Source organism: Kroppenstedtia sanguinis (assembly GCF_050433445.1).
Lineage (GTDB): Bacteria > Bacillota > Bacilli > Thermoactinomycetales > DSM-45169 > Kroppenstedtia > Kroppenstedtia sanguinis.
The window spans coordinates 1-57671 of the sequence record NZ_JBNPXF010000008.1 but is presented as its reverse complement, the minus strand read 5'-3'; the positions used below and the strand labels follow the sequence as shown (position 1 = coordinate 57671).

Below are 57671 nucleotides of genomic sequence, written 5' to 3'. Positions count from 1 at the left end.
ATAAGAACTGAAGGCTATTCCCTTCCAACTTTGGGCTTAACGAGCCTGTCGGCGGAAAAGTTGAAATCAGAGTGCCGTCGGACGCCACCTGTCCAATCTGAATGGAGAGGTTTTTTTCTAGCCACATAATGAATGATTGTTCATTCAACCCCTGGACGGATCATGGGGTCCAACTGAGAGGAGGAGGACTCTTGACGAGAATCAAGAAAGCGACCGTGATCGGCGCCGGTGTCATGGGTGCCGCTATTGCGGGGCACTTGGCCAATGCGGGGATTCGTACGGTCCTTCTGGACATCGTACCCAAAGAGTTGACGGAGAAAGAGAAGGCGAAGGGACTCACCCTGGAAGATCGGGTGGTGCGCAACCGGATCGCCCAAATGGGAAAAGATCGGTTGTTTAAAGAAAAACCGAGCCCGCTCTTCCACAAAAAAGTGGCTGATCTCATCGAAACGGGCAACCTGGAGGACGACCTTCAAAAACTGGGGGAAGTCGACTGGGTGATTGAAGCGATTGTAGAGAATCTCAACATCAAACAAAGCCTGTTTGCCAATGTGGAAAAAGTTTGGAAACCGGGAATCATCGTCAGTTCTAATACCTCTGGGATCTCCATCCGGGAGATGGTGGCGGGCCGTTCCGAGGAATTCCGCTCCCACTTCCTCGGTACTCACTTTTTCAATCCACCGCGCTATATGAAGCTGTTAGAAATCATCCCGACAGAGGCGACGGATACGGCGATTATCCGTGGAATGAAAGCGTTTGCTGAGTCCGTGTTGGGTAAAGGTGTGGTGATGGCCAAGGATACTCCCAACTTCATCGCCAACCGGATCGGTGTCTATGGTCTGCAGGTTACTTTCCAGAAGATGCTGGCAGAGGGACTGGGTCCCGATGAGGTAGACACAGTGACCGGACGGGCGATGAAGCGGCCGAAGAGTGCCACTTTCCGCACTTTGGATCTGGTCGGTCTGGATACCTTTGTCCACGTTTCTGACAATGTGCGTGAAAATGTGACAGATGCGGAAGAGAAGAAGGCTTTTGAAGTACCTGAATTGCTCAAAGAGATGGTAAGCCAGGGCTGGCTTGGCGCCAAGAGCGGCCAGGGTTTCTTCAAGCGGGTGAAGACGGAAAAAGGGAAAGAGATCCTGGTCTTGGACCCCGAAACCAAGGAATACCGTCCACGCAAAAAGTTGAAAGCGCCCTCTCTGGAACTGTCCAAACGGGCCAAAACGGTGAAAGAGCAACTGCGGGCGCTGGTCTATGCCGATGATCCAGCGGGGCGCCTGGCCTGGTATATTTCCAAAAAAGTATTGCTCTATTCGGCGGAACGCATCCCTGAAATCGCCGACGATATCGTCAGTGTTGATCGAGCGATGCGCTGGGGCTTCAACTGGGATCTGGGTCCCTTTGAGTTCTGGGATGCGATTGGTGTGGAAAAATCGGTGGCCCGCATGAAAGAAGAAGGGGAGACCATTCCACCGTTGGTGGAGGAGTTGCTCGCCTCAGGTGCTAAGACCTTCTATGAGAAAAGCCCAGAAGAAGACCGGGTGTTCCATCTCGGAGGTCAGTTTACTCCAGTGGAAGAACACCCCCAAGTGATCAATCTGGCCAAATTGAAAGAACAGGGAAAGTTGATCAAAGGCAACAAAGGTGCCAGTCTGATCGATATCGGGGATGATGTGGCGTTGCTGGAGTTTCACTCGCCGAAAAACGCGATTGCGACAGATATCATTCAGATGATCCACACGGCGACGAAGGAAGTATCGGAGAACTACCGCGGTTTAGTGATCGGCAACCAAGGAAGCACTTTTTGTGTCGGAGCCAACTTGATGCTGATCCTGATGGAGGCCCAAGATCAAAACTGGCCGGAGTTGGACCTGATGGTCCGGCAGTTTCAGACCACGATGGGATCTTTGCGTTACTTGGATAAGCCGGTGGTGTCTGCTCCCTTCAACATGGCACTCGGCGGTGGGGTAGAAGTCTCCCTCCCCTGTGACCGGATCCAGGCGTCTTCTGAGCTGTACATGGGGTTGGTGGAAACCGGTGTCGGTCTGATCCCCGGCGGTGGCGGTAACAAAGAGTTGCTCCTGCGCTGGATGGATGGTGTGGATCCCAAGGATCGCATCGCCTTGCAGCCACTGGTCAACCATGTGTTTGAGACAATCGCCATGGCTAAGGTATCCACCAGTGCTGTGGAGGCTCGGGATTACAAGTTCCTGCGCAGGGAAGACGGGATCACCATGAACGGGGATCACCTTCTCTATGATGCCAAGCAGCAGGTGCTCGCCCTAGATGCTACGGGTTACCGCCCGCCGCAACCGAAGCAGATTCCGGTAGTGGGGGAGACGGGCTACAACACCTTGCGCCTGGGTGCCTACGGAATGTTCCAGTCCGGTTATATCAGTGAGCATGACTACAAGATTGCGACCAAATTGGCCTATGTCCTGGCCGGTGGTACAGTGCCGGAAGGAACCTTGGTGGATGAGCAATACCTCCTGGACATCGAGCGGGAAGCGTTCCTCAGTCTAGCGGGCGAACCCAAGTCCCAACAACGGATGATGCACATGCTGACCAAGAACAAGCCCCTCAGAAATTGATGGGCCGAAGAAGTGTTGTGATCAGAGGGAGAAACGGGGTTTCACATGAAGGATCGATGATATGAAAGCGAGTTCTTCCTGGAAACCCTTTCTCGCTTCCGACGATCACCATGCTTTCAGGGGCACCCAACCTTGTGAAGGAGGAGAGGAGTATGCGCGAAGCAGTCATCGTTGCCGCGGCGCGGACCGCTGTGGGGAAGGCGAACCGTGGCTCGTTGAAGGATACACGCCCCGATGATCTGGGTGCGTGGGTAGTTCAGGATCTGATGAAGCGGGTGCCGCAGTTGGACCCGCAGGAAGTGGAAGACGTGATCATGGGTTGCTCCTTCCCCGAAGGGGAACAGGGTATGAACGTGGCGCGGGTGATCGCTACTCGGGCGGGACTTCCCAACACCGCAGCGGGCCTCACCGTCAATCGGTTTTGCTCCTCGGGATTGCAGTCGATTGCCATCGCCGCTCAACATATCATGACCGGTTTTGCCGACACCCTCATCGCCGGTGGTGTGGAGAGCATGAGCGTGGTGCCCATGGGGGGGTACAAACCGGCTCCCAACCCCCACCTGATGGACCATGCACCGGAAATCTATATGTCCATGGGACACACGGCGGAAGAAGTGGCTAGCCGTTACGGAGTTTCCCGGGAGGATCAAGATGCCTTTGCCCTGCGGAGCCATCAACGGGCGATCCAAGCCATTGACGAGGGGCGATTCAAGGATGAGATCGTTCCTGTGACGGTGAAAAATCGTGTGGTGGGCCCCGATCATCAGCTTCATGAAGAAGAGTTTGTCTTTGACACTGATGAGGGGCCGCGTCGGGATACTTCCCTGGACGTGTTGGGCAAGCTGAGACCCGCTTTCCGCGTCGGTGGATCCGTCACGGCCGGGAATTCCTCCCAGACCAGCGACGGTGCCGCTGGAGTGATCGTCATGTCCCGAGAAAAAGCAGAATCCTTGGGAATCCAGCCCATCGCAGTTTTCCGCTCCTTCTGCGTCGGTGGCGTCGATCCCGATGTGATGGGGATCGGTCCGATCGTCGCTGTGCCGAAGGCGCTGGAGAAAGCGGGTCTCACACTGGACCAAATCGATCTGATCGAATTGAATGAGGCTTTCGCTTCCCAATCCATCCAAGTGATGCGCCACCTGGAAATGAACCCCGACATCGTCAATGTCAACGGTGGGGCGATCGCTTTAGGTCACCCCTTGGGATGCTCGGGTGCCAAGCTGACGGTCAGTATCCTGAACGAACTGAAACGTCGTAACGGGAAGTACGGCTTGGTCACCATGTGTATCGGTGGTGGCATGGGTGCAGCGGGTGTATTTGAAATGGTGAACTAAACTACCCGTAAACAGAAAGTGCGGGGAAGGCGGGGCCCGTGAACTCAGGTCCCCTGACCGGCCTATCACATACTTTGTTAGGAGGAATCGGAGATGGCGGAAAAAACCATCACCAAAGGAGGCAGCTACCTCCTAGAGGAGCACAGCCTCGAGGATGTTTACACCCCGGAAGAATTCAGTGAAGAGCATAAGATGATTGCCAAAACCACTGAAGACTTTGCCATGGAGAATGTCTTGCCTGTCCTGGATGAGATCGAGAATCACAACTTCGATCACTCGGTTCGCCTCTTGAAACAGGCTGGGGAATTGGGTCTTTTGGGGGCGGATGTACCGGAGAACTATGGTGGTCTAGGTCTGGATAAAGTCAGCTCCACCTTGATTACCGAAAAAATCGCACCCGCCCGTTCCTTCGGACTCAGTCACGGGGCCCATGTCGGGATCGGAACTCTGCCGATCGTCTTCTTCGGCAATGATGAACAGAAGAAAAAATATCTGCCTCCGTTGGCCTCCGGTGAGAAGTTTGCCGCCTACGCTCTGACGGAACCGGGTTCAGGTTCCGATGCCCTCGGTGCCAAAACCGTGGCCAAACTTTCCGATGACGGCAAGCATTATATTCTGAACGGTGAAAAGCAGTGGATCACCAACTCCGCTTTTGCCGACATCTTTGTGGTCTATGCCAAAGTGGATGGGGAGAAATTCAGCGCTTTCATCGTCGAGAAGGAATTCCCGGGTGTCTCCACAGGACCGGAAGAGAAGAAGATGGGGATCAAAGGTTCCTCTACCCGGACTTTGATCTTGGAAGATGCTCAGGTACCCGTGGAAAATGTGTTAGGTGAAGTGGGCAAAGGGCATCGGATCGCTTTCAACATTTTGAATATCGGACGTTACAAGCTAGGAGTCGGTTGTGTCGGTTCTTCCAAGCGTGCGATCGAGATTTCCGCCAAGTACGCCAATGAGCGGAAGCAGTTTAAAACCCCGATCGCCCAATTCCCGCTGATTCAAGAAAAGTTGGCCACCATGTCCGCCAAGACCTACGCTCTGGAAAGCGTGATCTACCGTCTGGCCGGATTCTTGGAAAAGGGTCTGTCCCATCTGGAACAAGCGGAAGGGGCTGAAGCTGCCAAGGCGATCGCCGAATATGCCCTGGAATGTTCCGTGGCCAAAATCTTCGGCTCCGAAGTGTTAGACTATGTGGTGGATGAAGGGGTCCAGATCCACGGTGGTTACGGGTTTATGCAGGAGTATGAAATTGAGAACATGTACCGTGACGCCCGTATTAACCGGATTTTTGAAGGGACCAACGAAATCAACCGCTTCTTGATCCCCTCCACCCTGATGCGGAAAACTATGAAAGGGGAACTCCCCTTCATGGAGAAAGCCGCTGCTCTTCAGGAAGAGCTGATGATGCTGATGCCCACCCTCTCGGAAGAAGAACCGGCTCCGCTGGAGGAAGAAGCAAAAATGATCGAAAATGCCAAGAAAATCTTCCTGATGGTTGCCGGTCTGGCTGTGGAGAAATACCAGACGGAGCTGGAGAAGGAGCAGGAGATCCTACGGGACATAGCAGATATCGCCATTGAAATTTTTGCCATGGAGAGCGCTTATCTGCGGGCCAAAAAGGCGTTGGAAAAAGGAGGAGTCGATCAAGCCCAAGCCAAGATCGACCTGACCGCCGCCTATGTGTATGAGGCTTTCCCACGGGTGGAGCAGAAGGCGAAGCACAGTCTTACTTCCATGGAAGAAGGGGACGTCTTGCGGACCCAGGTGTCGATTTTGAAAAAGTTGATCCGTTTTGAGCCGATTAACGAAGTGAAATTGAAGCGGGCCATTGCCAAGCGGGTGCTGGAAGCGGAACGCTTTGTAGTGTAAACACTCATCAAAGATCTGTCTACCCACGGGAATTCCCGTGGGTTTTTGTGCTATAATTCAACAAGTGGAATGGACAAGGCTTTGGACGAAACCTTCGGGAGAAGGTGCTGACTCCTGTCCCGAAAAGTTCTCCAACCGGGGAATGTACATCACCCAACGAACCATTGGAGGTATGTCGGGCATGAAGCGCTTTGCAATTTTACTTGTTTTTTCTGTTTTGTGGGTCTTCTCTTCAGGTTGTGGGTTGCTTGTGGATGACAAAGAAGAAAAGGAGAAGAAACCAAAAGAAGAAAAGGTCGATGCGGTGGAACCCAGTGAGACCTTTGAGGAAGTGGAGTTCCAGCACATCAACTGGTTCATGGGTGCGCCTGATCCAGAGGAACATGGCGGGATCTGGCTTTACAATGAAGAAAAGCACCCTGGTGAGCTGGACAACAACAGTTGGGAATCGAATGATATGTTGCTGGTTCAGGCCTCCTCTCCCAAGTATGATAAATACTCTCTGAAGGTTAAAAAACTGCAGGTGGTCAAACCCGATGTCGTGAAAATCGTGGTGAAGCTGGAAGAAGAGGATGATGACAAGCCTGCCCATGAGTATATCTCACTGAAGAAGGGCGATCTGGATGACAAGAAATTTGTTGTGGAAACTACCGACGGCAAACCGGTAGAGACGAAGTGAGACCCGGTGCGGGACAGAAGCTCACCTGTCCTGTTGAGGCACGCTGATCATCAGCAGTGAAGTATAGGATGTGGATCAAGGTGAAGAAGAATCATTCTAGGCCAAAAGAGACCCCAACTGAAATTCCCGATAAGAGTCCGCGGGAGAGGTGGATCACTGCCTATGCCCTCTGGTTGCTTCTCGGGGTGTTGGGAGGACACCGATTTTATCTTGGAAGACAGAATTCCGGTTTTGCGATGGGGGTGATCGGGCTCCTGTTTCTTTCCTTGGGTCTGTTTTTCTATCTGTTGCCAGGATTGGGTATCTCCCCGCTTTTGGCGATCGCTCCTTTTTTGCTTTGGTGGGTGCTCGACGGGATCGCCATCCCGAAATGGCTATCGCAGCTGTGACTGGTGCCGTACGGCACCTTTTTTTGTGCCTCGAGATTCATTTTCCGCCAAAAGATCCCCTGATCCCTGAGGATTCGCTAGTGAAAAATTTATTTTCGACAAAAAGAAAAGGAAGATTTAAACTATGAAACTTTCCTGTAAATAGAAAAATGTCGGCAGTATATCTTGAAAAATTAAAATAATAAAATAAAATATAGGTAACCAGGGCTGTTGATGAATCATCAAGTGGATGATGGGAACGAAAACGACCCTTTCGCTCTTCCCATTGCCTCCCATCACAAATTATCCCTTGAGGGGACGGGCATGATGGGACGGCTACGATCTTTTGCAAAGAGCGCAAAGACTCTTCACCGTCCCACCATGCCGACGTTTTCCTACCTAAAATAGGGCGAATCAACATGCCAGAGATAACTGATATAGCTGGGAGTAGAACCCTGCCGGAGGTGGTGACTGTGAAACGTTGGGTGGGTTATTGGTTGATGTTCTGTTTCGGACTGCCGATCGTCGTCGCCACGGGTTATGTGTTTCTGCACCAGCTCCTATTGGATACTCCAGACTATTACCCCTTCTGGCTTGCCGAGTCTTATTTTTATCCTGGCCTGCCTGCGGTCGCACTATTGATCTGGAGGGTGCATTGGGGGAAAAGAAATCCCTTCGCCTACTTCCTGTTTACATGGAGCCTTATCGCATGTGTGTTGTATCTGGGAACGGTAGATATCCAGAAGAATCTGGGCCCTCCGGTGCAGGAGGAGATCCATCCCCTCGGGGTGATGGATGAGGAAGTGATCGCTCGGGAAGGAAGATTTAAGGTTCCATACTTCCCTTTGGATCGCTCCCAACTGATTAAGGAGATTGAAACTGGAGGGACAGTGGATGTGACCCGAGTGGAGGGAAAAGGGCTGATCCTCTCTTTTTCTGATGGGGTCTATCACTCCTATCCGTGGCGGGATCGCATATTGGATCTCACCCTCAGAGTGCTCTCCGTCGCTATATTCGCTGTTTTTTTCTATGTGGTGATGAACGTCTGGTGGCGGGATCTGAAAGTGGAGGAGGGACAGATCCGCGTTTATCACTGGCGGAGACTCCAAACCATCCCCCTGTCTCGAGTTATTCAACTTCGGCTGGACTCTTGGGGGGAGGAAATTCAGGTGGAGACGGAGGAGGTGATTCACACGTTTCCCTACGATTCCAAAACTGCAGCAGATCTGGTGGCAGCGATGCAAGCATCCGGACTCACCCCGATCCAGAACGGGCGTCGTTGGTTGCGAAGGACTCAGTTTAAGGAGATCCGGATCGAGGAAAACCGGCTGGTGCTGGATGAGGGGGAAGAGGTGCGGGTTCCCTATGATTGTATTGCAGTGCTGGTGTGGGACCCAGTAATCCAGATCACGATGTTGGACGAGACCGAGTTTGTGATTACTGATGATCGGTATACAGACCGAGCTTGGTTCGATGAACTCTCCCGCCGGGTGGAGGAGGCTTGGACCCGGGAGGGACAAAGTTACACCATCGATGTGGATCTACAGAATCAAAGGGTGGCCTGGACGATGAGTGAGTGGGTGGAGTGATCTTTCGATGGACTCCAAGCATGCTCGGGGATGGCCTGGCTTACGACCGATTGCGAAAGGCCCGTGCTACCGAGGCGGTGATCCAGGTGCGAGGGAAGAAGCGGGGCAGGAAGGTGAAGAAACGGCTGAGGGTGCCGGTGACCACCATGGGCTTCCCTTTTTGCCAGGCGGAAAAACCAAGACGAGCCACCCGCTCCGCAGGTAGTTGATTGGATTGACGGATCCCGGTTCGCTGGGCAAATTCGCTATAGGTACTACCGGGACAAAGGGTGGTCACAGTGACACCGGACCCTCTCAATTCTGCCGCCAGGGCCTCACCGTAATGGAGCAGAAAAGCTTTGGCCGCTCCGTAAGCGGTCATATAAGGAGTGGGGAGAAAGGAAGAGGTGGATCCCACCTGGATGATCCCACCGCTTCTTCGGCTTTTCAACTGGGGCAGGATTGCACGCAGAAGGGTGACGGGTACCTCCACATGGAGTCGGATCATCTCCCGCTCTTGGGTTACATCAGTTTCGGTGACGGGCCCGTAGAGGCCGACGCCAGCGTTGTTGATTAAGAGATCCACCCGGTCATGATGGATTCGGGTACAAACCCGGTGTAGCCCCTCCTGTGTCAATAAGTCCGCCACCAACACCTCTGCGGATCCGCCTTCGGACTGGATGGCTGCTGCTAACTGCTGAAGCCGTTCTTTCCGTCGGGCGACCAGAATCACATGGTAATCCTTTTGCGCGAGGAGTCGGGCGAAAGCTTCCCCAATCCCAGAGGAGGCTCCGGTAACCAATGCCACATCCAAGTTGCATGCTCCTTTCGACTCCCAGGTGGTGTCCAGTTGGTCCAGATAGAAACGGATCGATTCATCCCCGGCGGTGTCCACCAACAGACGGAGTAAGATCTCCATCGCTTCCTGGTGGCGGTTCCGATTATACAGAGCCATAGCTCAAAACACTTGCAAAGCCCGGTCTTCTGGAAATTGACGAACCCCCTGTTCCAGGATTATCGCTGCTCGTTCATATTCGCCAAGACAGCGGTAGGTGGAGCCCAGTCCCAACAGAGCTACCCGCCGTGGGTCACAGAGATCCAGACGCAGAGCTTGCTCGTAAAAAAGGACAGCTTCCCGCTCTAAACCGAGAAAATCATGAACCGAGGTACATTGGAACTGGAATGAGGCGTTGTCCGGGTCCCTTTCCGTCAACATTAACAGCCGTTCCTTCGCCTCCTTATGCCGTCCTGCCTCCCGCAGACGGATCGTCTCTTGCATGTATCCCTCCGGCTTCAATTGACCGCCTCTTTTAATCCCCATCGTTGGGTGAGGATCGGTGTTCCCGATTATATGAAAAGGGGGCGGAGTTGGCAACATTCATTTGATGTATACTCCAGGATTTAGCAGGTCCCCGTTCAGTTCTTGCCTTTGATTCAATTATATAACTCTAGATGAGCAAAAGCGCACCAAGAAATTTCCATTGACAAAAAAACAGAGACATGAACGGCTCTTTATGGTATGGATAGAGTCACCATAACACATCCACCAAAGGAGCCAAGATCATGTCTCATACTCCCAACTTACCACATCAGGATCCAATCCGCCACTATCTGAAGAAACAAAGGTACAACCTGTACCTTACCAAGCCTGTGATTGAACATCTCGTCCATTTCATCGATGGGGCCACACAAAAAGGCTTCTCTGGGACACCGACAGATGTGAACACGTTAATTTGTGAACGTCGACACCGTACAACGTGGAGCCATTTCCTCACCCGGGGAGTCTGGGACGAACAGTGGATGCAACATCACCTGAGTCAACGATCTCTGCGTAAGATTCAAAAACACGCCCAACGAACCGGCCTTCCCATTTACGTCATTCTAGATGATTCCGTTTGTGAGAAAACCAAGCCTTCGTCACAGGCGGTGTCGGCGATTCAACCAGCCGACTTTCATTTTTCGCACGGCAAAGGGGGGCCGGTTTGGGGGCACCAGGTCGTGGTCCTGTTGCTTCGGTGCGGGGATCGCTGTCTTCCCTTCGCCTTTCAGCGTTATGACAAGGACGGAGTCAGCAAAATCGCCTTGACATGCGAACTTCTCGAATTGCTTCCGGCCTTTGAACATCCGGCGTATTTGTTGATGGACTCCTAGTACACCTCGGTAAAAATCGTCGATTGCGCTTCCACCAAAAGGTTGCAGGTCATCGGTGGACTTAAGACCCACCGTGTCTTGTTTCCTCTGGGCGTCCGGACCCTGGCCTCTACTTTCGCTGGTTACATCCGAAAAGCGGATACCCGCCTCGTGACGGTGGGACACGCTTCCTACCGGGTGTACCGCTATGAAGGGGCCCTCCATGGAATGGCAAACGCGGTGGTGCTTTTAGCATGACCGGAAGAAATGTTTGGAAAGCATCAAGCCCTTCGGTGTACCTTGTGCACAGACGCCTCCCTTCAGGATGAAGAGATTCTGGAGCGCTATGCGAACCGCTGGGCCATTGAAACGTTTTTTCAACAGATGAAGGGGAAGTATGCATGGGATCGTTACCGTGTCCGCTCCGTTCGTGCCATCGAACGCTTCTGGACTCTGGTATTTTTGACGTACTTCTATTGCGCCGAGACGGGAAGTGGTGACGAGTCACTTGGTCTTCAGAGAATCCGTTCCAGACGGGAACACAGATGGGTTGATTGGATCTACCGTCAGTTCCAACAGGCGGTGCCACTGAAACAAGTGAAAGAGCAGCTCAACATCGCTTAACCGTGGCATATCCTGCTTCTGGTTATTTCTGTTAGCTGTTTTGCTCATCTAGAGTATATAAGTTGGATCTCTGCTGTTGAAAGGAGGAACTGGACTAGTCACATAAAAGGTGGTTTTTTTACTAGGCTAGCTGAGATACTTTTGTCGCGGAAGGTATCTTGAGAAAGTATATAGAAACATATTTAGGAAGCACAAATCTTATAAAGAGATCACATGATATTCGTAGATTTTACAAAATGATGTTTTGGGTCAGGCGTGTTGATTAGCCATATTTTGGGTGGGGAGATCGTGTTCACCCACGCGAGCGTTGCCATCCGGCAAGGAAGTGAAAACTGGCCGCTCCAAATCTTCCGATCGGGCAGGGGCAAAGCCTTACGGAAGCAACACAGGGAAGAGGTTGCCCCAAAACGCCCTCCCTCCAGATTCTCCGCTGGGTAGGATGGCAACCTTGCTATCGAGATTGTAGTGCCTGTGGTGCTACCTTTATTCCAGGGCTTCAGCCCATCGAGATTGTAGTGCCTGTGGCGCAAAGGTCGCTTTGGCAGCACACGACTCCCTTCCGCTGCCCATTTTCTGGTTAATCAACAGCCCTGGTTTTGGGTGTTTAAGAGAAATGAGTGTAACTGAGGGAGATAGCTGTATGGATCATTTATATTTGCAAATATGGATTCATCCCCGACAAGTGGTTCGAGAAGCAGTACTGCTTCCTGATAAAAAAAGAGAATGGCTTTTGATTGTTCTATTTGGTTTGACCTTAGGGTTAGAACAAGCCTCGATCCGAGAGCTTGGAGATTCGATTCCTTTTTCTTGGATCCTTCTTCTTTCAGTCCTGCTCAGCCCCATTTTGGGCATGATCTACTGGTTTGTTGTCTCCGGAATTGCATACTGGATTGGACGTAGCATGGATGGAACAGCTACTTGGAGAGACATGGAAACAGCCGTTGCTTGGGCTGGAGTCCCTTTTATCATGAAACTGATTTTGTGGGTGCCGGAGCTGGCTTTCTTCGGTGAGGAGCTTTTTCAATCATCTATGCCGAGTCTAGGTTCTAATCCCCTGTTGTTCCTGTTTTTTATAGTGATGTGGTTAGTGGATCTCGTCATCTTGATCTGGTATGTGGTAGTTCTGTGCAAGTGTGTGGGGGAAGCTCATTCCTTTTCCGCTTGGCGTGGCCTTTTCTCTCTTTTACTTGGAGGACTTCTATTGCTCTTGCCATTCATCGTATTGGCATGGTTTTTCCGGTTGTGATGAATATAGCAAAGGAGGATGGCGGTGGATTCGTCCTGGTTAGTGGAACAAAGGCCTTGGTTGACGATATGGTATCGGACGCGGCAAACGATTCGATCGGTGTTGAATGATCCATACCCTTCCCGGATCTCATGGTTATTTATTCCTTTGTTTGGGATCAGTCTGACATTGGATCAGATCTCTTTTAGCGAGTACGGGGATGGGTACGATCTCTCCTATTTGTTGTTAATCTCGCTTCCGATTGGTTTGGTTGTCGGTGTTGGCATCTGGTCCCTCTACAGTTGGATGTTTTGGGGAGCAGGTCGGTTGATTGGTGGAGAGGCCGACTGGAAAGAGATGCATCGGGCACTGTCTTGGGCAGTAATTCCCTATGTAGCTAAGCTGTTCTTGTGGTATGTGCGGGCTCTTTGTTTTGGAGAAGAGACCTTTACGCTTTATACACCCAACATAGATCACAATCCACTTCTTCTCACTTTCTTTTTCCTGTTTTTCTTTCTGGATGTGCTTTTGACCCTCTGGTTTTATGGGATCCTTATCAAAAGTACAGCTGAAGCCCATCATTTTTCCTTTTGGAAAGGGGTAGCCACTGTTTTGGTTTCATTGGCTGTCTTGTGGGTGATTTTAAAATACGTTGTGGGCTTTGTGTATATGCCCCTGTGAGAGAACCGATATGATAAAGCGAATTCTACGGATGCTCGGAATTACAGTGATCCTGGGTATGACCTGGGGGTTGTTGATTCTTCTCTCACCTTATGACTGGTATGTATTAAGTGGAGACAGTATGGAACCCACTCTGCAGGAAAATGATGTGATGTTAGTTCGTTTATCCCCTGACTCTTGGAAGAGAGGGGAAGTGGTTCTGTTTCAACCGGAGGGCTCCGAATGGATGCATGTCAAACGTATCGCAGCTTGTCCGGGAGATCAAGTGGAAGCGAATCAAACTGGGCTGTTTGTGAACGGGCGGCGGATCCTGTCTTCGCCCCAGACCCCACTGGGCTCTATCCAAGTTCCTGAAGGACATGTATTTGTATTGGGGGACCATTCTGAAAACAGCTCAGATAGTCGTGATTTTGGACCGGTCCCCTTAGAAAAGATGGAAGGGCGTGTAGATTTTGTGATCTATCCATTATCCAGAATGGCGCCGGTTTCATCCGAAAAGGAGGAGGGAAAATGAATCCTCAAATGGATGAGAGGTGGAAGCGCAAAGGGGCTTCCACGGTAGAGTATATCGTGGTATTAGCGGCAGTGGCCATTTTGGCCATGGCAGTGTATCATGCCCTTAGTGGGGATGAGATGGCAGGAATGATCCAGGGGAAAATCCAAGCTGTGATTGACGGGGATCTGACCGGGGATGGAGCAAGTCCAGGAGCAGGGGAAGCCCCTCCAACTGAAGAAACGGGTACCGAGCAATCACCCTCTCCAAAGCTCGATAGCCCCCCACCTCCCGAAGAAGAGGATGAAAACGCGGCGTTACAGTTTGCCAAAGGAGCTGGAGATGTAGCGCTGGATTTCATCGGTTTTCACGACGCCAAAGCAGCGATCACCGGAGTGGATGAAGAGGGAAACGAGATCGGATGGGGAGAACGCCTTTTCCGAGGCGCTTTGGTAGTGCCCATCGCTAAACCGGTGAAGGGCGGAAAAATGGCCCTGAAGTACGGCGACAAAGCCTTAACCGCAGGCAAGAAAAACTTAGACGACGTGGCCCGGAAAGGGAAAAAGACCGCGTGTGGGTGTCCTTCCATACTTAAAAATGGCAGAATAACTATCGAAGCAATAGAGTCAAATCCCAAGGTTTTTAGTGGGAAGTCAGCAAATGAAGTGGCTGATATGTTAAGAGAATCGGGATATGATGTTACGGTTGAAAAATCAAGAAGGTCACGTTCAGGAGCTAAAATTATTAAGATTAACAATCCGGGTCAGGGTAAGAATATCACTCAAGTTCAGGTTTCGCCTGGTGGAGGAAGACATGGAGTAAACCCTTACATTAAAATAAGCACAAGTGATCAGGGTATAATTAAAGTTGTTGATGGGTCTGAAAGTACATACAAAACGGATGGATCTGAGACTGCGAAAATCATTTTTTCAGGGAGGAAATAAAGTTGATAGAATTAAATGCACCGATTATTCCATGGGAGGGAATGGGAAATATTAAATTGTATAGTCATATTAGTGAACTGTACGATTTAATTGAACAGTCGAAAGTAGAACCTGTATTATTGGAGAAATTCCTAATCAGGTACGAAATTGAAAGTTCAGTTGATCTGTGCTTTAACGTTGTAAATGGACGGCTGTTTAAAATGACTGCGTTGGAAAACTATAAGGGAACGCTGTTTGGGAATATCAAAATAGGCATGCCTATTGAGGATGTATTACTACGAGAACCAAGTTTTGTCTACGATGATTTTGAAGAAGTCTACTGCAGTCCAAAGGGGATCTATATTGAAACGGATCCTGTGGAACATACGGTATTATGGATTTCGGTATACATTAAAGAGATTGATCATGAGGATTTTGAAAAAGGAAATTGGTGAGCGAAGGGGAGATTGGCGACGTTTAATTGTTTAGAATTTAATATTCGAGGATGAACTCATTTGAACAAGATATCGCAGGGAATTGAAGAGTTACTTAATATGTACAAGAGCTACAAAATTTCTCCTGAGCAGGCGATCAGTGATCAGTATGATTTTTTGATTGACCAAATAAAAGATGAAACAGACGCAAGTGTGCTCATCCATGCTTTGGACAAAGACATTAGTGATCTGATGTATTTAGATGTTTATTTTATGTTTTTTGCGTACAAAAAAGCGATTCAATTAGATCCAGTAAATAAAGGGTTAATAGAAGACTTTATTTACTATGTTGATATACATAGTGGACCTGATTGGGAACAAGAAGTAAACAAAGTGAGGATGTATTTGGATCATCATGAAATTGAAAAAGCGGGAAAAGAGTCATTGAAGATTGATTATAATAAATGGGATTGATTTCCGTATGCTCGTGACAAGATGAGTCGAATCATAGTATCGACTTGTTGAATAATGGTACTCCCTTAGAATTAGCTGAGGGAGTTATCTATATTAGATCGAGTAAACGGTGCATTAAAATTATGAGGAGTCCTAAAATAGATAGCAACAGGTGAATCAAGTCCAGGAGCAGGGGAAGCCCCTCCAACTGAAGAAACGGGTACCGAGCAATCACCCTCTCCAAAGCTCGATAGCCCCCCACCTCCCGAAGAAGAGGATGAAAACGCGGCGTTACAGTTTGCCAAAGGAGCTGGAGATGTAGCGCTGGATTTCATCGGTTTTCACGACGCCAAAGCAGCCATCACCGGAGTGGATGAAGATGGCAACGAGATCGGATGGGGAGAACGCCTCTTTCGAGGCGCATTGGTAGTTCCCATCGCCAAACCGGTGAAGGGCGGGAAAATGGCCCTGAAGTACGGCGACAAAGCCTTAACCGCAGGCAAGAAAAACTTAGACGACGTGGCCCGGAAAGGGAAAAAGACTGCGTGTGGGTGTCCTTTTAGTCCCCACTATAAAGTTGCAAAGGAAGGCGGAAAACATTCAGGCTTCTATAAGCAATATGTTTCAAAATCCAATGACCAGATTAACAAGGGGATATCTTCGATTCAAAAACAAATTGAAGAACATGAAGATAAGATTAAGAATCCTACAAAGTACATTCCTGGTTTCAAAGAGCTTGATCCAAGACAACAAAAGGCGTTATTAACAAAAAATGGCCATCCGATATAAAAAGGCAAAAAGAACAGAAGGCTATACTTGAAGACATTCTGAAGGAAAGAAATTAGTCAGGAGGAGTAAGGAATGGATAGTGAGTTACAGTCGTTTCTATCTGATTTAATTGATATCATTCCAGGAGAAGTACAATGATTCACTGAAGAACGGGGACGAATTTAATAATGGACTTAACTTTGCATACTACGATGTTTTAGAGATAATCAATTCACAGCTAAAGGTGTTTAATATGGATCCAGATCTATTTGATCAAATAGCACCTATATTAGGTGAGAAAGTAAAAAAATAAAAAAATTAATTGAGACGTTTGAAGTCAAGATGCATCGATTCGGACGCCAAATCCCGGTGCAGGAGAGAAGCCAAGAAATTAGCTGAGGGAGTTATCTATATTAGATCGGGTAGACGGTGCTAGGGCTGTCGATTAACCAAAACCAAATTTGAAAAAAAGAAGCCCCTTTGTGCACAATGGTTTTGAAAGCTCAATGTCATTCCAGACGGTCAGGCTGTCGGGAAAAATTCTCGACAGCCTGTTTTTCAAAGAGCCTCCTTTCCAATTGGATGGAGTGAGGACGTTTTTTATTGGCAAGGGATGAATCGGTATGCGCCAGATCCGAAAATGGGTAACATGGATCCGAAAAAAAACAACATCAGTAGAATCAGGAGGGTTATGCGATGGAGGGAAATTTGCTGATTATCGAGGATGACCAGGCGATCAGTGACATGGTGGCGGATTACTTAGCAAAAGAAGGCTATCAATCTACAGTGGTTCACGACGGTGAACATGCACTTCAACAGTTCACGTCAGACCATTATGACCTGGTCCTGTTGGATTTGATGTTGCCGAAGCTGAACGGATTGGAGGTATTGCGACAAATCCGTGAGCAAAGCCAGGTGCCCATTCTGATTCTGTCGGCAAAGGATGGGGAAGTCGATAAAACATTGGGATTGCGATTTGGCGCTGATGACTATATTGCCAAGCCCTTCTCCCTCATGGAATTGGCCGCTCGGGTCGAAGCATCTATTCGCAGGGCGACGCAATATTCCCATCCCGATTCGGGCATGGAGTCGCAGCAGTTGCTGACCGTCGGTGATTTAGTTGTAGATCCTGACAATTTCAAGGTATTGAAGAAAAACCGGGAGATTAAGCTGACGGCGAAGGAATTTCAGATTCTGAAGCTGTTCGTGCAGCATCCCACACGAGTTTTCACGAAAGCGATGATCTATCAACTCGTATGGAAGGAAGAATACTACGGCGATGATAACGTCATTAACGTACATATGAGACGTTTGCGGGAGAAGATTGAGGACGATCCTTCCCATCCACGTTATGTCTGTACGTTGTGGGGCATCGGTTATCGGTTGGGGGAGAAATAAATGGTCGGGTTCGGCTGGATGGGACTCATAGTGGCGATTGGATTTTTTTTATTATATCTACGTGAGCGGGCTTCCAAACGGTCATTACGAAGAGATCTGGATTATATCAACCGAAAGATGGAAAAATTCACAGATAAGAGCCAACCTCTCACACAGGAGAGGTTGCTGGTCATGACGACAGAGCCAGAATTGCGTCAGCTACTTCGCTCTCTCAATGACTTGCTGGACCGGGCATGCCAGTCGGCTTCCGATTATGTGCAAATGGAACGGGCGATGCGCAAGATGTTGGCCAATGTATCTCATGATTTGAAGACGCCGCTGACGGTGATCATGGGTTACGCTGAGGTGCTGGACCGGAATGTGGAATTGTCTCAGGAGGAACGCCAGAGAATGATCCGCCAGTTATATCATAAAACGATTCAAGTGCAAGAACTGGTCATCGCTTTCTTCGATCTATCGAGACTGGAGGCGGGTGACTACGACATCACATTTTCCGTCATAGACGCAAGCGAGGTCTGTCGCCAACGCATCCTGACTTACTTCGATCTCCTCTCCGAACAGGATATGGAGGTGGATATTCGTCTGCCTGAAGAACCGGCGTGGGTGTATGCGAATGAAGAGGTCTTAACCCGAATTCTGGACAACCTGTTATCTAATGCCCTCCGTTACGGTTCCGATGGAGGTTATTTGGGCTTATCTCTTACACGAATCCAAGGGAACTTTCAGATTGACGTGATCGATCGGGGCCGGGGAATCCCCAGAGGGGATCAGGCTCGGGTGTTTGATCGAATGTATACCATGGATGACTCCAGAAATCGCAGTGTACAAGGCAGCGGGCTGGGCTTGGCTATTACGAAGAGGCTAACAGAGCAAATAGGTGGCCGGATCCATTTGGACAGTATCCCAGGACAGCGCACTTGCTTTTCTGTCACCCTTCCTGTATCCAAACATCCATCTGCTCAACAACTTAAGGAATAAGTAATGTTTGCGTTATTAAAAAGTGAGACCCCAACGGTATTCTTATAAATAAGCGAAACGAAGTGGGGAGTGAGGAATTTGGCAAATATCATCCAGACACGACTGCTCAGCAAGAGTTATGAAGGAGCAGAAGTGGTGGCGAATGTCAATATGAATGTTCGCCAGGGTGAGATCTATGGTTTTCTCGGACCCAATGGCGCCGGAAAATCGACGCTGATGAAGATGCTACTGGGGCTGGTCAAGCCAACCGGTGGTGAAATCGAATTGTTCGGAGAACGGTTGTTAGTCAATTCGATGGAACACTTGAAGCGGATGGGTCATTTGATCGAGACGCCGATCTTCTATGAGAAGCTCACTGCACAGCAAAATCTAGAGATTCATGGCGAATACATGGGATATTACAATGAAAAGGATTTTCGCGAAGCGATGGAGATGGTGCAACTTCTAGGAGTCAAAAACAAGCCTGTCAAACAATTCTCCTTAGGCATGAAACAACGGCTTGCGATTGCTCGCGCCATCTCAACACGGCCCGAATTGCTCTTATTGGATGAACCTGTAAACGCCTTGGACCCAGAAGGCATCCAACTCATGCGGAACTTATTTCGCAGGTTGCGTGACGAATGGGGTATCACGCTATTAATTTCCAGTCATCTGCTTTCGGAGATTGAGCAGGTCGCGGATACGATCGGTGTGATCCATCAGGGACGATTGGTTCGCGAGGTATCTATGGAGGATGTTCACGCATCGACCACGGCATATGTGGAAATTGTCACATCGAATATTACCCGTGCTTCCTTTGTGCTTACGGATCAACTGGATTTGGAAAATTTCAAACAAATCGGCGACCGCGCCATTCGAGTTTACGATGAGGGGGTTTCCCAGGAGGCCCTATCCAAAGAGCTGGTACTAAACGATGTGCCGATTGAATCGATCCATCGCTATCATCAAACATTAGAAGATTATTTCTTCGAGATGGTGAAGGGAGGCGGCCAAGATGATGCATCTCATCAAACTGGAATTTAAGAAAAAGCTTTTTACCGGTTATGTTTGGGGATCTTTGTTGGCTTATGTGGGCATTGTCAGTGTGAGCTTGCTCTTTTACTTTTCCAGCATGATAGGACCGGGAGAGAGTCCCTTTCATAGCTATTCAAGCATGTTGACTTTGGTGGATACATTGGTGCGCGCAACATTTGTGATTTATGCGTCAGTACTCATTTCCAGGCTCATTATTAACGAATTCAGAGATAAAACGATCGGTCTTCTTTTTGCTTACCCGGTGAACCGCAAGAAACTGATTTTTGCCAAGCTGTCCATTGTTTTCTCTTGGACCTTTATCAATATCATCTTGGCCAATTTGCTTGTAGACGCACTGCTGATCGGGGTCAATCACGTGGTGGGTGAGGTGTCGGGTACTTTAACGACAAGCCTGCTGACCCAGCATGCCATCTATGTCCTCACGCAAGCCGTTGGCGCTGCAGGGATGAGTTTACTATCCCTTGTGCTGGGCCTTCGCAAGAATTCCGTGGTGGCTACAGTCGTTTCATCCATTTTCATCGTGGCAATCGTAGTTTCCAACAATGATGGCTTCTCTCTGAGTTCCATCACGGCGGTTCCACTGACTTTGGCTGCATTGGGGATCTTTTTCACCTACCTGAGCTTTCGGAACATCGATCGGGTGGATGTAAGTTGATGTATTCCGCTGGGTGAAACCTCCAGGAGCAGTTGATGCGAATGGAGTTTTCAACTCAAACCCTTATCAAATTCAAAACAGGAGGCTCCCATGACAAAAAAAGGACTCTGGATACTGGCAGTGCCGATTGTGGTGATCTTGGTTGTGATTGCAGGAATCTTAGAGATGTTTGACGCAGGCATATTAGATACCGACAAAAAAGCAAATGCATCTTCTTATGAGAAAACACAGAAGGTCGCAGGAGAGAAGGCGAAACTCCTTACAGATAAATACGGTATGACCAGTGTTCAGTATGCACTGATCGATCATGACCAGATTGTCGTATCCGGTCAGACCGGCCGGAATGACGAGAAAGGAAAACAACCGCTGACAGGGAAGACCATGTACGGCATCGGATCCACGAGCAAAATGTTCGTAGCAGCGGCCGTAATGAAGCTGGTGGATGAGAAGAAAATTGATTTGGATACACCTGTCGTCGAGTATGTCCCTGATTTTAAGATGAAAGACGAACGGTATCAGAAGATTACACCGCGCATGTTGTTGAATCACTCCTCCGGTCTCTATGGATCGTCCATGGCCAACTCTTTGCTTATGGAGGATAACGACAGCTATGCTCACGATACGTTGTTGAAACAATTGGCAGAGCAAAAGTTGAAGGCTGATCCCGGTCAGTATTCAGTTTACTGTAACGATGGGTTTACGCTGGCGGAAATTATGGTGGAGAAGGTCAGCGGGATGGACTTTACTTCTTATATTCATCAGCACTTTACGAAACCGCTGGGGATGTCCCATACCAAAACACCGATGGATTCAGTCGATACTTCCCAAATGGCGGGCCTCTATGATCCAACTGCTAAATTTAAGGGACAATTGCCAAACGAGTCTGTCAATGTGATCGGAGCTGGTGGAATCTACTCCACAGCAGAAGACTTGGCCCGCTTCTCACAAATCTTTACGGGACAAAGGGAAGGCATACTTTCGAAAAAATCTATAAGTGCCATGGAGAAAGAAGAGTATAAAAAAGGCATGTGGCCAGAAGAGACAGATAACACGTTTAATTTTGGACTCGGTTGGGACAGTGTCCATCTATTCCCCTTCAGTGACTACAACATCAAGGCACTGAGCAAAGGGGGAGACACCAACCTGTATCACGCATCCCTCGTGGTGCTTCCTGAAAAAAAGATGGCGGTGGCCGTTCTCACTTCCGGGGGCGACAGCTTGACAGATCAATTGTTAGGGAATCAAATTCTGCTTCATGCATTGAAAGAGAAAGGAGACATTGACAAGCTGAAGCCCGCGAAATCCCACGGCAAACCGGAGCAGGCGGATCTCCCGACAAGTCTACGAAAAGAAGCGGGCATATACGGATCTTCGAGGGAATCCAAAAAGGTGGAAATCAGCAAAGACGGTGAAATGACGGTATCATCATTGAATACAACGGAATCTTCGCCGCTCATGCCGGAAGCTCCCCCTGAGAAATATGTGTATACTGGGGACGGTTCCTTTGTAAGCCCAGATGGGAGCGACAAGGTCAATTTTGTGAAGCTGGCGGGTCGTACGTACCTGTGGAATCAAACGTATATTTCGATGCCGGGGCTCGGTCAGACCGCTCTATCTCATTACTCCGCTCAGAAGATTGAAGATCATGAAATATCGGATAAAACAGCAGCTACATGGAAAGAGCGTGACGGGAAGAGGTATTATCCGATCAGCGAGAAGTATACATCGATGACGTATCTGTTGATGTCTACTCTTAAACTGAACTTGCCCAAAGAAACACCTGGATATATCGCAGACCAAAAAATAACAGGGACCAACACATCGGGTAGTGAATTACAAATTCCGACGATGTACGGCCGAGATCTCCAGACCTTTGAGTTCTATCAAAAAGACGGAGTTGAATACCTCTCCAGCTTAGGAACCCAGTATGTGCGTGAGGATGGGTTGAAACCGATCGATACTGTTACAAATTCATCGGTGACGATCCCGGCGAGCGGTCATGCCCAATGGTACAAGGTATCCGAGCAGGCTGCGGGCAAGACGATGAAGGTGACCATGCCCGAAAAAGCATCCTTTGCCGTATATGACAAAACAGGTCTTTGTGAAAACTTCAGTGTGGTCAGCGGCGATCAGGAAGTGAAACTTCCTAAGGGAGGAACCATCGTGTTCGCTGGCGATGCCCAAGTGAAGATGGAGGTCTCCGTAAAATAATTCAAGACAGACGTGTGAATGGCCATATTTTATGATGGGGCAAGGGAAGAGCGAAACGTCAGTTTTGATTCTGGCCTCGTCTCCTGGTTAAACACAGCTCTGGAGTGGATCAGTTTTTTCAAATAAACAAGCAGGCGTCTACCCCAGACGTCTGCTTGTTTATAATGGTTTGGCATGGTTACGAACAACCCTGCTCCCGAAACCCCTTCCTGTGAATGAGTGCAAGCCGAATCAGATCGGAAAGAGTGGAAGACAGCACTGGAAAAACACCGAATTTCCCGATCCGGTGTTTTTCTAGTGGATGGTCCATGTCATGAGGATTTTTTTGGATCCTCGATGGAGCAGTGTTCGTCACAGCCCCCTGTGGGGAGAAGAGTGCGGCGGGCGGCGATCCAGTCGTAGACCCGCTGTCCGAAGCCCAGCCACCGGGAGAAAAATAAAAAGGGGACCGCCGGCCACAGGAGGGGGAGGCGGGTCACCATCTGCAGGATTCCGTCGATTCCCTCGTGAAAGGTTTTTCCGTCTCCGGTGCTGTGCAGCCGTTTTTCCAGCCGGTCAGGGTCGAGGCCAAAACGTTCCGGGACCCCAGGCTCCCGGAAGGAGACAAACTTCAACAGACGAAGCCAATCCAGCCGGCGAGCGGTGTTTACGCTTTGGGTACAGAAAGGACACCAACCATCATAAAAGACCGTTACCTCCCAACGGGTGAAAAAAGCGGGTCGATGCTTCAAGATCCAGGCACCTCCTTTGGCTCGGACCCCTTTACCGAAGCGGACCAGGCGGTGGTAATCCCTATCGCTGAGCAGGATCCATTCACAAGAGATCATATACCAGGAGAATAGACTCAGATTCATCATCAACCCTACTCCAGTGTGGAAGCTGAACACTCCCAACAGAGCCAGGTATTTGGTGTAGCGGTTGAGAAGGAGAAAAGGAAAGGCTACTTGGAACAATACGGAGGCATAGCTGAGGAAAACGATCACCGTTTCCGATTGCCAGAACCAGGGGCTCACCCCAGGCCAGACATAATCCTGCACTCGCATCGCATAATAGACAGCGGTCCCTTCCTGCCACATCGATCCCATCACTTTATATATACCCGATGTGAAATACATAAATATCAGTTGGATGATAATGGCTGCCGTTGCCATATTGTGCAGAACCGTTCCATAAGGGGCAAGCCGGTTGGGTGGTTTCCTTGGTTTCCGTTTTTGTAACCACCGATCCAGGGAACAAGCGGCTCCCGCCTGGGTAAACATCAGATAGAAGAGTTGTATGCGCACAATATTCTCGCCGCCGTTTGTGATGAAAGGGTTGCGGTAATACAAGGACCAGAACAGCAAAAAAGTGAGTACGGTTGCCAACCGGGTCCGAAATCCCAAGGTGAACATCAGGACGACCAGGATCGCGAGATGGTAGACACCTTCGAAAAACCAAGGGGAATCCGTCCAATGGAACAGGGTGAGAATCCCCCGCTCTGCCGACGCTTCTAAAAACTTGTCCGTCGGCCACAATCCGCCGGCTCCCCACAGCAGATGTCGTTCCCGGTAGTGGAAAAATAGATGATATAAGATCCCGATTCCGAGGAAAATGCGCATCAGACCGGTTCCGATCAGCAAATGGCGTGTGGTCAGGAAGTGTTCCAGTCCTTTGATCATTCCGGCCACTCCTTTGCTGGAGAGGGATCTGCCGGTTGATATTTTAACCATCCGGACTCTTGAAAATGAAGCGGGGTTTCATCATCCCCCTTGTGCCGATTCTGAAAGCGAGGGAAGAGATTGGTCACTACTCGGATTTTGACCTGGGAGAGATGACTGTCAGGTAAAGCTTGTCCCAAAGCCGTGGAGGCCGACCGTTGTAGAATCCACTCCCCCTCTTGTTTCTCCTTCGGGTCCTTACTCCGGAATTGGCGAGCCCCTACATTAATCTGCCGCAGGATCCGATCTTCTGAAGAGATTCGCTTCGGTTGCTTCTCCTGGATCATAGGAGCGGTGATGTTTTGCCAGTCTGTCTCTTGAACCTGGCCATTGGCAGGATTTTTCACCCGGGCTTTAGCCCAGACATCCTGATGTTGGGAGACCGGATTGGGGGCGAAGAGTTTCCAATTCTGAGTGAACAAAGGGTCCATATAAGCGTACAGTGAGTCCCACCACTTGCTTTTCACAGGGTTGTTGGGTGTCAGATACCAAAAGGTAATGAAAAAATGGACGGCCAGAACACCCACCAGAAAGAGGGCCCACCACAGAGGGCCCGAGATGCCGAACCGTTTCACCAAATCACCCCGGCTGCTTGGATTTCTGTGTCCATGATAACACAGGAACCAACGTATAAATGGATTCAAAACCCATCCAGCCGAATGGCTTCGCTGGGATTTCAGAAATATCGTGCCTAGGATGCCACAGTTGGAACTGTTCTGGTCGGAGCTGGTAAGAATCATGCTTCATTGTTAAACTGAACAGAGATTCGGGTGGACCAGAAAACAACGATGCTCGGAACTGAAAGGTGGCATCAAAAATGAAAGTCATAGTTGTTGGCGCCAGTGGCACGATCGGAAAAGCAGTCACTGAAGTATTGGGGAAAAATCATGAAATCATTTGTGCCGGACGAAATGGCTCAGATGTTTCAGTGGATATAACTTCAGTTGCGAGTATTCAGCAGATGTATGAACAGACAGGCCCAGTGGATGCCCTAGTCAGCGCAGCAGGCGGTGCGCATTTTGCGCCGGTTTCAGAGTTGACTCCGGAGGTAAATGAAGTCGGAATCGAAGGCAAACTGAAAGGTCAAATCAATCTAGTGCTTTTAGGGATGGACTATATAAATGAGGGTGGGAGTTTCACTTTAACAACGGGAATCATGATGGATGACCCGATCCCGCAAGGGGCATCGGCAGCGATGGCCAATGGAGGCGTCAAGGCATTCGTCAAATCTGCCGCCATTGAAATGCCTAGGGCAATTCGTATAAACAGTGTCAACCCCAATGTCTTACAAGAATCATGGGATAAATACGATAAGTTTTTCCCCGGTTTTGCAGCCGTTCCTGCCGCTCGTGTAGCCCTTGCTTATAAAAAAAGTGTTGACGGGGCGCAAACGGGTCAAAATTACGAAGTCTATTAGAAGTGTTGTGATTTGCTACGTTTGCAGGGGGTTAGAGTAAGGTTTCACATGTTCTTGCGAGGTGGAATCATTCCATGTGAAACCTCATCCCGACTCCAGTTATGGATCAACGTCTATAGAAAAGGGTTCATTTGGATCTCAGGGAACCCGCAGGCAATAGTTGTAATTGTACAAATAGTGAACAAATTAGAGTACCGGTTGAACCGTAAGGAAATTACCGGGTAAAATAGCGTAAGAATACATAGTGAATCTTCCACTATCGGAGTACAAGGGGACGGAAGAGAATGAAGAAAATATTGATCGGGGTGGCGGCACTGATCTGGGGAATCTGGGCCGCGTTCCATTGGGACGCCCAGGAAGAGGCGGAGGCGGTCAAACCGGAGCCACCATGGATGGGAGTCTGGATGGCTAGTCACCAGGAACCTTCTGGAGAGGCCTTGAAAGGAGTGGAGAACCGGACATTGCGTCAGATCATCCATCCCCATCTGGATGGAAAAAAAGTGCGGATCCGCCTCTCCAATCAATTTGGACAGCAGCCGGTCACCTTCCAGGATATTTATATTGGGAAGGTAGAGGAGGGAGCGGCCTTGCTTCCCCATACCAACAACCGGGTCACTTTCGGAGGAAAGGAGAGTGTCACCATTGAACCGGGGATGACAGCCCACAGCGACCCCCTTCGCTTCCAGGTCAAGGCGGGAGAGGATCTGGCGGTGAGCCTGTACGTGCCTGGAGAGAGTGGTCCTATCAGCTGGCATCGTCTCGCCAAACAGCGCTCTTATATTTCCGGACCGGGTAACTATGCGACACAGACAGAACCCGGCGCTTTTACCCAATCGATTCAGGCCTGGTATTGGTTGACGGGAATCGATGTGATCCCTCATCCCCAAACTACTGGCGGTATCGTCACCCTGGGGGATTCCATCACTGACGGAGCCGGCTCCACTCACAGCACCAACTATCGCTATCCGGATATTCTGTCGGTGCGTCTGCGGCAGGAAGGGATCCGAATGTCTGTCATGAACGCTGGCATCTCAGGAAATAAGATCCGGCGGGATGATCCGGTCTACGGACCCAGTGCCCTGAGCCGACTGGAGCGGGATGTGTTGAGACAACCGGGTGTAACCGATGTGATCCTGCTGGAGGGCATCAACGATATCGGCCATCCTCCTTCCGATGACGCTGAGCACATCATTGCAGGCTTGAAACAGATCATCGCCCAAGCCCATAAGCGGGGCTTGAATATCTACGGGGGCACCTTGTTGCCATACAAAGGAGCTTATTATTACACCGAAGAAGGAAACGTCCAACGGAAAAAAGTGAACGAATGGATCCGTACTTCCGGTGCCTTTGACGGGGTGTTCGACTTTGAAAGGATCCTGCGCGACCCTGCCGACCCGGACCGCCTCCACCCAGCCTACGATTCCGGTGATCACCTCCACCCCAATGACGCGGGCTATCGGGCGATGGCAGAGACGGTCAATCTGGACCGATTCCACCCGGATTCACAGGTACAAGTCTATTGAGACACGGAACCGTTGATAGGTGGTTTTTCTGAAAAAACAAATCTATTTGTCCCAGTATTTTATATTCCAATTCAGGGCTGTTGATTTACTAGGAAATGGGTGGTGGAAACAAAACTGACCTTTTGCTCTTCCCCTTGCCCCATCGTAAAATATTGCTTGAGGGGACAGGGATGGTGGGGCGGCAAAGAGCGCAAAGGCGAATCAAAGCCCCACCATCCCGACCCTATTTCCTGATTCCAATTAGGAGGAGCTAAATGAATTCATGCGAACTTGTTGTAGCTTTTAATCTTAGAAGCGATGCCCCGGAAATAGTGATTCGAACATTGGATTATATGACCAATATTGCAAAGAGCATAGATGCAGAGGAACCGGATTTTGATCCGCCGGACCACCCGTTGTTTCAAACTGAAAACTGGGAATTTATGTTATGGAGGAACGATGGATCCTTTGCGGGGTTTCCCTATAGTGAGCTTCAAATAGTTGAAGTGAATGGGGAAAAGTATATCGACGTAGTGATCCGAACTTATATTTCCTTGGGATTCGAGCAAATAGCTCACTTCATCGAGTGGATCAAGCCCTTTATTGAAGGGGCAGGCGAAGGGAAGCATTTCATCGGATACTGGCGCTTTGAGGATGATGAATTTTACGACACGCCACATATCATCCATGTTTGATGTAAGATAAGTTATGGGCAACCTGAACGATACGGGGCGGAATTTTGTATGGGTCGGGTAAGTCTCTGAAAATGACTGCATTTATAGGCTGAATTAATTCTTTTCAGCCCGTGTACGTTCTTCATTTCAGCTCCCGTTGGGAGCGTTTTGTTCTTTTAATCCACGATACCGATAGAAGTATTGTGAAAAAGTCCAACTAGGGAGGATTGGATTTCACCTGAGTGACTTTGACAGTTCAGAACAACGAAGAAACCCCATCTCGACCGCCTTCAACCCACTAAATCACCACTCTTATCGATGTTATAGGGACAGGGGTAGAGGGGGACGGGTTTGTGCTATACTGTTAGGAAGGAAAGGCTTTGTCCGATCAGGTGAAACCGGGTGGCTGGATTCGATCCCGGTTTGCTTTCATAAATGGGATGGAGGTGGTTTGAAATGGCGATTTCCAAAGAACAGGTGGAGCATGTGGCCCAGCTGGCCCGTCTCTCCTTGACTGAGGAGGAAGCCCGGCTGTACACAGGGCAGTTAAATGATATCCTCCAATTTGCCGAAAAACTGAATGAACTGGATACGGAGGATGTGGAGCCTACCAGCCATGTATTGCCTCTGGCCAATGTGTTGCGCGAGGACGAGAAGCGACCTTCTCTGGAAAGGGAGCAGGCATTACAAAACGCACCGGATCAAAAAGACGGGATGTTCCGGGTTCCCGACGTTTTTGAGGAGTAAAGGAGGAAGATCATGTCGTTGTTAAAGAAACCTCTTAAGGAGATACATAATGGTTTGAAGAGCGGGGAACTCACTGCTTCAGACCTCCTGGATGCTTCCCTGCAACGGATTCGGGAGACGGACAGCATCCTCCGCGCTTTTCTACATGTAGACGAAGCAGGCGCCCGTCGACGGGCTCAGGTGCTAGATGAGCGTTCTGGTGACCGGGGGCCTCTCGCGGGCATCCCCATGGGGATCAAGGATAATATCAGCACCGAGGGAGTCACCACCACCGCTGGCAGTAAGATTCTGGAGGGTTACACTCCTCTGTACCCGGCGACGGTGATGGAGAAGCTAGAGGGAGCCGGGGCCAATCTGGTTGGAAAGATGAACATGGATGAATTCGGCATGGGTTCTTCCAATGAAAACTCCGGCTATTACGAGACCCGCAATCCTTGGGATCCAGAGCGTGTCCCTGGCGGATCTAGCGGAGGTTCAGCGGCGGCAGTGGCGGCGGGGCAGGTCTCCTTCGCCCTCGGCTCCGATACTGGCGGTTCCATTCGACAACCGGCGGCTTTTTGTGGTGTGGTAGGTTTGAAGCCCACCTATGGACGAGTCTCTCGCTTCGGACTGATCGCTTTCGCTTCCTCTCTCGATCAGATCGGCCCCCTTACCGGAAATGTGGAGGATGCCGCTTATGTCCTACAGGCGATAGCCGGACATGATCCCTTGGATTCCACTTCGGCGGATGTGGAAGTGACGGACTATCTCTCTGCTCTCACCGGAGACGTCAAGGGGCTCAAAGTGGCGGTTCCCCGGGAACTGATGGGAGAGGGAATCTCTCCTGGTGTGAAAGATCGGGTCAACGGGGCACTGAAGGTGTTGGAAGATCTGGGAGCCGTGGTGGAGGAAGTTTCCCTGCCCCATGTGGAGTATGCGGTGGCGACCTATTATCTGTTGGCTCCAGCAGAAGCTTCTTCCAACTTGGCCCGCTATGACGGTGTGCGTTTCGGCCAACGTGCCGCCGGGGAAAACCTGATCGATATGTTTAGTCACACGCGCAACGCCGGGTTTGGAGAAGAGGTGAAACGGCGGATCATGTTGGGGACCTATGCCCTCAGTTCCGGATACTATGATGCCTACTACAAAAAGGCACAACAGGTGAGGACTTTGATCCGTCGGGATTTTGAGAACATATTCGACCAATATGATGTGGTGGTGGGTCCCTCTGCCCCGACGACGGCTTTCAAACTGGGAGAGAAGACGGAGGATCCCCTCACCATGTACCTAAATGATATCTGCACCATTCCGGTCAGTCTGGCCGGTCTGCCTGCAATAAGTGTTCCCTGTGGCCTCTCTGACAGGTTGCCGGTGGGCCTCCAGGTGGTGGGCCGCCCCTTTGCTGAAGCCCAGGTGCTTCAAGTGGCACACGCCTATGAACAACAGGGGGAACGCTTGCCGGAACCGAAGCTGGGAGGTGGTACCCGATGACTTCATATGAGACCGTGATCGGACTGGAAGTTCACGCTGAACTGTCTACTCAAACCAAGATTTTCTGCAGTTGCTCCACCGAGTTCGGAACTCCGCCCAACACACAGACCTGCCCTATCTGCTTGGGCCATCCCGGGGTGCTTCCAGTGCTGAACCGGCAGGCGGTGGAATTTGCAATGAAGGCTGCGCTGGCTCTCAACTGCAATATCGCCGATGTGAGCAAATTTGACCGCAAAAACTACTTTTACCCGGATCTGCCCAAGGCATATCAGATCTCGCAATATGATCAACCGATTGGAACGGACGGTTGGCTGGAGATCGAGCTGGATGGAAAGAAAAAGAGAATCGGGATTACTCGTGTCCATCTGGAAGAAGATGCCGGCAAACTGATCCACTCGGACTCAGGAGACGGCACCTTGGTGGATTATAACCGTGTCGGAGTTCCCTTGATCGAGATCGTGTCGGAACCGGACATGCGTTCACCAGAGGAAGGCCGGGCATATCTGGAAAAGTTGAAACAGATTATTCAATACACCGGTGTCTCCGACGTAAAAATGGAGGAAGGCTCCCTTCGTTGTGATGCCAATATCAGTCTGCGACCTGTCGGAAGTACCCCCTTCGGTACGAAGACAGAGATGAAAAATCTCAACTCCTTTCGCAATGTGGAACGGGCACTCAAGTACGAGGAAGAGCGGCAGGCACAGGTTCTCTCCGATGGAGGCACCATCGTGCAGCAGACGATGCGTTGGCTGGAGGATCAAGGGCGGACGAAAGTGATGCGGAGCAAGGAAGAAGCCCATGATTACCGCTACTTCCCGGAACCGGATCTGGTCCAGCTTCAAATCGATGAAGCCTGGAAGGGGAGAGTGAAAGATTCTCTCCCGGAATTGCCCGATGCACGCCGGGACCGTTATATGAGTGATTTCAGTCTGTCCGCTTATGATGCGGGTCTTTTGACCGCTTCCCCCAAAATTGCCGACTTTTTTGATCAGGTGGCAGCGGCAGGGGCGGATCCCAAGTCGGCGTCTAACTGGGTTACCTCGGAGTTGCTCGGTTATCTGAACAACCAGGGCAAAGAATTGGAGGAGACTCGGATTACGGCCGATTCCTTGGCACGGATGATTCAATTGATCGACAAGGGAACCATCAGCTCCAAGCTGGCCAAAAAAGTTTTTAAAGAGTTGGTGGAACAAGGGGGAGACCCAGCCAAAGTGGTGGAGGAAAAAGGTTGGGTACAAATCAGTGACGAAGGTAAACTGAAAGAGATCGTAAGCGATGTGTTGCAAGCCCATCCGCAATCTGTGATCGACTATAAAAACGGAAAAGATCGTGCTCTGGGCTTTTTGGTCGGCCAGGTGATGAAGTCGACCAAAGGCAAGGCCAACCCGAAGATGGTGAACCAGTTGATCCTTGAAAATATTGCTGATTGAAAGTCCTCAAAGACTAAATGAGGTGTTTTACATGCAAATCCTTTATGGGGCGATCGTCCTGTTTTTCCTGGGTTCGGGAATTCTTTACCTACAGGATGAACCGCCCTATGCGGTCCACTTTATGGTGATCGCGTTGTATTTTTTCATCATCCTCTTTGAATTTCGGGGAAATCCCTTTTCCCGGGGAGTCTATCTTCTTTTAAGCTTGCTCCTGTTGGGAAATGCGATGGTTCAGTTTTTCCTTGCGGAGCACAACGCGATTAACGGACTGGTCAGTCTTTTTTTTGCATACTTTGCTCTGCAGGCCCGGCGTCGTGTCAAACAATAACCTGTCGAATCCGACAGGTTTTTTCTTTTTATTTCCCGATTATGGAGAATAACTTTCTTTTTCCCGTCGCACTCTAACATGTGGCGGGTCTATTTCGGCCGCCCGTCAAATTTGGATCAGGGGGCGATGATTATGCAACAGCAAGGACAACAGCAGTTCCAGCAAGCCGTTCAGGCGGCACGTCAAGCGATGCAACAAGTTCAACAGGCCCAATCCCAGGCTAATCCCCAGGCACTGCAACAAGCTCAGCAGCAATTGCAGCAAGCCCAGCAACAAGTTCAGCAATTGCAGCAGAGCCAGGGAACTCAGTTGAACACCCAACAGCAGCAACAATTGCAACAAGCGACGCAGGAATTGGGCCAAGCCCAACAAAAGATTCAACAAGCCCAGTCAATCAGCAAGCCCTCCGGATACCAACAATATTGAAGACGAAGAGCCGAAGCCTTTGATTGACGGCCTGAACATCAGGCTGGGGGCGGGGATCACCCGCCCTTTTTACATAGGATGGACGTTTTTCTTAGTAAGGTTTCCACCGCAACCTCCTTGCTTTCAGATAACGATGGTTAACAGCGCTCCAGCAGACCAGGTTCCACCAAGCATGGATGTATTTCTTGCGATCGTTGTTGTACTTGAGATAATAGGCATGTTCCCAGACGTCCAATACTAGGAGCGGAACCACATCCCACTGGCTCAGGTTTTGGTGCTTTTCCGCCTGCAGGATCTCCAGACGGTGGGAACGGGGGGACCACACTAGGATTGCCCAGCCACCGCCCTCCACTTTTTCCGCTGCTTGGGAAAAATGTTTTTTAAATGACTCCAAACTGCCGAAATCCTGAAGGATCTGTTTTGCAATCTCTCCCTTGGGTTTTCCGCCTCCCTGGGGAGACATGATTTCCCAGAAGATGGTGTGGAGATAGTGGCCGGCTCCATTGAAAGCCGCTTCCCGCTCCCAGTGTTTGATCAGCTCAAAATCTCCGGTCTTCCGGGCCTTGGCCATCATCTTTTCTGCTTTGTTGAGACCCTCCACATAGCTTTTGTGGTGTTTGTCGTGGTGCAGCCGCATCGTCTTTTCATCAATGTGGGGTTCCAGTGCGTCATAGGCGTAGGGGAGTGGGGGAAGAACGTGGTGACCGATGGGGACGGGCTGCACGGGGACGGAAGCATCTTCTTTTTTCCCTTTCGGGGATTCAGATTGCCCTTCCACTTCTCCGCGGAGAGAAGGGAGAGATTCAAAGGCAACGGGGGCAGGTTGCTGTGTTCCTTTTTCGTGAAGCTCAAACACCTTTTGATATAACCAGGACAGCTGACTCCATGTCATACCTGGAAAGGTGGCGCTCTGTTCCATTTGGTCCAGCTGGGACAGGAGTCGATTGCGCTCCTCCACTGAGGGATGGGAATCTTCCCACTCGGCAAGAAGTCGGCGAGTGTCCTGAATTAGGGTGAAAATCTGTTGTCTGAGCCCCCTGTGATAAGGATCTGAATAAGCTTGCATGTTCTTTTCACCTCATCCAAATCGTTTCTTCTTCCAGCATATGTGGATAGAGAGGGGCTGGTGCGGAGATGGCCTCCTATGAAGAGGCGAAATAATCCCACTGGCGGCCACCGATGAGTTCCCGGGCATGAACCATCGCTTCTTGAAGGGTCAGCTCCGCATAATCCACCCATTGGATCCAGTTTTCCACAGCCGGACGAGCATCTTCCGGGGCATTTCGCTTCAGTTCCATCAGATACCCGCGTTTGAGGCGGTCCCGGCGACGAGCTTCATACATACTCTGAACCAATTGAGATAGCACCGTTTCGTGCCAGTCCTGTCCGACCATCCGTTCAAGACACCCCTGAGCTGTCAGCCTTAGAGAACCGGTTTGGACTTTCTCTTCGGTGATCGACGCGAGTCCGGGTCGGTCTTTCATTTCAGGAATGGCAGCGATTTGGCCGGAGATGGTGAGCAGGATGGATTCAGCGAACAAGCTCTGTTCCAGTGCTTTTTTCACTGCCTCCATCCGTTCCGGACGGGGCCTGCTCTCTTCCCTTTGTTTCTTCATCTCCGACTGTTCCAGTGGAGTCGGATTCGATTTTGGAGATTCCCCCTGGGAACTATCCATTTATCCCACCTCCAGTTTCTCTTTAGCCCCATTGTATGCGGGAGATGACGGATTCATCTGTCATGTGAAACCCAATCCCGACCGTCCATGAACGCATAAATCATAACGTTTTTAGTGATCCTGACAGAAAGCACCGGGTGGGAGATCCCCCCGGTGCTTTCCTTGTTGCCGGTTCAAGGCAGTTTTCCGGGCAAAAGGGAGGAAAACAGAGGGTGATCTGGACAGATAGCCTATTCATCCCGAGTCGAAAGGGGTATGATCGGAGGTGAGACTGGATCGGGGATGTGCCGGGTCTGGACAGCCGAAGAAATCGATCAAGGGGGATCGCATATGGAAAAGAGAAGCATGTGGTCGTTCCGTTTTTCAACGGCTTCACTCGTCTTGATTCCGGCGGCGGTCGGGATCAACTACATTGGAAAGCTGTTTGCCGGAGTGTTAAAACTGCCGCTGTGGCTGGATGCTATCGGGACGATCCTGGCCAGTATGTTGGCAGGACCGGTCATCGGGGCGATTTCCGGGGTGGTGAACAATGTGATCTATGGGTTGACCATGGATCCGATTTCCTTTGTATACGGAATTACCAGTCTCTTTATCGGGCTGATCGCCGGGGTCATGACCCACAAAGGATGGATTCAAAGCTGGGGGAAAGCAGTGATCGTCGGGCTGGCTGTCGGTCTGACCGCAGTGATGATCTCCACTCCGCTCAATGTCGCCTTCTGGGGCGGGCAGACGGGAAATCTGTGGGGTGATGCCGTCTTTGCTGCAGTCATGGCCAAAACCTCCTCCATCTGGTTGGCTTCCTTCCTCGATGAGATCGTGGTCGACCTTCCGGACAAGGTGTTGGTTGTCCTGGCCGCCTATGCCATCTACCGGGGACTCCCCGCCAATGTGAGGCAAATGTTCAACCGCAACAATCAAGTGGAAGAGCTGGATTGATCCGGCGGGAGATCATCGGGAAGGCGGTGAAGCCATCGTGAAATCGATCAGTCTCTATGTGGACCGGGATTCCATCCTGCACCGGATCGATCCGATCAATAAAATGATGTATATTTTGGCGGCGATCGCCCTTCCGATCCTGGTTCCCACTTTGTATACGGCTCTGATCTGCACGTTACTCAGTCTTTTATTGCTCCGGATGGGAAAGGTGTTCCAAAAATCGCTACCGGTTTACGGATTCGTCTTTTTCATTTTAATCACGGTGATTCTCATCCAGGGGTTGTTCCACCCCACCAACGAAACGCCTCTTTTCTCCTTGGGACCGGTCATCTTTTACCGGGAGGGGCTGCTGTTTGCACTGCTGATCACCTTTCGGGTGATCAATATCGTCGGTTCCTTTCTGATCCTGGTTTTGACGACGAAGCCGTCGAATTTGGTGGAATCCCTGGTGCGCCGGGGGCTCTCCCCCCGCTTTGGGTATGTTCTCGTCTCTGTCTTCCAGATCGTTCCCCAGATGATGTCCACGATGAAAAGGATCACCGATGCCCAACGTTCCCGGGGGATGGAGACGGAAGGGAGCCTGTATGTACGGGTGAAGGCCTTTCTGCCCCTGATCGGCCCCGTGGTGCTCAGTTCGTTGATCCATGTGAAAGAGCGGGCGATGGCACTGGAAGTACGGGGGTTTAACGCGAAGGGGGAAAAAACTTTTCTTCATGAAGAAAAGGCGTATGTAGCCACGCGCCCCATCCAGTGGGGATTATGGATCATGATGGTGGCGGCGGCGGTCTGGAGGATTTTTCTATGAAGAAACTCATAGTGGAAGGATTGAAATATCGCTATCCGGGAGCCCAGGAACTAGCTTTGAAGGATATCTCCTTTGAGGTGAAGACCGGGGAATTCATCGGGATCATCGGGCGCAATCTGTCAGGGAAATCCACCCTGTGCCAGGCACTGGTCGGGTTGGTTCCCCACTTTTATCACGGCGCCTATGGCGGCAAGGTGATCGTCGACGGGCTAGAGGTGAAAACCCACACGATCAGTGAGATGTCGCGAAAAGTGGGGATCGTCTTTCAAAATCCCTTCACCCAGGTGACCGGCTCCAAGTTGAGCGTGCTGGAGGAGGTGGCTTTCGGACTGGAGAACATGGGCGTGCCGCGCCGGCAAATGATGGAGCGGATCGATGATGCACTGCGGCTGATGGGGCTGGAGGAGTACAAAGACCGTAACCCTTTCGATCTGTCCGGAGGGCAGATGCAGCGGATGGCCATCGCCGGGATCATCGCCATGAAGCCGCAGGTAATTGTCCTGGACGAACCCACCTCCCAGCTGGACCCCCAGGGTTCGGAAGAGGTATTCCAAGCGGTGCAAAGTCTGAGACGGCAAGGGATGACCGTGATCCTGACAGAACACAAACCGGAGAAAATCGCCCGTTTCGCGGACAAGGTGCTGCTGTTGGATGATGGCCGGGTGGTGGACTTTGCTGCCCCGGCGCAAGTGTACTCAAGAGAAGATCTGGCGAAGTACGGGGTGGAGGCGCCGATTTACACGAAGGTTTGCCAGCAATTGAACCTGCGGTGGAAGGATTCCGGCCTGTTTCCGGTCACGCTGGAAGAAGCGCGTGAGGTGTTGAAAACATGACGATGATCCGTGTGGAGAATCTCTCCTTTTCATACCAGAAGGATGTCCCGGTGTTACAGGACATCACCCTTCACTTTGACCATCGACCCACTGCCATCATCGGCCGGAATGGAGCGGGCAAAACCACTTTTGTCAAGCTGTTGAAAGGATTGTTGAGACCGGATCGAGGGGAAATCACCGTCGGAGACACCGATGTCGGGGCGGCCACTGCCGCATCCCTGGCGCGACAAGTCGGTCTGGTGTTTCAAAACCCCGACGATCAGATCTTTAAAGGAAACGTATTGGAAGAGGTTCTCTTTGGCCCGCTGAATATTGGCCAGGATCCGGAAACGGCTCGGCAAAACGCCCTGGATGCCTTGAAAATGGTGGGGCTGGAGCAACGCTTGGAGGTCAACCCTCAGGATTTGAGTCTGTCGGAGAAAAAAATGGTCTGCATCGCCGCCGTCGTGGCCATGGATACAGACATCGTCATCTTGGATGAGCCGACCATCGCCCAGGATCCCCAGGGGAAAGAACGAATCCGACAGATCATCGGGACTCTGACCGGACGGGGCAAAGGGGTGTTGACCATCATTCACGACATGGACTTTGTCGCGGAATGCTTTGAACGAACCATCGTTCTCAACCAGGGGAGAGTGTTATTTGACGGGGAGACCCGGGACATCTTTTCCCGTCCCGATCTTCTCCGCCGGGCTCACTTGGAGCTTCCGGTAGTAGCCCGCCTCGGTGCGGAGCTGGGTTTATCCGACACGTTTTTAACCGTGGAGGAGCTGGTGACAGCCCTCCGTCAAGCCCGGGAATCATAAGTAATGAAGCCGCCACAACGCCGATCCGGGAAGGGGGTCGGTGCTTTTTATGCCAACCAGAGTTTCACAAAAAATCAGGGCTGTTGATGAACCATAAAGTGGATGATGGGAAGGAAACGATCCTTTCCCTCTTCCCATTTCCCCCATCGTAAAATATCGCTTAAGGGGACGGGGATGGTGGGACGGCTACGATCTCTTGCAAAGAGCGCAAAGGCTCTTCACCGCCCCACCATCCCGACCTTAGTTCCTTTCTAAAATATGGCTAATCAACGTGCCTGACAAAAAATAGTTTTTGGCAATTCCAGTTCTCCTAGGGGAGAATGAGCCAAACTTTAGACAGAAATGTATGGTATACTCTTCCCGATGGGAGTCGTCCTGCCACGGATCACCCCGGGAAGAGAGGGGGATCACCCAGGTTCGGTTGAGTCGATGCCTCTGAGGGGATATCGCCACGGCAAACCGCTTCCCCCAAGGAGGAAGCGGCAGCGAAGGGAAACTACGTGGCCTGAAAAGGGAAAAATTAAATCACGTAGAATTATATTTTGTAGTCGAAGAGTCATCAGGCTCTTTAATAAATGATCTCGGGATGCTGTGGAGAAAATGCTGCATTTGACGCATGTCATCCCGGGTGATGGCTTGAACAAGCCGTGGACATCATATCTTATCTGTTTGGAGGTATTTTTATTGTCAGCTGCACGAATCATGAAGTGGGTATGTGGTGGCTTTGAGGCTTTGCTGGGGATTCCTGTGCTTGGGGGGCTTCTGGTGATCGCAAGCGGTTACTACGCTCTGGTGGTGATGTTACTGCTCCATATTGCCACCTTGGTTATTTCCGCCAGTGGTGGAGCCCCAAAGCACGGCAGTATCCTGGGAATCGTCACCTCCTGTGTGGCGTGGATCCCCTTTGTGGGAATGATCATGCATATTATCACAGCTGTCATTCTGATGGTGGATGCCGCCAAGAAAGAGAAGACAGTTATTGACGTCGCTTCGTGATCACAGGTAAGTCGTTGAAATTAGAATACTTTCCCGTGTCATAGCATCCGAACAAAATTTTTTTGTTGTACCCAAGCCTCCCCACCACGGGAGGTTTATCATTTTTTGTTCGTCGGTTGGTCAGTTGATAAAGGCCTGTAAGGAATATAGGGCTCATCACTCTTATTCTCTAAAGCGGATGCATATTTTGTGTATTGATCGTTCCGTTTCTGGGGATTCTTGTCGGTGATCAGTTGGCAGCCCAAGTGGTGGGGAACACCTCTGTCCAATATATGTCCAGTATGGTGGGGACGCAGTGAATCAACAAGAAGACATTGCAACGAAGGAGTCTCTTATCGGTAGACGATCGACAAGATTGGGAACCGGCCATCAGAGTGAAGAAGAAGTGATCCACCTGAACATACTGAAACAACTTCTTCAGGGTCAGGCCACAGTGATAAAAAGAGTACCGGAGTTGATGGTGGACAAGACTTTGCTCCGCCTGGTAGCAGAAGTCGTATTATCAACTTTGTACGAAGAAAAGGAGAATCACCGATCCGGGGATGGGATCGGTGATTGGATGAACGGAGAACTGGAAACATTCCCCGGGAAATTTGCTGAAATCTGAATGAAGGAGTCGGAAAGATTATGTCGAAGCCAAAGCCCCCGGTCCAGCCGGGTGAACGGATCACACTTCCCATCACGGGTCAGAGTCATACCGGGGACGGGGTGGGAAAATACAAGGGGTTCACCGTCTTTGTTCCCCTGGCGATCGCCGGGGAGCAGGTGGCCGCCCGGGTGAGCCGGGTGAAGAAGAGCTACGCTCACGCGCAGTTGGAGGAGGTGCTCCAGGGTAGCTCCCACCGGGTGGCTCCTCCTTGCCCCGTCTTTGATCAGTGTGGGGGGTGCCAACTGCAACATATCGATTACCCAGCTCAGCTAGCATCCAAAGAACAGCAGGTGGTGGATGCTTTTACCCGGATCGGGGGGCTGGAGGCGGAGATCCTACCCATTCTCGGCATGAAAGAGCCCTGGAGCTATCGAAATAAAGCCCAGGTTCCCTTCGGGGGAAGGAAAGGGAAGATCCAGGCTGGCTTCTACGCCGCTGGTTCCCATCAGATCATCCCCTTGGATCACTGTTTGATCCAACAGCCGGACAATGACCGTACGATCCAGCAGGTGATCGAGTCAGTCCGGGAATTGGACATCCCTCCCTATGACGAGGAAAAACACCGGGGATGTCTGCGCCATGTCATGGTCCGGACTGGAATTCACACCCAAGAGGTCATGGTGGTCCTGGTCACCCACGGGTCGGAGCTTCCCCACCGCAAGCAACTGGTGGCCCATTTGCGAGAGCGGATTCCGGGATTGGTCTCCCTGATACAAAATATCCAATCTCACCGAACCAATGTCGTCCTGGGCAAAGAGAGCCGGGTCCTATGGGGAGAGCCGGTGATCCATGACCGGATCGGTCACGTCCGTTTTGCCATCTCGCCCCATTCCTTTTTCCAGGTGAACCCGGTGCAGACCGAGGTGCTTTACGAACAAGTGCGGCGCATGGCGGCTCTGACAGGTAAAGAGACCGTGATCGATGCCTACTGCGGCATCGGTACCATCGGCCTTTATCTCGCCAAAGATGCCGCCCAGGTACTGGGTGTCGAATCGGTTCCCCAGGCGGTGGAAGATGCCCGCCATAATGCGGAGTTGAACGGAATTGACCATGCTAGATTTGAAGCGGGTCCCGCCGAGGAAGTGCTGCCCCGTTGGGCGCGGGAAGGCCTTCGGGCCGATGTGGTCATCGTCGATCCCCCTCGCAAAGGCTGCGCCCCCGAACTCCTGGATGCCATAGTGAACCTGTCCCCGGACCGCCTCGTCTACGTCTCCTGCAACCCCGCCACCCTGGCGAGGGATGCCGCATACCTGAAAGAACGTGGCTACACCAGTCGCCAGGTCCAACCCGTCGACATGTTCCCCCACACCAGCCATGTGGAGACGGTAGTATTGATATCGAGGATAAAAGAGTGAGTGTGAAAAAAGCCCAGTAGATAAGCCGTTTTCGGGGCTTGATGGCGAGGTTGTGTGAGCAGGTTGGATGAAGGTGTGGAACAGGCAGTTTTGTGATGATAAACAGGAATTTGTCGGGCAGCTCTGAACTGCGGATTATTTATTGAGGGGAGAATGTAATATGAGCAATCAAAATATTTATGATAACCAAGACTTTTTTAACGGTTATTATTCGTTACGGAGCAGTAATGATAACTACAACCAGGGCTGTTGATTAACCAGAAAATGGGCGGCGGAAGGGAGTCGTGTGTTACCAAAGCGACCTTTGCCATCCTACCCAGCGGAGAATCTGGAGAGAGGGCGTTTAGGGGCAACATCTTCCCTGTGTTGCTTCCGTAAGGCTTTGCCCCTGCCCGATGGTCAGATTTGGAGCGGCCAGTTTTCACTTCCTTGCCGGATGGCAACCGGAGCGTGGTAGAACACGATCTCCCCATCCGAAATATGGCTAATCAACACGCCTGAACTACAACGATTTATTGGAACAACCTGCAATGGCGGATATGTTGCCAGATTTGACAGGTAAAAAAGTTTTAGATTTAGGTTGCGGTTATGGTCATAATTGCCTTGATTTTATACGAAATGGTGCAGACCGAGTTGTTGGGCTAGATATATCAGAAAAAATGCTTGAAGTCGCAAGAAAGGAGTCCAATGATGTAAAGATTGAATATATCAATATAAGCATGACTAATATACCATCAATCATTGAAAGATTTGATTTTGTTTACAGTTCCCTTTCGTTTCATTATATAGAGGATTTTCCAAAACTTATAAAGGAAATTTATGGTTTGTTAAATCCCGGTGGTTATTTGCTGTATTCACAGGATCACCCTATTATCACAGCTACGATTGGTGAGAAAGGACATTTCAATCGAGATGAAAACGGGAACTGCGTATCATATACTTTCTCAAATTACAATCAAGCCGGGAGACGTGAAATCCATTGGTATGTTGACGGAGTTATAAAATATCATCGTCCAATGGGGGAATTGTTGACTACTATTGCAAAAGCGGGTTTTATACTAGAAGAAGTTTGTGAACCGACGCCAAAAGATTGGGCGGTTCACAAACTGCCAAGTATAACAAAGGAATTTTTAAAACCTTGTTTTTTGATTGTAAAAGCAAAAAGGCAATAGAGGATTATAGGTATAATGCGTAGTTGCTAAATTCCAGTTTAACTAGTAGTTCAATGATTATTCTTCGAAGAAGAGGGCTTGCCCCAAGCAATACGGTCTCAACCCCAACGCCGCTGATCCAAAAGAGGAAATCAAGAGCATATGTTGTTACATCAAAAATGTTGTCACCCGGCCGAATACTACTTTAGGCCAGGAGTGTTGATTAGCCCTATTTTAGGCAGGAAATAGGGTCGGGATGGTGGGACGGTGAAGAGCCTTTTCGCTCTTTGCAAGAGATCGTAGCCGTCCCACCATCCGCGTCCCCTCAAGCGATATTTTGTGAGAGGGAAACGGGAAGAGCGAAAGGGTCGTTTCGTTCCTATCATCCGCTTTATGGTTAATCAATAGCCCTGTTTGTCGTGGTTACACCTATTATGACGATGTCAATGGCGCGGAGCGGTTTGAGGAAAATGTCACGCACCACTATAATTTTTGGGCGAACAAGCTCATCTCATCATCGGGAAATTCTGCGCCATCGCCAAGGGTTTGAAATCTCGTCCCGACCGACTCAGAAAGCACTAAATCACAACGCTCCTAGAGAGTGTGGGAACATAATAGAATTATGAGGTTTGAAAAGGTGCTATTAAAAATAGTGCCTATTTTAGATGTTCAAGTCTTGGCCGTGTTGACTAAGGAAACGCCTCCTCTCTGATCATTCAGGAACAGAGAGGAGGCGTTTTTTCCTTGCCAAATTTGAATATTAAAATTGAAATAGACGCGGTTCTTGCTGGACGGAAATCCATTGAGTGGTCGTAAATTCGTTGAGTCCCTTCTCCACCATAACGACCGTACCCAGAATCCTTGACACCTCCGAAGGGAATGTTGGGTTCATCGTTGACGGTTTGGTCGTTGATGTGAACGATTCCCGATTCGATCTGTTGGGCAAGGCGCACGCCTTGTTCTATGGAGGAAGTAAAGATGGAAGTGCTTAGTCCATACGGGGTGTCATTGGCGATTCGCAAGGCTTCCTCATCGCTCTCCACAGGGATCAGACAGGCGACAGGACCGAAGATTTCATTTTGCACGATTTCCATCTCTGAAGTGACATCTGTGAGGACAAAAGGCTCAATGAAGTTATCGTAGATTTTTCCTTCCAAGGCTAATTGGGCCCCGGCATCCACACTTTTGTCGATCAGGGGGCGGATTCTTTCGGCGGCTCGATGGTTGATCATGGGACCGATAAATGTATCCGGATCGTCGGGATTGCCCACCTTCAAATTTTTGACCTGATTCACGAAGAGTTCGACAAATTCGCCGTAGAGATTTTTATGTACCAGGAGGCGATTGATTGACATACAGATTTGTCCTTGATGCAGATATTTTCCGAAGATGGCGGCCTGAACGGCTTGATGGACATTTGCATCTTCCAATACCAAGAAAGGATTGTTTCCTCCCAACTCCAGATGGGATTTTTTCAAGTGCTTGCCGCACAGTTGTGCAATATGGCGGCCAGTGTGGGTTGAACCGGTGAAAGAGATGAGGCGGGGGACGGGGTGTTCGACAAAAGCGTCTCCGATCTCTTCGACTTCGGCTGTGATCACATTGAACAACCCTTTGGGAAGGCCGGCATCCTCAAACAGCTTGGCCAAAAAAAGTCCGCCGGAAATGTAGGTCTGGGAATCGGGTTTCAGTACGACTCCATTGCCTGTGGAAAGGGAGGTAGCCACTGCTCTCAAGGAAAGGATAAAGGGAAAATTGAAGGGGCTAATGATCCCGATGACTCCGATCGGTTTTCGGTAGACTCGATTCTCCTTTCCGTTGACAAAGGAGGGATGGATGGTGGTCTCCATTTTAAAAGGGTTCCTAGCAGCCATTTTTAGCATAGTAAAAGCGGATTTAGCCTCGATATTCGCCTTGATGCGTGTGCTTCCGGTTTCAGCGATGAGGATCTCGATTAGTTCCTCTGCACGTTCAACCATGAGTTCCGCCGCTTTTTCCATCACTGCCGCCCAATTGTAGGCGGAAGTCTGCTCCCACTCCTTTTGAACCCGGGCTGCAGCTTGGTAAGCTGTGTCGAGATCTTCAGCAGTAGCCAGGCGGATTTCTGAGATCGGTTGCTGGGTGAAAGGATTAATATTTTGGTACAAAGATTGGCTATTGCCGTCCCGCCAGCTGCCATCGATGTATGACTTGTTCCAGTGTTGAAGGTCCATTTGGATCTCCTCCGTATTCATCTGATAAATCATTCTATTTGAATCATACATAAAACTAGTTTGAAAATCCAGATCGTTTTGGAAGAGAGCGAGTGATATGACAAATAGATGTATCGCTATCCTCTATTTTGCTCCGATAGGCTCCTTTTACCAACTAGAAGCGTTGTGATTACCTGGGTTTGCAGAGGGTCGGGATTCGGTTTCACATGACCTTTTCGTTGTTCTACCGATCCCAAATCGCTCCATGTGAAACCCAACTCTGCATAGCATGGGGGAACGAAGCGATCCTAGGCACGACTAGTGTCTTGTGGGTATGACGACTTTTTCAAAAGTCTTCTAGAACAAATTAGTATGATAAATAATTTGTGCCCCATTATCTATTTGTTTTGTGTTGACATCAGGCGTGTTGATTAGCCCTATTTTAGGAAGGAAATCAGGTCGGGATGGTGGGGCGGTGAATAGCCTTTGCACCCATAGGGCACAAGTCTCGCCAGGGTCGCTTTCCGCTCCCGGGTCTCGCTATGCGTTCTTTGCAAGAGATCGTAGCCCTCCCACCATCCCCGTCCCCTCAAGCCATATTTTACGATGGAGCAATGGGTGGAGCGAGAGGGCCGTTTCGTTCCCATCATCCACTTTATGGTTCATCAATAGCCCTGAGTCGACATAATTATAATTTCGTATCGATTATTTGACTGAGATAAATGCACGACATATACTTAGGGTGCTAAATAAATGAAGGTGGAAGACATATGGTGAATAGCGAAATTCGGGTGCTTCTTAGTAAAATCTGTTCGCAAACACGACGTAATTACTCCGGGTTATTGCATGAATTTAACCTCCATGTAGGTCAAGAACACGCGCTTTGTCAGCTGTGGATGGAAGAAGGCATCACCCAGCTGGAGTTGAGCCAGCGCATGGGGTGTGAACCTTCTACCTTAACCAATATGTTAAAAAAACTTGAGAACTATGGTTTGATTTATCGTCAGCGGGATGATGTAGATGGGAGAGTGAGTCGAGTTTATTTAACTCCCGAAGGTCGCGCTTTACAACGACCGATTCAGGAAATCTGGAGAAGGGAGCAAGAGAAGCTGTTGACGGGGATCTTGCCTGAAGAACGCTTGTTGTTGCGTCGGCTATTGCAACAGATGCTTGAAAATATATCGGATCGTTAGACCCTAGGGTTCCAAACGAATTTTCTAAAATGAAGGATAATGAAAGGGATGAGTTTTCTATGGGTAAAGATCAAGCAAGTGGGGATTTGCAATTATCCATATTAGATCTAGCAACTATGTACAACGGGGAATCAGCGATTCAAACATTACAAAATTCTACAGAGCTTGTGCAGTTAGCGGATCGACTGGGCTATACTCGCTACTGGTTTGCTGAACATCACAATACCAAGTACCAGATGAGTACCTCCCCTGATTTGTTAAGCGCTCATGCCGCGGCAGTTTCGAAAAACATTCGTATAGGATCTGGCGGGATCATGTTGCCGAATCACAGTCCACTGAAGGTAGCAGAGAACTTTTCCATACTTGAAGCCTTACATCCCGGACGTATTGATCTAGGAATTGGACGGGCGCCGGGCACGGATGGTTTGACTGCATTGGCATTAAGACGGTCACGGGAAGCAGTGACTACGTATGATTTTCCAGAGCAATTAGACGAATTGCTTTCCTTCTTTCTACATCAATTTTCCAATGACCATCCGTTCAAAAATATTACTCCTTCACCGGATCCCAGTTTGACACCGGATATCTATATGCTCGGATCCAGTAATGGGGGGATGCAATTTGCTTCCTATTACGGACTGGGCTTTGTCTTTGCAGCCCACATCTCTCCCGAGTTAGCGATCCCGATGCTACGAGCTTATCGTGAAAACTTTCAACCCTCTTCTTTCATGCCGGAACCGAAAAGCATACTGGCCATCATCGTTGTAACCGCAGAGACAGAGAAAGAAGCAACGTATTTGGCTGGACCCGCAGAATTACAATGGGTCCGATGGGGAACCGGTCAATTTCAACTGGCCCCTCCCACACTGGAGGAAGCGAGTGCCCATGTTTATACCGCCCAAGAGAAAGCCGTGAGACAGGAAAATGAAGGTCGCTTTGTGATCGGCAGTGTGGAAAATGTAGAGAAGCGATTGAGGCAACTCGCACAAGATGCGAAGGTGGATGAAATTATGATACTAAATATGCTGACGGAAAAAACCACTCGGCATAAATCCTATGAACTGTTGGCAGAGGCTTTTGATCTCTCTCCTTCAAACATCCAGTGACCGAAGCTCTTGAGCAGTTACGTCGGTTGAATACAGATTGCATCAAGCCCGGTTCCCACGGTTGTCGCCTAGGGGCTGGTTTTTTTGTGTTCCCCTTCATCGGTTTGTAGAAGTCTCTGGTTGTTGAGGACCAGGAGGGGGATGATCAGCTTGATGAAAGTAGAATTCTCATGAACAACCTGAAGGGAAATCTTCCGAAACCTGTTCCATTTTTGGCAACCCTTTTTTGATATGCTGATTATGGGTTTAGAAAAGGGGGTGACTATTCCAGAATACATTTTTCCTTGATACAATAGATCTTACAGTCATTTTTTTACCGTATCGATAAAACAGGATCATATAGGTGAGTGTCCTGGTTTTGAATCCGAAGTGTGGTGGATTTCCTCTTTCTGATTTAGCGGATAGTTACGGAACAGGTTACTGAAGGCAGTGATCTTTCATTTTTATATGACGAATGGGTGAGGTGGGTAGATGGTTTCCTCATTGGTTCAACTGCGTGAAAAAATGGATCAAGTCCGTTCCCAACGTCACCGACTTATCTTTCTGGTTCTAACAGAGGAGAAGAAGCAATCATTGGTAGAATTTCTGAAACCATTGGATATTGTACATATGAACCTCAGTTTACTTTTGAGTGAACGCTTGAAAGAAGAGCCTATCAATAAAAGGCCGTTAAAAGTGGGACGGATGGTCAATGAAATTGTTTATCAAATTAAGAACGAAGCCATCTGTTTTGACCGAATCGAGCTAGTTTTTCATCCAGATTTGCAACAGGACCCCTTACGTTTGTTTGAGAACGTCAGTGGAAATAAAACCATTCTTGTCTGTTGGCCAGGGGAATATGATGGAAGCGCGTTGAGCTATGCGCAACCTGGTCATCCGGAATATATAAAAGTACCCTTTCCCCAAGCCTTCGTTTTACAGATATAGAGTTATGGGAGTGTGAGAATGGATGAAGTACCGGGATTTAGTTCACTTTGAACCGATTGAATCTGTCATTCAGTTGACCGATGCTAATGAACAGAAGGTTGCTTATCAACTGTTAGATACCTATGTGATCTCCGATCGGATGGCGGAACTTTTAGATGAATTGGTGATTGAACAGTTGCAGATGGACCGCTATGCGGATAACAAGGGCTTGTTGATCGTCGGTAACTATGGGACAGGTAAATCCCATCTAATGAGTGTGATTTCCACAGTCGCCGAATTAGAAGGGGCCAGTGCTCATCTGACTAACCCGCGGGTTGCTCAAAAGGCGAAGGAAATCGAAGGCAAGTTTAAAGTGATTCGAATGGAAATAGGTTCGTCGAAGATGTCTCTACGCGATATCATCTGCATCGAACTGGAAGAAGGCATGGAAAAGATGGGGATCGATTATCAGTTCCCATCCGCCGATCAGGTACGTAACAATAAGAACAACTTGATGGAGATGATGGCCGCTTTTCATGAAGAGTATCCGGACCAGGGACTCTTGTTGGTTATCGACGAGCTCTTGGATTATCTTCGTAGTCGCAAAGAGCAGGAATTGTCCCTGGACTTGGGCTTTCTGCGTGAAGTTGGGGAAATTTGCGGAAAAACTCGCTTCCGGCTCATCGCGGGTGTGCAGGAGATGCTCTTCGACAATCCGAAGTTTCATTTTGTCGCGGAGCAGCTGCGCCGGGTGAAGGAGCGTTTTGAACAGGTCAACATCGTCCGTGAAGATATCGCCTATGTGGTCTCCCGGCGTCTTCTGAAAAAGGACGAGAAGCAGAAGGCCCTGATCCGGGAGCACCTGCAGAAATTTACGCCCCTGTATCACAAGCTGAGCGAAGAGCTGGAGAAATATGTATCACTTTTTCCCATCCATCCAGCCTATCTGTCCACCTTTGAAAAAGTGACTGTGGCGGAAAAACGAGTCATTCTAAAGACGATCAGCAATGAAATGAAAAAGGTGATGGACCAAGAGGTACCCAGTGAGCAGCCTGGTGTTATCTCTTATGACAGCTACTGGCCTTACATTGAAAATGATGCCTCACTCAAAAGCAACGCAGATATCAAAGAGGTGATGAATAAGGCCAAAATTCTGCAGGATCGGATCGAGCATGCTTTTACCCGGCCGATGTATCGTCCGTTAGCGATGCGGATTATCCGTGCTTTGGCTGTGTTTCGCTTGACTACCGATGATATCTATTCACCGGTGGGAGTCACACCCGAGGAGCTCCGAGATGAGCTATTCCTCCACACCGAAGTGCTGGATGATAAGGACCCTTCTGGTTTTCTCAGAGGGGATATCGAGGTGGTGCTGAAAGAGATTCTAAAAACTGTCAGCTGGCAATATATCTCCACCAACGAAGCAAATGGTCAATACTATCTGGATATCAAGAAGGACATCGCCGTTGATGATCTGATCGAGCAGAAATCGGAGACTCTTTCTAATGACCAGCTGGATAGATACTATTTTGAGTTACTCGCAGAGGTGACGGAAAACTCCAAGACCTCCTATACTTCCGGCTATCGAATCTGGTTGCACGAACTCCCATGGTACGACCGGAAGGTAACACGTCAGGGATACTTGTTTTTTGGTGCCCCCAACGAACGTTCCACCGCTCAGCCGGAGCGGGATTTCTATGTCTACTTTTTGCAACCCTTTGATCCTCCCAAGTTCAAAGATGAAGAGAAGCCCGATGAAGTCTTCTTCCAGTTCGTCGACCGAGATGAGAAATTTATGCACTGGTTGAAGCTTTACGCCGGGGCGGAAGAGATGAAAGCGACAGCGGCCAGCAGCACCCGCAGACTTTATGAGGAAAAAGCCAATGGATATCGGAAACAGCTCGTGGAGTGGTTCCGTCAGCACATGCCCACCGCTTTCAATATCACTTACAGAGGGGTTACCAAGAAGCTGGCGGAATGGAGTGTCTTCGCTCATGCCTATGCGACAGTTCGTGAAATCATCGATGAAGCAGCCGGGGATTGTTTGAAGACTTGGTTTGCGGAAAAATATCCGGAATACCCCTCCTTCAGTAAGCTGAGTCTCCCGATGACCAAAGAAAGTCTGCCTGGCTACGCAGTAGATGCAATCAAGGATATAGCTTCACCCAAGACCAAAAACGGCACTGCCATCCTGTCGGGTTTGGTACTTTTGGGAAAGGATCAGAAACTGAAGGTTCGTGGGTCGGGCTTTGCGGATTGGGTGCTTGAGAAACTGGAGGCCAAGGGATCGGGCCAAGTGGTAAACCACTCCGAATTAATTGAAACGGTGCAAACCGTCCAGGGTACAGAAGACAACATTCAGTGGACAGTGGAACGTAAGCTGGAGCCGGAGCTCTTCGCTGTGGTGCTTGCCGCCCTGGTATATAGCGGGGAGATTGTAATCGCCATCGAGGGTACTAACTATGATGCCATGAAGTGGGACGAGCTGATCCGGTTGCCTCTCAAGCAGTTTATACAATTCAGCCATATCAGTAAATCCGGTGAACTGCCCCTGCGGGAATTGGAAGCTTTGTTTGAAATGCTGGATGTGAATCGGGCCTTGCTCAAAGCGAACGCCCTGGAGCAAGGGATCGGTCAGATGGTGAGCACGGCGGCTCGATGGACCCAAGAAGCGGCCATCGCCTTGAAGGACATCCGGACCGGAATCCCCACCTGGGAGGAAAACCTGCTTTCTGATGCCGAGATTCAGCAGCTCCGTAACCAGCTGGAAGAGTTGAAAAAGTTCCTGGAAAGTATCCAGGTGTATCAGACGCCAGCGAAACTGCGGAAATTCAAATACTCGCTGGAAGAGATTGAAGCCCGGCGGGAAGATTTGCAAGCCATGAAACGGCTCCAACAGTTGCAACAGAAAACCCAGGAATGGACTCGTTCTGCCCAGTACTTGGTTACCGCTCAGAATCAGTTACTCTCCGACCATCCTTGGCAGAAAAAAGTGGACAATGCCCTGCAAGACTTACTGCAGACTCTCAAAAAAGGGGAGGCAGGTGGCACTGAACAGCAGCGGCTCCAGGAGTTGAAAGCGGAGTATCAGAACATTTACCTGACCCTTCATAATCAATCTCGGCTGAATGCCACCCAGCACAACCAACAACAAGCACTGCTCCAAGATCAACGTCTGGATGCTTTGAAACAGTTGTCTGCCATCGATCTGTTGCCTTTCTCTGCCCTGGACCAGTGGTACAAGCAATTGAAGTCCTTCAAGTCCTGTTGGAGTTTGACCCAAGATCAGCTGGAAAGCCAGCCGATCTGCCCCCACTGCCAATTTCGTCCCAAGGAGGAACCTCGGGTCTCAGACATCCACTTGGATGAGATGGAGGAGCACCTGCAAATCCTGCTAGAGGAGTGGACGGAGATTCTCGTCTCCAATCTGAGCGACTCCGAAGTAAAGAAAAATATCGAACTGTTGCGGGGGTCACAACAACAGCCCATCCTTCGCTTGCTTGAGGAGAAGGAATGGATCTTTCCCATCGAGGAGAAGATGATTCAGGCAATCCGAGAACTTCTCCAAGGAATTAAACGGGTGGAAATCTCTATCGAGCAGGTGAAGGCAATGATGGGCGACGGCAGTCCCCTCACCATCGATGAACTGCGGAATCGCTTTGAACGGATGCTGCAGGAACAGGTCGGTTCTCAACCTGGTTCAAATGTGCGGATTATGTTGAAAGAAGAGGAGGCACACCATGAGCGAAAAGACCCAACAGCTGTCCTTGATGGTCGGTGAAGAGAAGCAGACCGATCAGCCGGTGACTTGTCTGGGACAGATATTTGACAGCGAAGAAGCCCGGCGGGCTCATTTCACGGAAGAGCTACGCAAAAAACTGCCGGAACTGAGAGAGATGGAAGGGTTTCCGATGGGCGAGGATGAGGATATTCTCGCCCTGTCGGACCCACCTTACTATACGGCCTGCCCCAATCCCTTCATCCCGGAGATCATGAAGGAATGGGAGGAGGAGCGAAAAGCGAAGGGGGGAGAGGCGGCCGGAGAGTACCAACGGGAGCCCTTCGCCGCCGACGTCACGGAGGGAAAAAACGACCCCATTTACAACGCCCACTCCTATCACACCAAGGTCCCCCACAAAGCGATCATGCGCTATATCTTGCACTACACTGAACCGGGGGATGTGGTCTTTGACGGCTTCGCCGGAACCGGCATGACCGGCGTTGCCGCTCAACTCTGCGGGGACCGGTCCGCAATGGAGAGCCTGGGCTACCAGGTCCGGGAGGACGGCACCATCCTGGACGAAACCGGCAAGCCCTTCTCCAAACTGGGGGCACGGAAGGCGATCCTAAACGACCTCTCTCCCGCCGCCACCTTTATCGCCTACAACTACAACACCCCAGTGGACGCTGAAGCCTTTAAGAGGGAAGCGGAACGCATCCTGGATGAAGTGGAGCAGGAATGCGGATGGATGTATGAGACCCGCCATATGATCGATGGCGTACCGCAGGTGGACGAGGATGGTAAACCGGTGATCGGACAGATCAACTATACAGTGTGGAGCGATGTGTTTGTCTGTCCTGAGTGTACGGAGGAGATTGTGTTTTGGGAAGCAGCGGTGGATCAAGAGGAGGGAAAGGTGAAGAAGGAGTTCCCTTGCCCTGGCTGCGGTGCGGAGTTGAATAAGCGAAAAGTGGAGCGTGCCTGGGCCACCCACTATGACGCAGCCATCGGGGAGACGATTCGCCAGGCGAAGCAAGTTCCGGTATTGATCAACTACCGGGTAGGAAAGAAGCGGTTTGAGAAAAGGCCGGATGACTGGGATTTGGAGCTGATCAAGAAGATCGAGGAGAGTGAGATACCTTATTGGTATCCGAAAGATCGTATGGTAGAAGGTGAGGAATCACGGCGTAACGATAGAACTGGTATTACTCATGTGCATCATTTTTACAGTAAACGGGCCCTAATGACTTTATCCAAAGCTTATCATTTGGTTTTTCATAGTAAATACCCAATCCGTTCCTATTTACTTTATACCGTGCAACAAGCAGTTTTGGGGATGGCAAAGATTTCACGATATGCTCCAACTCATTTCTCGCAGGTTAATAGATATTTAAGTGGAACACTATATATTGGTTCACAGATTGTAGATGTTTCCCTTAAATACATTCTTCGAGGAAAGATTAATAGGTTAACAAAACTCCTTGAATCAAACCTTTTCCCACAGGGACAAGCATTGGTTGAGACCAATAGCTTGTCCAACTGTGGTATCGACTCTCACTCAATTGATTATATCTTTATTGATCCACCTTTTGGTGCCAATATCATGTACTCTGAGCTCAATTTCCTGTGGGAGTCTTGGCTAAAAGTCTTTACCAACAATAAACCGGAAGCCATTGAAAACAAGAGCCAAGGCAAAACATTGGATGATTACCGGAAGCTCATGACCGATTGTTTCCGTGAAGCCTACCGGGTCCTCAAGCCCGGCCGTTGGATGACCGTGGAGTTTTCCAATTCCCAAGCCAGTGTCTGGAACACGATTCAGCTCGCCTTACAGGAAGCGGGTTTCATTGTCGCTCATGTCGCCGCTCTGGATAAAAAGCAGGGCAGTTTTAAAGCCGTCACCACCTCCGTCGCTGTCAAACAGGATCTGGTCATCTCCGCCTACAAACCGACGGAAGAGATGGCGCAAACCCTGCAACAGACTGCTGGGACGGAACGGTCGGTCTGGGAATTCGTTAAGGGACACTTGGCCCAGAAGGCCCCCTTCCTCGGCAAAAAAGGAGAGGTACAGATCGACATGGAGCGCACTCCCCGTGTCCTCTTCGACCGGATGGTGGCTTATCATGTGCAGCGGGGGTATCCGGTGCCGTTATCCTCAGGGGAGTTTCAAGCGGAAGTGGCCCAACGCTTTCCCATGCGGGACGGGATGGTTTTCCTGGACAACCAAGTGGCCGAGTATGATAAACAGCGCATCCTCGCCAAAGCCTTTGTTCAGATGAACCTGTTTGTTTCTGACGAGAACAGCGCCATCGAATGGCTGCGCCAGCAGTTAATGAAGAAGCCCCAGACCCGGCAGGATCTGCACCCTTACTTTACCAAGGAGATCCAGTACCTCGCCAAACATGAGATCTTACCAGAATTGGATGATCTGCTGGAGCAGAATTTCCTCCGTTATCTCGGGGAAGGCCCGGTGCCCAGCCAGATCCACACGTACTTGAGCAAAAACTACAGTGATCTGCGCAACCGGGACAAGGAGGATCCGGAATTGATTGCCAAGGCGAAGGAGCGTTGGTATGTTCCGGATCCCAATAAACAGGCAGACTTGGAGAAACTGCGGGAGAAGTCTCTGCTACGGGAGTTTAACCGTTATGTGGAGGAGTTGGAGGGGAGCCGCAAGAAGCTGAGGCAGTTCCGCACGGAAGCGATCCGCGCCGGATTTGAGAAAGCCTGGGATGAGAAGGATTATGAGCGGATCGTGAAGGTGGGGGAACGCCTCCCGGAAAAAGTGTTGCAGGAGGAGGAAAAGCTACTTCGCTACTTCGACCACGCCCAGATTCGCCTCGGGATCTAGACGGAAGCGCGCCTATTAGGAGAGAAACCACGGGAAAGACAGGTGAGAGAGAAATGAGTAGCTGGCGCGATCGGATTCTCCAACATTTCGACGAACCGCTTCTGCGCTTATATTTGGTTTCCGACCCGGATGATCTACTGTTGGACGAGGAAATTTTGATCCAACTTCAGATTCGGGGGTTGACTCTGATCCCCTATGAAGATCCAGTCACTTTTCGCTATCAGTATGAATCCTCTTGTCGAGAGCGGTTGCAGAATCTCTCCTCCCACATTCTTCTCCGGGTGAAAGAGGACTCCGTGGATCATTTGCCTTATGACTTGCTGAAGGCGGGAGATCGTGTCGATCTCCGCCTTTCTTCTCTTTTTCCCCGATTTTCTGCCAACATTTTGAGTGAACTAGACGCAGGGCAACTAGATCGGTTGCATGTGATTGATGAAGAATACACAGGGCCTCCTTCTGATTCTGCCACTTGTGACTTCATCATGCGCAAGGTGTTGAAGGTTCCCTATGATACCATTGACAACCCCGTCGATTTGATGAAACATCTCTTTGTCAAACATAGTCAGGGGATTCGGTATCCAAAGGTTCTTGAACAGTTTTTGCTTAGGAATCTTCGTCTTCGTCCCGAATTGGAGCGTCTCCCTCTGGAGGAGATTGTTCCTTCTTCCCGTGCCTTTTTTGACTATATTCAAGGCGAATGGTCTGCTTGTCTAAAAAAATGGTCCGTAGAGGAGGAGCAGGGGAAGGAGGCTTTGCCACCTGAGCAACAATATGGTTTCGAGATGGAGATGTTTTGCCATCCGGAGGTTTGGCCCTTTGTGGAACACCTGTTTATGGAAGGGAAATTGTCACGGGTGAAGGGAATCGTTGCGGATCGTCTGCCGGAATGGACTCATGTCGGAATCCATATCGATTCGGTGGCTGAAGAAAAACAGGGGCTGAACCACCTGCTTGAAAGGTTGGAGGGGGAGGATGTCCGGTCTGACCATAAGGGATGGTCCCACCGGGCCATGCTATTCGGAAGGTTGAAGCATCTTCGGCTAAAGCTGTTATCGGAGCTGGACGATGAGACCAATCGGAGGATCGCCACCTTGGAAAAAAAGTTGGATACCGCTTTTGCCGATTGGATGTTCCAAGGGTATCAGGCGTTACCCAATCTCCCCCATCTTCCCGTTCCGGTGATGGTGCACCATATTCCCCATTATCTTGACTATCAACGAAGATCGAAGGTAGCTCTCTTAGTAGTGGACGGGATGAGTTTTGTGCAGTGGAATCAGATTCGGGAGGCATTGGAGTCGGAGTTCCATATGGAAGAGCGAGGTGTGTTCGCTTGGGTACCTACAATTACCTCCATATCTAGACAAGCGATCTTTACCGGAGAGCCGCCTTTGCTGTTCTCCCAAACGTTATCCACTACTCGAAAGGAATTATCCGCCTGGAAGCTCTTCTGGGAAAACCATCAGGTTTCCAGGATGAGGGTGAGTTATGAAAAAGGGTTGGGTCTGGGAATGTACGATTCGACTCGTATCCAGGCGTTACAGAAAGGTCAGACGCTGATCGCTGGTTTGGTCGTAGATACCATCGACCGTTTGATGCATGGGGCGATCCAGGGGCAGAAGGGGATCTATGAGGAAATCGACCTTTGGCTGAAAAGGGGATATTTGAAAGCTTTGATTCACGATCTTTTGGCGAGGGGTTTCGATTTGTTTCTCACGTCGGATCACGGGAATGAGGAGAGCTGTGGCATCGGCCGCATTTCCGAAGGGGTTCTTGCCCACAGTCGTGGTGAACGTGTTAGAATATACAGCGACGAGTCACTGCGTGATCGTGCGGCACAAGTACATCCCTCCTATGCATGGCCGGGATTTGGCCTTCCTCAAGGCAGTTTTGCTCTGCTGGCTCGAGGTGGGGAAGCCTTTATTCCTGAAAAAGAAATGGCTGTAAGCCATGGGGGGATTAGTTTGGAAGAGGTGATCGTGCCCTTTGTTCACGTGACTCGCAAATCGGAATAACGAGGGAAAAACTGTGAAAAAAGCCGTGGGTTTTGATCAAAAGATCATGTTGCGCCATTTGGATTATACAGCCGAAGAGTTGAAAAGAACCCGTCCAAAAGAGATGTATGAGAAGCTAGACTCCTTTTTGGCGGCAGACATACAGGGAACAAAATCCCGGAAAAATTCGGTGACGATCCTGATGAAAATCTGGGGTCTCGTCGAGGAGGATCATCGGGATCTTCAGCAGAAAGGACTGGAGATGATCCAGTCCATATTGCCGGAAGAACGGTTGGTTCTCCATTATGGGATGACGGCATTGGCATTCCCTCTATTTCGGGATCTGGTCAACGAGATGGGAAGCGGATTTCGGCTGCAAGATGGAATAGCCAGCCACCAGATTCGACGCAAGATTAAAGCATTGTACGGGGACCGCAGGCACGTGGAAGTGGCGACGGAGGCGGTGTTAACCAGTTTGCGCTCCTGGGGGGTCATCGAGACCAACACAAAGTGGATTAACACCATTTCACGTAAGCACGAGGTTCGTACTCCCGAATTGAAGTGTTGGCTTGCAAAAGTGCTACTCCATGCTTGTGAACAGGATTACATGCCACTTGACATGCTGAACGATCATCCAATCTTCTTTCCCTTCGATTATTCGATAACGATTTCGGATTTGGGAGGGGAGGAGTTTCAGGTAATTCGGCAAGGGGTGGATATGGTGATGGTGGGATGTCGATGATGGGAGTTGATCAGTGTTTTCGGGGGGAAAGAGAGCCGAAGTCACCATCCAAGTGGAAATCCAAGCCCAGATCCCCGACGGTGCTCCCGAAGATGTGGTTCGAACCGTCAAGGAAAATAGCCGGACATTGAAATTTAGGGAATGTGAGTTTGAAGAGGATTGACGAAAAAAAATTTAAACCCATCTCATTTAGAGATGGGCTTTTCTATACAAATCACTAAAGTGTACATAAAAACAATTCTATTTAGTACAGTCTTCCGTAGCATGTGATTTTTGAACAAGTATGATCGTCTCTGGGGGACTGAGCTACTCCGGCTGTTCAATTTCAACAACCATACCTCTCAACAAGTGAATAATATCCATTTGGTCTGGAACTGGGCCAATTGGAACAAGAGTTTGGCGAAAGGACTCTGATCCCTGTTCATCCCCAACTACTAAGATCCTTCCCCTTTATACAATGCAACCCCTTTTTCCCGACAAAACTGATCCACATCTTCCTCAAAAGTGCACAGAAATTCCCGAGTGTTTACCTTGCTTCGAGTCAGTTCCCGGTCATAGAAGCGAACCCGGACCTTGCCATCCGCCATCTCCTGTACCGCATCTTCCTCCAGACGATCCAGCAAATAATCGATCACCCATTCCGTAGGCACATGGGTTTCAAACTCCTCCACCAACCGGGCCACTTCGTCCCTCGTCTCTGACATATAGAGCGTATGTTCCACTCGTTCATACAGCGGACGGGGACGATACAGATAGGCAGGATGACCCATGAAAGCGGTTCGATCATGATTCACCATCCACAGCTCTTGTATCGCAGGAAGACTGGCTACTTCCGTGAATACTTCCAACAGCGATTGGGTTCTTCGTTCGTTCACAGCGGGATCGTCCGTTTGAAAATATTTCAGATCGTCATATTCTTCGACTCTCAGCATTCCATCATTAACATACAACCGGTTCACATAAATTTCTTCTGTCACGGTGGGATTGAAGAATGTAACATTATACAATTCATAACGATCCCGATCACTCAAAACCTCATCTCTGACCTTGTCGATGGAATCGATATCTTCCATTCCCTCATCATAGTCAAATGCTGCTCCTTCCAAAAGCCGTGCCATCCCCCAGTGTTTCATCAGGATTTCAGTCACATCCAACCCGACCTGCATATAATCTTCCTTCAAATAGGAACCCCAGTAGGAAAACATCAGCCATCTTTCGATCTCTACCATTACCCTTTCCCACCCCAATCAATGCGGCGATATTTCACTGTGATGCTAAAACGGAAGCCCCTGCTGTTGATGGCCAGGGCTTCTTCATGTTTGATATGCTTTTCAAATCAGATGCTTTCCCTTTTCCAACTTTCACTTCTTACATTAGGATTAAAGAACGTAACATCGAATAATTCGTAGCGCTCCCGATCACTTAAAACTTCTTTTCGAACGGTATCGAAGGAACCGACATCTTTCAAACCCTCATCATAGCTAAATAAAGCTCCCCTTAGCCATTCCACCTGACCCCAGTGTTTCATAAGTGTTTCCGTCACATCCAACCCAATCTGCATATAATCTTCCTTCAAATAGGAACCCCAAAAGGAATACATCAGCCATCTCTCGATTTCTTCCATAGCTTTTACCCTCCCCAATCAATCCGGCGA

At 49.8% G+C, this 57671-nt stretch carries 54 protein-coding genes and 1 pseudogene; 46 read left to right on the top strand and 9 right to left on the bottom strand.

From position 1 onward, the window contains the following. Positions 1 to 128: 128 nt before the first annotated feature. The 6 genes from JOD24_RS06740 (at position 129) to JOD24_RS06715 (ending at position 8430) form a co-directional block, all read left to right on the top strand. Positions 129 to 2591, top strand: coding sequence for a 3-hydroxyacyl-CoA dehydrogenase/enoyl-CoA hydratase family protein (locus JOD24_RS06740; protein ID WP_429246594.1), 2463 nt, complete (start codon positions 129 to 131; stop codon positions 2589 to 2591). Positions 2592 to 2743: 152 nt separating this feature from the next. Then, a complete protein-coding gene (locus JOD24_RS06735) occupies positions 2744 to 3925 on the top strand; it encodes an acetyl-CoA C-acetyltransferase (RefSeq protein ID WP_380165784.1) in 1182 nt (393 codons plus the stop codon). A gap of 93 nt (positions 3926 to 4018) precedes the next feature. Continuing rightward, positions 4019 to 5794 carry an acyl-CoA dehydrogenase family protein gene (locus JOD24_RS06730; RefSeq protein WP_429246593.1) on the top strand — a complete coding sequence of 592 codons (1776 nt, stop codon included), beginning with the start codon at positions 4019 to 4021 and terminating at the stop codon, positions 5792 to 5794. Positions 5795 to 5975: 181 nt separating this feature from the next. Further along, positions 5976 to 6473 carry a hypothetical protein gene (locus JOD24_RS06725; protein WP_429246592.1) on the top strand — a complete coding sequence of 166 codons (498 nt, stop codon included), beginning with the start codon at positions 5976 to 5978 and terminating at the stop codon, positions 6471 to 6473. 80 nt (positions 6474 to 6553) lie between these two features. Then, positions 6554 to 6862 (top strand): NINE protein, encoded by a 309-nt coding sequence (locus JOD24_RS06720; RefSeq protein WP_429246591.1) that lies wholly within the window; start codon positions 6554 to 6556, stop codon positions 6860 to 6862. A gap of 452 nt (positions 6863 to 7314) precedes the next feature. After that, positions 7315 to 8430 carry a hypothetical protein gene (locus JOD24_RS06715; RefSeq protein WP_380165791.1) on the top strand — a complete coding sequence of 372 codons (1116 nt, stop codon included), beginning with the start codon at positions 7315 to 7317 and terminating at the stop codon, positions 8428 to 8430. Between the two features lie 40 nt (positions 8431 to 8470). On the opposite strand, the gene JOD24_RS06710 is transcribed toward JOD24_RS06715, so the two are convergent. Both JOD24_RS06710 and JOD24_RS06705 read right to left on the bottom strand, forming a co-directional pair. Continuing rightward, positions 8471 to 9364: an SDR family NAD(P)-dependent oxidoreductase gene (locus JOD24_RS06710; protein WP_380165793.1), complete on the bottom strand. Its 894-nt coding sequence runs from the start codon at positions 9362 to 9364 to the stop codon at positions 8471 to 8473. A 3-nt stretch (positions 9365 to 9367) separates the two neighbouring features. Continuing rightward, positions 9368 to 9706 carry a tetratricopeptide repeat protein gene (locus JOD24_RS06705; protein ID WP_429246590.1) on the bottom strand — a complete coding sequence of 113 codons (339 nt, stop codon included), beginning with the start codon at positions 9704 to 9706 and terminating at the stop codon, positions 9368 to 9370. Positions 9707 to 9972: 266 nt separating this feature from the next. On the opposite strand from JOD24_RS06705, the gene JOD24_RS06700 reads away from it, so the two are divergent. The 15 genes from JOD24_RS06700 to JOD24_RS06630 all read left to right on the top strand — a co-directional run bounded on the left by JOD24_RS06700 (position 9973) and on the right by JOD24_RS06630 (position 22417). Continuing rightward, positions 9973 to 10560, top strand: coding sequence for a hypothetical protein (locus tag JOD24_RS06700; RefSeq protein WP_429246589.1), 588 nt, complete (start codon positions 9973 to 9975; stop codon positions 10558 to 10560). 42 nt (positions 10561 to 10602) lie between these two features. Continuing rightward, positions 10603 to 10797 carry a hypothetical protein gene (locus JOD24_RS06695; protein WP_429246588.1) on the top strand — a complete coding sequence of 65 codons (195 nt, stop codon included), beginning with the start codon at positions 10603 to 10605 and terminating at the stop codon, positions 10795 to 10797. Positions 10798 to 10806: 9 nt separating this feature from the next. After that, a complete protein-coding gene (locus tag JOD24_RS06690; RefSeq protein ID WP_380165799.1) occupies positions 10807 to 11163 on the top strand; it encodes a transposase in 357 nt (118 codons plus the stop codon). Positions 11164 to 11803: 640 nt separating this feature from the next. Further along, complete coding sequence (locus JOD24_RS06685; RefSeq protein ID WP_429246587.1) at positions 11804 to 12409, top strand: Yip1 family protein; 606 nt, start codon at positions 11804 to 11806, stop codon at positions 12407 to 12409. Positions 12410 to 12433: 24 nt separating this feature from the next. Continuing rightward, positions 12434 to 13069: a YIP1 family protein gene (locus JOD24_RS06680; protein WP_429246586.1), complete on the top strand. Its 636-nt coding sequence runs from the start codon at positions 12434 to 12436 to the stop codon at positions 13067 to 13069. A gap of 10 nt (positions 13070 to 13079) precedes the next feature. Continuing rightward, the gene (gene lepB / locus JOD24_RS06675) at positions 13080 to 13583 is read left to right on the top strand and encodes a signal peptidase I (RefSeq protein ID WP_380165805.1); all 504 of its coding nucleotides are present in this window, start codon (positions 13080 to 13082) and stop codon (positions 13581 to 13583) included. Further along, a complete protein-coding gene (locus tag JOD24_RS06670; RefSeq protein WP_429246585.1) occupies positions 13580 to 14506 on the top strand; it encodes a hypothetical protein in 927 nt (308 codons plus the stop codon). Before lepB ends, JOD24_RS06670 begins: the two co-directional genes overlap by 4 nt. A 2-nt stretch (positions 14507 to 14508) precedes the next feature. Continuing rightward, positions 14509 to 14940 (top strand): hypothetical protein, encoded by a 432-nt coding sequence (locus JOD24_RS06665; protein ID WP_380165811.1) that lies wholly within the window; start codon positions 14509 to 14511, stop codon positions 14938 to 14940. Positions 14941 to 15000: 60 nt separating this feature from the next. Next, entirely contained in the window at positions 15001 to 15393 is a 393-nt protein-coding gene (locus tag JOD24_RS06660; protein WP_380165813.1) for a hypothetical protein, read from the top strand. A 348-nt stretch (positions 15394 to 15741) separates the two neighbouring features. Continuing rightward, positions 15742 to 16161 (top strand): hypothetical protein, encoded by a 420-nt coding sequence (locus tag JOD24_RS06655; protein WP_380165815.1) that lies wholly within the window; start codon positions 15742 to 15744, stop codon positions 16159 to 16161. A gap of 675 nt (positions 16162 to 16836) precedes the next feature. Beyond that, positions 16837 to 17538 carry a response regulator transcription factor gene (locus tag JOD24_RS06650; protein WP_380165817.1) on the top strand — a complete coding sequence of 234 codons (702 nt, stop codon included), beginning with the start codon at positions 16837 to 16839 and terminating at the stop codon, positions 17536 to 17538. Continuing rightward, positions 17539 to 18516 (top strand): sensor histidine kinase, encoded by a 978-nt coding sequence (locus tag JOD24_RS06645; protein WP_429246584.1) that lies wholly within the window; start codon positions 17539 to 17541, stop codon positions 18514 to 18516. A 78-nt stretch (positions 18517 to 18594) separates the two neighbouring features. Continuing rightward, positions 18595 to 19539 carry an ATP-binding cassette domain-containing protein gene (locus JOD24_RS06640; protein WP_429246583.1) on the top strand — a complete coding sequence of 315 codons (945 nt, stop codon included), beginning with the start codon at positions 18595 to 18597 and terminating at the stop codon, positions 19537 to 19539. Then, on the top strand, positions 19511 to 20206 hold the full coding sequence (locus JOD24_RS06635; RefSeq protein ID WP_429246582.1) for an ABC transporter permease: 696 nt from the start codon (positions 19511 to 19513) through the stop codon (positions 20204 to 20206). The genes JOD24_RS06640 and JOD24_RS06635 overlap by 29 nt, the downstream gene beginning before the upstream one ends. A gap of 90 nt (positions 20207 to 20296) precedes the next feature. Beyond that, positions 20297 to 22417, top strand: a complete 2121-nt coding sequence (locus JOD24_RS06630) for a serine hydrolase domain-containing protein (RefSeq protein ID WP_380165825.1) — start codon at positions 20297 to 20299, stop codon at positions 22415 to 22417. A gap of 311 nt (positions 22418 to 22728) precedes the next feature. Here JOD24_RS06630 and JOD24_RS06625 read toward each other — a convergent pair whose 3' ends face one another. After that, the gene (locus tag JOD24_RS06625; RefSeq protein WP_429246581.1) at positions 22729 to 24075 is read right to left on the bottom strand and encodes a DCC1-like thiol-disulfide oxidoreductase family protein; all 1347 of its coding nucleotides are present in this window, start codon (positions 24073 to 24075) and stop codon (positions 22729 to 22731) included. Further along, positions 24072 to 24689: a DUF5819 family protein gene (locus JOD24_RS06620; protein ID WP_429246580.1), complete on the bottom strand. Its 618-nt coding sequence runs from the start codon at positions 24687 to 24689 to the stop codon at positions 24072 to 24074. The genes JOD24_RS06625 and JOD24_RS06620 overlap by 4 nt, the downstream gene beginning before the upstream one ends. Positions 24690 to 24931: 242 nt before the next feature. On the opposite strand from JOD24_RS06620, the gene JOD24_RS06615 reads away from it, so the two are divergent. From JOD24_RS06615 to JOD24_RS06580, 8 genes are all read left to right on the top strand, one after another. Next, positions 24932 to 25531, top strand: coding sequence for a short chain dehydrogenase (locus tag JOD24_RS06615; protein WP_429246579.1), 600 nt, complete (start codon positions 24932 to 24934; stop codon positions 25529 to 25531). Positions 25532 to 25815: 284 nt separating this feature from the next. Further along, positions 25816 to 27054, top strand: coding sequence for an SGNH/GDSL hydrolase family protein (locus JOD24_RS06610; RefSeq protein WP_380165831.1), 1239 nt, complete (start codon positions 25816 to 25818; stop codon positions 27052 to 27054). A gap of 254 nt (positions 27055 to 27308) precedes the next feature. Beyond that, positions 27309 to 27728 (top strand): hypothetical protein, encoded by a 420-nt coding sequence (locus tag JOD24_RS06605; RefSeq protein ID WP_380165833.1) that lies wholly within the window; start codon positions 27309 to 27311, stop codon positions 27726 to 27728. Between the two features lie 435 nt (positions 27729 to 28163). Next, a complete protein-coding gene (gatC, locus tag JOD24_RS06600; protein WP_380165835.1) occupies positions 28164 to 28454 on the top strand; it encodes an Asp-tRNA(Asn)/Glu-tRNA(Gln) amidotransferase subunit GatC in 291 nt (96 codons plus the stop codon). Between the two features lie 12 nt (positions 28455 to 28466). Then, positions 28467 to 29924, top strand: a complete 1458-nt coding sequence (gene gatA, locus JOD24_RS06595; protein WP_429246578.1) for an Asp-tRNA(Asn)/Glu-tRNA(Gln) amidotransferase subunit GatA — start codon at positions 28467 to 28469, stop codon at positions 29922 to 29924. Next, complete coding sequence (gene gatB / locus JOD24_RS06590; protein ID WP_429246577.1) at positions 29921 to 31354, top strand: Asp-tRNA(Asn)/Glu-tRNA(Gln) amidotransferase subunit GatB; 1434 nt, start codon at positions 29921 to 29923, stop codon at positions 31352 to 31354. Before gatA ends, gatB begins: the two co-directional genes overlap by 4 nt. Before the next feature lie 31 nt (positions 31355 to 31385). Next, complete coding sequence (locus JOD24_RS06585; protein ID WP_380165841.1) at positions 31386 to 31682, top strand: hypothetical protein; 297 nt, start codon at positions 31386 to 31388, stop codon at positions 31680 to 31682. A gap of 132 nt (positions 31683 to 31814) precedes the next feature. Further along, positions 31815 to 32108, top strand: a complete 294-nt coding sequence (locus tag JOD24_RS06580) for a hypothetical protein (protein ID WP_380165843.1) — start codon at positions 31815 to 31817, stop codon at positions 32106 to 32108. A 91-nt stretch (positions 32109 to 32199) separates the two neighbouring features. Here the strand turns inward: JOD24_RS06580 and JOD24_RS06575 are convergent, their stop codons facing one another. Continuing rightward, positions 32200 to 33174 (bottom strand): superoxide dismutase, encoded by a 975-nt coding sequence (locus JOD24_RS06575; protein WP_429246576.1) that lies wholly within the window; start codon positions 33172 to 33174, stop codon positions 32200 to 32202. Between the two features lie 76 nt (positions 33175 to 33250). After that, the gene (locus tag JOD24_RS06570) at positions 33251 to 33784 is read right to left on the bottom strand and encodes a hypothetical protein (protein ID WP_429246575.1); all 534 of its coding nucleotides are present in this window, start codon (positions 33782 to 33784) and stop codon (positions 33251 to 33253) included. Between the two features lie 330 nt (positions 33785 to 34114). Between JOD24_RS06570 and JOD24_RS06565 the strand changes: the two genes are divergently transcribed. The 9 genes and pseudogenes from JOD24_RS06565 to JOD24_RS06525 form a co-directional block, all read left to right on the top strand. Beyond that, entirely contained in the window at positions 34115 to 34720 is a 606-nt protein-coding gene (locus tag JOD24_RS06565) for an ECF transporter S component (RefSeq protein WP_429246574.1), read from the top strand. 37 nt (positions 34721 to 34757) lie between these two features. Then, positions 34758 to 35525, top strand: a complete 768-nt coding sequence (locus tag JOD24_RS06560) for an energy-coupling factor transporter transmembrane component T family protein (RefSeq protein ID WP_429246573.1) — start codon at positions 34758 to 34760, stop codon at positions 35523 to 35525. Then, complete coding sequence (locus JOD24_RS06555) at positions 35522 to 36358, top strand: energy-coupling factor ABC transporter ATP-binding protein (RefSeq protein ID WP_429246572.1); 837 nt, start codon at positions 35522 to 35524, stop codon at positions 36356 to 36358. The genes JOD24_RS06560 and JOD24_RS06555 overlap by 4 nt, the downstream gene beginning before the upstream one ends. Positions 36359 to 36360: 2 nt before the next feature. Continuing rightward, positions 36361 to 37164 (top strand): energy-coupling factor ABC transporter ATP-binding protein, encoded by an 804-nt coding sequence (locus tag JOD24_RS06550; RefSeq protein WP_429246634.1) that lies wholly within the window; start codon positions 36361 to 36363, stop codon positions 37162 to 37164. A gap of 684 nt (positions 37165 to 37848) precedes the next feature. After that, positions 37849 to 38160, top strand: coding sequence for a hypothetical protein (locus JOD24_RS06545; RefSeq protein ID WP_429246571.1), 312 nt, complete (start codon positions 37849 to 37851; stop codon positions 38158 to 38160). A gap of 295 nt (positions 38161 to 38455) precedes the next feature. Continuing rightward, a complete protein-coding gene (locus JOD24_RS06540; protein WP_429246570.1) occupies positions 38456 to 38767 on the top strand; it encodes a hypothetical protein in 312 nt (103 codons plus the stop codon). A 20-nt stretch (positions 38768 to 38787) separates the two neighbouring features. Further along, positions 38788 to 40164, top strand: coding sequence for a 23S rRNA (uracil(1939)-C(5))-methyltransferase RlmD (gene rlmD, locus JOD24_RS06535; RefSeq protein ID WP_429246569.1), 1377 nt, complete (start codon positions 38788 to 38790; stop codon positions 40162 to 40164). A gap of 530 nt (positions 40165 to 40694) precedes the next feature. After that, positions 40695 to 41336, top strand: a complete 642-nt coding sequence (locus JOD24_RS06530) for a class I SAM-dependent methyltransferase (protein WP_429246568.1) — start codon at positions 40695 to 40697, stop codon at positions 41334 to 41336. 403 nt (positions 41337 to 41739) lie between these two features. After that, a pseudogene (locus JOD24_RS06525) lies at positions 41740 to 41867 on the top strand (acetyltransferase); the annotation flags it as partial. Between the two features lie 164 nt (positions 41868 to 42031). On the opposite strand, the gene JOD24_RS06520 reads toward JOD24_RS06525, so the two are convergent. Beyond that, positions 42032 to 43528 carry an aldehyde dehydrogenase family protein gene (locus tag JOD24_RS06520; RefSeq protein ID WP_429246567.1) on the bottom strand — a complete coding sequence of 499 codons (1497 nt, stop codon included), beginning with the start codon at positions 43526 to 43528 and terminating at the stop codon, positions 42032 to 42034. Between the two features lie 749 nt (positions 43529 to 44277). On the opposite strand from JOD24_RS06520, the gene JOD24_RS06515 reads away from it, so the two are divergent. From JOD24_RS06515 to JOD24_RS06480, 8 genes are all read left to right on the top strand, one after another. Next, positions 44278 to 44700 (top strand): MarR family winged helix-turn-helix transcriptional regulator, encoded by a 423-nt coding sequence (locus tag JOD24_RS06515; protein WP_429246566.1) that lies wholly within the window; start codon positions 44278 to 44280, stop codon positions 44698 to 44700. Positions 44701 to 44759: 59 nt separating this feature from the next. Beyond that, positions 44760 to 45806, top strand: a complete 1047-nt coding sequence (locus tag JOD24_RS06510; RefSeq protein WP_429246565.1) for an LLM class flavin-dependent oxidoreductase — start codon at positions 44760 to 44762, stop codon at positions 45804 to 45806. 471 nt (positions 45807 to 46277) lie between these two features. After that, positions 46278 to 46733, top strand: coding sequence for a BREX-3 system P-loop-containing protein BrxF (gene brxF / locus JOD24_RS06505; RefSeq protein ID WP_380165863.1), 456 nt, complete (start codon positions 46278 to 46280; stop codon positions 46731 to 46733). A 22-nt stretch (positions 46734 to 46755) separates the two neighbouring features. After that, positions 46756 to 50493 (top strand): DUF6079 family protein, encoded by a 3738-nt coding sequence (locus JOD24_RS06500; protein ID WP_429246564.1) that lies wholly within the window; start codon positions 46756 to 46758, stop codon positions 50491 to 50493. Further along, on the top strand, positions 50453 to 53284 hold the full coding sequence (locus JOD24_RS06495; protein ID WP_429246563.1) for a DNA methyltransferase: 2832 nt from the start codon (positions 50453 to 50455) through the stop codon (positions 53282 to 53284). Before JOD24_RS06500 ends, JOD24_RS06495 begins: the two co-directional genes overlap by 41 nt. 53 nt (positions 53285 to 53337) lie before the next feature. After that, positions 53338 to 55296 (top strand): BREX-3 system phosphatase PglZ, encoded by a 1959-nt coding sequence (gene pglZ, locus JOD24_RS06490; RefSeq protein WP_429246562.1) that lies wholly within the window; start codon positions 53338 to 53340, stop codon positions 55294 to 55296. Positions 55297 to 55309: 13 nt separating this feature from the next. Continuing rightward, positions 55310 to 56017 carry a hypothetical protein gene (locus tag JOD24_RS06485; RefSeq protein WP_380146219.1) on the top strand — a complete coding sequence of 236 codons (708 nt, stop codon included), beginning with the start codon at positions 55310 to 55312 and terminating at the stop codon, positions 56015 to 56017. A gap of 13 nt (positions 56018 to 56030) precedes the next feature. After that, a complete protein-coding gene (locus JOD24_RS06480; RefSeq protein WP_429246561.1) occupies positions 56031 to 56180 on the top strand; it encodes a hypothetical protein in 150 nt (49 codons plus the stop codon). A gap of 271 nt (positions 56181 to 56451) precedes the next feature. Here JOD24_RS06480 and JOD24_RS06475 read toward each other — a convergent pair whose 3' ends face one another. Together JOD24_RS06475 and JOD24_RS06470 are read right to left on the bottom strand one after the other, a co-directional pair. Continuing rightward, positions 56452 to 57246, bottom strand: a complete 795-nt coding sequence (locus tag JOD24_RS06475; protein ID WP_429246560.1) for a hypothetical protein — start codon at positions 57244 to 57246, stop codon at positions 56452 to 56454. Positions 57247 to 57353: 107 nt separating this feature from the next. Continuing rightward, on the bottom strand, positions 57354 to 57641 hold the full coding sequence (locus JOD24_RS06470; protein WP_429246559.1) for a hypothetical protein: 288 nt from the start codon (positions 57639 to 57641) through the stop codon (positions 57354 to 57356). Positions 57642 to 57671: the final 30 nt, after the last annotated feature.

What these genes read in the sequence shown, in the direction of transcription:
- JOD24_RS06650 (WP_380165817.1), top strand. Translation starts at nt 16,837, where the DNA reads ATGGAGGGAAATTTGCTGATTATCGAGGATGACCAGGCGATCAGTGAC.
- JOD24_RS06700 (WP_429246589.1), top strand. Translation starts at nt 9,973, where the DNA reads ATGTCTCATACTCCCAACTTACCACATCAGGATCCAATCCGCCACTAT.
- gatC (WP_380165835.1), top strand. Translation starts at nt 28,164, where the DNA reads ATGGCGATTTCCAAAGAACAGGTGGAGCATGTGGCCCAGCTGGCCCGT.
- JOD24_RS06730 (WP_429246593.1), top strand. Translation starts at nt 4,019, where the DNA reads ATGGCGGAAAAAACCATCACCAAAGGAGGCAGCTACCTCCTAGAGGAG.
- brxF (WP_380165863.1), top strand. Translation starts at nt 46,278, where the DNA reads ATGGTTTCCTCATTGGTTCAACTGCGTGAAAAAATGGATCAAGTCCGT.
- JOD24_RS06565 (WP_429246574.1), top strand. Translation starts at nt 34,115, where the DNA reads ATGGAAAAGAGAAGCATGTGGTCGTTCCGTTTTTCAACGGCTTCACTC.
- pglZ (WP_429246562.1), top strand. Translation starts at nt 53,338, where the DNA reads ATGAGTAGCTGGCGCGATCGGATTCTCCAACATTTCGACGAACCGCTT.
- JOD24_RS06625 (WP_429246581.1), bottom strand. Translation starts at nt 24,075, where the DNA reads ATGATCAAAGGACTGGAACACTTCCTGACCACACGCCATTTGCTGATC.
- JOD24_RS06725 (WP_429246592.1), top strand. Translation starts at nt 5,976, where the DNA reads ATGAAGCGCTTTGCAATTTTACTTGTTTTTTCTGTTTTGTGGGTCTTC.
- JOD24_RS06710 (WP_380165793.1), bottom strand. Translation starts at nt 9,364, where the DNA reads ATGGCTCTGTATAATCGGAACCGCCACCAGGAAGCGATGGAGATCTTA.
- JOD24_RS06735 (WP_380165784.1), top strand. Translation starts at nt 2,744, where the DNA reads ATGCGCGAAGCAGTCATCGTTGCCGCGGCGCGGACCGCTGTGGGGAAG.
- JOD24_RS06610 (WP_380165831.1), top strand. Translation starts at nt 25,816, where the DNA reads ATGAAGAAAATATTGATCGGGGTGGCGGCACTGATCTGGGGAATCTGG.
- JOD24_RS06470 (WP_429246559.1), bottom strand. Translation starts at nt 57,641, where the DNA reads ATGGAAGAAATCGAGAGATGGCTGATGTATTCCTTTTGGGGTTCCTAT.
- JOD24_RS06555 (WP_429246572.1), top strand. Translation starts at nt 35,522, where the DNA reads ATGAAGAAACTCATAGTGGAAGGATTGAAATATCGCTATCCGGGAGCC.
- JOD24_RS06515 (WP_429246566.1), top strand. Translation starts at nt 44,278, where the DNA reads ATGGTGAATAGCGAAATTCGGGTGCTTCTTAGTAAAATCTGTTCGCAA.
- JOD24_RS06615 (WP_429246579.1), top strand. Translation starts at nt 24,932, where the DNA reads ATGAAAGTCATAGTTGTTGGCGCCAGTGGCACGATCGGAAAAGCAGTC.
- JOD24_RS06630 (WP_380165825.1), top strand. Translation starts at nt 20,297, where the DNA reads ATGACAAAAAAAGGACTCTGGATACTGGCAGTGCCGATTGTGGTGATC.
- JOD24_RS06645 (WP_429246584.1), top strand. Translation starts at nt 17,539, where the DNA reads ATGGTCGGGTTCGGCTGGATGGGACTCATAGTGGCGATTGGATTTTTT.
- JOD24_RS06580 (WP_380165843.1), top strand. Translation starts at nt 31,815, where the DNA reads ATGCAACAGCAAGGACAACAGCAGTTCCAGCAAGCCGTTCAGGCGGCA.
- JOD24_RS06690 (WP_380165799.1), top strand. Translation starts at nt 10,807, where the DNA reads ATGTTTGGAAAGCATCAAGCCCTTCGGTGTACCTTGTGCACAGACGCC.
- JOD24_RS06550 (WP_429246634.1), top strand. Translation starts at nt 36,361, where the DNA reads ATGATCCGTGTGGAGAATCTCTCCTTTTCATACCAGAAGGATGTCCCG.
- gatA (WP_429246578.1), top strand. Translation starts at nt 28,467, where the DNA reads ATGTCGTTGTTAAAGAAACCTCTTAAGGAGATACATAATGGTTTGAAG.
- JOD24_RS06500 (WP_429246564.1), top strand. Translation starts at nt 46,756, where the DNA reads ATGAAGTACCGGGATTTAGTTCACTTTGAACCGATTGAATCTGTCATT.
- JOD24_RS06520 (WP_429246567.1), bottom strand. Translation starts at nt 43,528, where the DNA reads ATGGACCTTCAACACTGGAACAAGTCATACATCGATGGCAGCTGGCGG.
- JOD24_RS06605 (WP_380165833.1), top strand. Translation starts at nt 27,309, where the DNA reads ATGAATTCATGCGAACTTGTTGTAGCTTTTAATCTTAGAAGCGATGCC.
- JOD24_RS06510 (WP_429246565.1), top strand. Translation starts at nt 44,760, where the DNA reads ATGGGTAAAGATCAAGCAAGTGGGGATTTGCAATTATCCATATTAGAT.
- JOD24_RS06570 (WP_429246575.1), bottom strand. Translation starts at nt 33,784, where the DNA reads ATGGATAGTTCCCAGGGGGAATCTCCAAAATCGAATCCGACTCCACTG.
- JOD24_RS06475 (WP_429246560.1), bottom strand. Translation starts at nt 57,246, where the DNA reads ATGGTAGAGATCGAAAGATGGCTGATGTTTTCCTACTGGGGTTCCTAT.
- JOD24_RS06495 (WP_429246563.1), top strand. Translation starts at nt 50,453, where the DNA reads ATGAGCGAAAAGACCCAACAGCTGTCCTTGATGGTCGGTGAAGAGAAG.
- gatB (WP_429246577.1), top strand. Translation starts at nt 29,921, where the DNA reads ATGACTTCATATGAGACCGTGATCGGACTGGAAGTTCACGCTGAACTG.
- JOD24_RS06530 (WP_429246568.1), top strand. Translation starts at nt 40,695, where the DNA reads ATGGCGGATATGTTGCCAGATTTGACAGGTAAAAAAGTTTTAGATTTA.
- JOD24_RS06575 (WP_429246576.1), bottom strand. Translation starts at nt 33,174, where the DNA reads ATGCAAGCTTATTCAGATCCTTATCACAGGGGGCTCAGACAACAGATT.
- JOD24_RS06585 (WP_380165841.1), top strand. Translation starts at nt 31,386, where the DNA reads ATGCAAATCCTTTATGGGGCGATCGTCCTGTTTTTCCTGGGTTCGGGA.
- rlmD (WP_429246569.1), top strand. Translation starts at nt 38,788, where the DNA reads ATGTCGAAGCCAAAGCCCCCGGTCCAGCCGGGTGAACGGATCACACTT.
- lepB (WP_380165805.1), top strand. Translation starts at nt 13,080, where the DNA reads ATGATAAAGCGAATTCTACGGATGCTCGGAATTACAGTGATCCTGGGT.
- JOD24_RS06670 (WP_429246585.1), top strand. Translation starts at nt 13,580, where the DNA reads ATGAATCCTCAAATGGATGAGAGGTGGAAGCGCAAAGGGGCTTCCACG.
- JOD24_RS06685 (WP_429246587.1), top strand. Translation starts at nt 11,804, where the DNA reads ATGGATCATTTATATTTGCAAATATGGATTCATCCCCGACAAGTGGTT.
- JOD24_RS06740 (WP_429246594.1), top strand. Translation starts at nt 129, where the DNA reads ATGAATGATTGTTCATTCAACCCCTGGACGGATCATGGGGTCCAACTG.
- JOD24_RS06635 (WP_429246582.1), top strand. Translation starts at nt 19,511, where the DNA reads ATGATGCATCTCATCAAACTGGAATTTAAGAAAAAGCTTTTTACCGGT.